Here is a 45,888-nt window from a genome sequence, read left to right as displayed (position 1 = left end):
TCCTTCCCCTGCGTGTAGGCCAGCCAAATGGCTTGGCGGTGGTGAGGGGTGAGACGGGTGTTTTTGTGCATGTTCATATTTCAGTATTCTCCTGGAAATACTGTAAACAACGCTACTAGTTTCTACACCTTTAGTCTATTGAAACAATAGATTAAATATCCAATTCTGCCGTATCACCTTCTTTTTCCATCCATGCGCGGCGGGCAGCGGCTTCGCCTTTGCCCATCAGTTTGACGAAGATGTCGCGTGTTTCGTCATCCGCGCCTTCGGGGATTTGTACCTGCAACAGGCGGCGGGTGTCGGGGTGCATGGTGGTGTCTTTGAGCTGGTCGGGGTTCATCTCGCCCAAGCCTTTGAAACGGCTGATGGAGTAGGCGGTTTCTTTGACACCTTCTTTTTGCAGCCGCTCCAAAATGCTGTCGAGTTCGTTTTGGTCGAGGGCGTAGAATTTGCGGGCGGGTTTGCTTTTGCCTTGTGCGTTGACATCGACGCGGAACAGCGGCGGCTGTGCGACGTAAATGTGTCCGTCGGCGACCAGTTTCGGGAAGTGGCGGTAGAACAGGGTCAGCAGCAAAACTTGAATATGCGAACCGTCCACGTCGGCATCGGATAGGATGGCAATTTTGCCGTAGCGCAGGCCGCTTAAATCGGGATTGTCGTTGATGCCGTGCGGATCGACGCCGATGGCGACGGAAATGTCGTGGATTTCGGCGTTGCCGAAGAGTTGGTCGGGGTGGACTTCAAAGCTGTTGAGTACTTTGCCGCGCAGGGGTAGGATGGCTTGTGTGGCTTTGTCGCGGGCGAGTTTGGCGGAGCCGCCGGCGGAATCGCCTTCGACGAGGAAGAGTTCGTTTTCACGGATGTCTTCGCTTTCGCAGTCGGTCAGTTTGCCGGGCAGGACGGCGACGCCGCTGCCTTTTTTCTTTTCGATTTTTTTAACCGAACGCATCCGCGCTTGTGCTTGGCGGATAGCGAGTTCGGCGATTTTTTTGCCGAAGTCCACGTTTTGGTTCAGCCACAATTCCAAAGGGTCGCCCGATACGGCGGCGACGAGTTTCAGCGCGTCGCGGTTGGTCAGTTTGTCTTTGGTCTGACCTTGGAACTGCGGGTCGAGGACGCGGGCGGAGAGGACGAAGGCGGTTTTGCCGAACACGTCGTCGCTTTGCACTTTAACGCCGCGCGGTAAGAGGTTGTGCAGATTGATGAAGTTGTTTACGGCGTTGAACACGGCTTGTTTCAAGCCTGCTTCGTGCGTGCCGCCCAATGGTGTGGGAATCAGGTTGACATAGCTTTCGTTGGCGCACGAGCCTTCTTCCAGCCAAGTCAGGGCAAACGCGGCACCTTCTCCAATGCTGAAATCGCCGTTGTGGTCGTCTGAAATGTAGTTTTCGCAGGAGAACAGCGGTACGGCTTCCTGCGCGTCGGCAATCAGGTCGGTCAGATAGCTTTTCAGACCATCGGGGTAATGCCAAGTTTGGGTGTGCGCTTCGTCTTCGCCTTTGACCGGACGGGTCAAGGAAACGCGCACGCCAGGCAGCAGCACGGCTTTGGCGCGCAGCAGGCGTTCGAGTTCGGGAATGCTGTAATTCGGGCTTTCAAAATATTTGCCGTCCGGCCAGACGCGCACTTCGGTGCCGCTGTCTTTGACGGCGCATTTGCCCACTTCCGCCAACGGTTCGACCACATCGCCACCGGCAAACACGATACGGTGGATTTTGCCTTCGCGTTTGACGGTTACTTCGAGGCGGGTGGAGAGGGCGTTGGTGACTGATACACCCACGCCGTGCAGGCCGCCTGAAAAGGCATACGCGCTGCCGCCGTCTTTTTTATTGAACTTGCCGCCCGCGTGCAGACGGGTAAACACGAGTTCGACCACGGGTACGCCTTCGACAGGGTGCAACCCGACGGGAATGCCGCGTCCGTTATCACGGACGGAAAGCGAACCGTCTTCATGAATTTGCACGTCGATTGCAGTCGCGAAACCGCCCAACGCCTCGTCCGCCGCGTTGTCGATGACTTCTTGGCAGATGTGGGTCGGGCTGTCGGTGCGTGTGTACATGCCGGGACGTTCTTTGACCGGCTCCAAGCCTTTGAGGACGGTGATGCTGGATTCGCTGTATTGATTGTTTTTAGCCATAGGAATAATGTAAAGGCCGTCTGAAAAGATGAAAAACAACGCTTTCAGACGGCCTGAAAGCGTTTGGGTTATAGGTTTTCTATTGGATTGCGACGGATAAAGTCTTCATAGCTTTCTATGCCGCGCAAGAAACGGGAGAGTTCGGTCAATGCGTCCAAATACACGCCGCGCTTGAAGTCGATGACTTCGTCAACCGGCGCCCAGTATTGGTGCCAGCGCCAGCCGTCGAATTCAGGATGGTGGCAGGCGCGGAGGTTGACGTCGCTATCGCGGCCGACCAAGCGCAAAAGATACCAAATCTGTTTTTGTCCGCGATACGAACCGCGCCATTCACGGCGCACCCAATGGCTGGGTACGTCATAACGCAACCAGTCGCGCGTACGGCCAACGATTTTGATGTGTTGCGGTAACAGGCCGACTTCTTCGTACAATTCGCGGTACATGGCGGTCTCAGGACTTTCGCCCGGCTTGATGCCGCCTTGCGGAAACTGCCATGAGTGTTCGCGTACGCGTTTACCCCAAAAGACTTCGTTACGTTCGTTAATCAGGATAATACCGACATTGGGGCGATAGCCTTCTCTGTCTAACACGGTGTCGCCCTTCATTAAATTCAATCGTGCAATTTTCCCACAAATTGGGCGGTTTTGACAAATCTTGAGGCCGTCTGAATAAGCCCACAGTTTTTTCCAGACGGCATGAAACCGTTTCTGAAAAAATGTTGTTTATGAATAAAACCATAGCTTCAGGCCGTCTTAAAAATGAAAATTTTTTCTGCTTTAAGGTCTTGCATTCAAAAGCTTTTTGCCGTTTAATGCAAACCTTGCTGAATCAAGGGCAAAGGACACATGCCGGCCGCCCCCACAGTTTCCCTTTTGTAAGTGGCATCTGCCACCGCTGCAATATTTTTACCCCCCCGAACAAAAGGTCTGAAACCATGAAAAAATCTTTGATGGCGGCGGCAATCGTGAGCCTCGTCTTGACTGCGTGTAGCGGTGGAAAAGAAACCGCCGCAGAATCTTCCGCATCTCAAACTCAAACTTCTTCCTCTCAAACGGATAAACTCAATATCTACAACTGGTCGGATTATGTCGATCCGGCCACGCTGTCTGAGTTTGAAAAAAATACGAATATCAATGTCCGCTACGATTACTACGATAGCAACGAAGCGCTGGAAGCCAAGCTGCTGACCGGCAAGTCGGGTTATGACCTGGTTGCGCCGTCTATTGCCAATGTCGGCCGTCAGATTAAAGCCGGCGCGTATCAAAAAATCGACAAATCGCAAATTCCCGATTACGCCAATATCGATCCTGATTTGTTGAAAATGATGGAAGCCGTCGATCCGGGCAACGAATATGCCGTCCCTTATTTCTGGGGCATCAATACACTGGCGATTAACAAACAGCAGGTTCAAAAGGCTTTGGGTACGGACAAGTTGCCTGAAAACGAATGGGATTTGGTGTTTAACCCTGAATACACCCAAAAGCTGAAAACCTGCGGCATCAGCTATTTCGACAGCGCCATCGAGCAGATTCCTTTGGCTTTGCATTATTTGGGCAAAGATCCGAACAGCGAAAACCCTGACGACATCAAAGCTGCTGTTGAAATGATGAAAAAAGTGCGTCCCGATATCAAACGCTTTACTTCGTCCGGCTATATCGACGATATGGCGGCCGGTAATCTTTGCGTATCGGTAGGTTATGGCGGCGACCTCAATATTGCCAAAACCCGTGCCAAAGAAGCCGGAAACGGCGTCGAAGTCGAAGTGTTGGCACCGAAAAGCGGCGTCGGTATTTGGGTGGATTCGCTGATGATTCCGCGTGATGCGCAAAATGTGGCCAATGCACACAAATACATCAATCACACGCTCAATCCGGAAACGGCGGCCAAAAACGGCAACTATGTGACTTATGCTCCGGCCAGCCGTCCTGCGCGTGATTTGATGGATGAAAAGTACACATCCGATGCATCGATTTTCCCGAATAAAGAATTGATGGAAAAAAGTTTCATCGTTTCGCCTAAGTCAACCGATGCGAGCAAACTCAGCGTTCGCTTGTGGCAGGCTTTGAAAGCAGGGCGATAATTAAAATTGAAATTTGAATACTCAGGCCGTCTGAAACAGTTTTTCAGACGGCCTGAGTGTTATAATTGTCAACACTTTTCAAATATCCTATAAGGAGAAACAGCGTTATGAACAATTCAGTCATCACCGTCATCGGCAAAGACCGTGTGGGCATTGTGTACGACGTTTCCAAAATTTTAGCCGAAAACCAAATCAATATTCTCAATATCAGCCAACAGCTGATGGACGATTTTTTTACCATGATTATTTTGGTGGACACTTCAAAATGCACCAAATCGCGTCAAGAAGTTTTGGATTTGTTTGCGGAAGAGAGCAAAAAACTCGCGCTTGATATCCGCATGCAAAACGAAGAAATTTTCCAAACCATGCACCGTATTTAAGTCGGAGGGAGAGCCATGAGTATTCAATCCGGCGAGATTTTAGAAACCGTCAAAATGGTGGCCGACCAGAATTTTGACGTGCGCACCATTACCATCGGCATTGATCTGCACGACTGTATCAGCAGCGATATCAATGTGTTGAACCAAAATATTTACAATAAAATCACTACAGTCGGCAAGGAGTTGGTGGCGACGGCAAAATATCTGTCTGCCAAATACGGCGTACCGATTGTGAATCAGCGTATTTCGGTTACGCCGATTGCCCAAATCGCGGCGGCGACCAAAGCCGACTCTTACGTCAGTGTGGCGCAGACTTTGGACAAGGCTGCCAAAGCCATCGGCGTGTCCTTTATCGGCGGCTTTTCCGCGTTAGTGCAAAAAGGCATGTCTCCTTCGGACGAAGTGCTGATCCGTTCTATTCCCGAAGCGATGAAGACTACCGATATCGTGTGCAGCTCCATCAATATCGGCAGTACGCGTGCCGGTATCAATATGGATGCGGTCAAGCTGGCAGGCGAAACCATCAAACGCACGGCCGAAATCACGCCCGAAGGTTTCGGCTGCGCCAAAATTGTTGTGTTCTGTAATGCAGTGGAAGACAACCCGTTTATGGCGGGCGCGTTTCATGGTTCGGGCGAAGCGGATGCCATTATCAATGTTGGCGTATCCGGCCCGGGTGTCGTAAAAGCCGCGTTGGGAAATTCAGATGCAACGACATTGACCGAAGTTGCGGAAGTAGTGAAGAAAACAGCTTTCAAAATCACCCGCGTGGGCGAACTCATCGGCCGCGAAGCCTCAAAAATGCTGAATATCCCGTTTGGTATTCTCGACTTGTCATTGGCGCCAACCCCTGCAGTCGGCGATTCAGTGGCACGCATTCTTGAAGAAATGGGTTTGAGCGTCTGCGGTACGCACGGCACGACAGCGGCTTTGGCATTGCTGAATGATGCTGTGAAAAAAGGCGGCATGATGGCTTCCAGCGCGGTCGGCGGTTTGAGCGGCGCATTTATCCCTGTTTCGGAAGACGAGGGCATGATTGCGGCTGCCGAAGCCGGTGTGCTGACACTGGACAAACTCGAAGCCATGACAGCCGTCTGCTCCGTTGGTTTGGACATGATTGCCGTTCCCGGCGACACGCCTGCGCACACGATTTCCGGCATCATCGCCGACGAAGCCGCCATCGGCATGATCAACAGCAAAACCACCGCCGTGCGTATTATTCCGGTAACCGGCAAAACCGTCGGCGACAGCGTTGAGTTTGGCGGCCTGTTGGGCCACGCGCCTGTAATGCCGGTCAAAGAAGGCTCATGCGAAGTGTTCGTCAACCGAGGCGGTAGAATCCCGGCTCCGGTTCAATCGATGAAAAACTGATTGGATTGATAAATAAAAGGCCGTCTGAAATTGATTTTCAGACGGCCTTTAATGCTGTTTTTTATCGGCGATGTTGCGGTTGAAAATGTGGTAGTTTTCTTTGGCAAAGCCGATGTTGTAGGGCGCGCTGATGCTGCGGATTAAAACCAAATCGCGGTTGCGCACCAATACGGTGGGATCGATAACGACATCATATTGCCCTGCAATCGAGCGGCCGGTTTCCCGATACGAGCGGCTGCTTTTGGCTTGGACAATATGCACCGCGTCGATATGCGGATTGGCGTCAAACAGGCTGCGGTTGGCCTCGGTGCAGACCACGCCGATGCGGATGTGCGGCGCGGATTTTTTGATTTCGCGAAAGGCAAACGAGCTGACGATGTAGTCGCCGATTTTGCCGTCTTGGCGCAAAAACAGAATGCCGCCGATATTCTCCGGCGCAAGCGGCTTTTCAGACGGCACCGGCGCACGGTCGAGCCACGCCTTGCCCGCACGGATGCGCAGCGTTTGCAGGCGTTTTTTGATGGCTTTGAACAGGGTTTTAGCGGTCATTTTTGGGGTCTTTTGGGTGCGGACGGCCTATTCGTTCCCTCTCCTGCTTGCGGGGGAGGGCTAGGGTGGGGGCGTTTGCGGCTTCGGGAACATTACGAGGCGGCGGCAAAGCGTTTCTGTGAAACGCCACCCCCTCCCCAACCCTCCCCCGCGCGAGCGCAGGAGAGGGAGTTGGAAACCGGTCGTTTTCAGTTTTTCAGACGGCCTTTTACCGAATCGTTTTGCTGTAAATATATTGCAGCCCCTTTGTGCCCATAAAGGTTCGCCCCGTATCGGCAAATCCGCAGCTTTGGTACAGGCCGATGGCGGCGCGGTTGGCGTGGTGTACGCCGAACACGATTTCGTCGCAGTCGGGCAATATGCTGCGGATGAGCGGCGCCAATTTATCGTCAGCCAGCGCCGCGCGGGCGCAGCCTTGACCCTGATATGCGGGGTTGACCGACATCGAGCGCAGCAATACGGCGCGGGGGTTGGCGCTGTAAGTAAGGCGGTCGCTGCCTTTATCAAGGATGAAAAATCCGATGGGGCGGTTTTGGCACAAAATGGTTACGGCCAAACAGTCGGGCGCGGCGAACCGGCCGTTTTGCAGCCGCTCTTGGGGCGAAACCGAGTATTGTGCTTGCTCTCCGTGCAGACGGTAGTCCAAATCGGCGGCGTGTGCGGGGTCGTACAGCACAAGGGTAACGGTTTGGGGCATGGCGTGTTTTCCTGTTTGGCGGGCACTTGGCTTGTTTTCAGGCTGCTTTGAGGCCGTCTGAAAGCAAGGTGTCGGATACAAGTATCCGACTTGCGGCTATTGCAATAAAGGCAGTATGTTTGCAGGCTGATTATTTGAACATATTTTTAATAATGCCCATTACGCTGCGGGAAATGGCGTTGGTTACTTGGCGGTTGATTTGGCTGCCGATGGCGTCGGCAACGTTGTAGCCCAAACCTTGGCCGGATTTTTTACGTCCGCCGCTTAAGCCGCCGATCAGTCCGCCGAGGATGCCGGGATCGGCATTGGCAGCTTCTTTTTCTGCAGCTTTTTGCGCTTTTTCCTGTTCTTTGGCGGCATTTGCGGCTTCTTTTTCAGCGGCAGCCTGGCTATCTGCTTCGGCCAATGCTTCAAAAGCGGAGTAGTTGTCCACCATGTCTTTGTAGGTTGGATACAAATCGTCGTTTTGGAACAAACGGTTGCGCTCTTCTGCGGCAAGCGGGGTCAGGGCGGATTGCGGCGGCAGGATGAGGGCGCGTTCTACCGGCTCAGGCATACCTTTTTCATCAAGGAAGGAAACGAGGGCTTCGCCGACGCCGAGTTCGGCAATCGCTTCGGCAACTTTGATGTTTGGATTGCTGCGGAAGGTTTCGGCGGCGGCTTTGACTGCTTTTTGGTCGCGCGGCGTGAAAGCGCGCAGGGCGTGTTGCACGCGGTTACCCAGTTGGCCGAGAATGGTATCGGGCAAGTCGAGCGGGTTTTGGGTAACGAAATATACGCCCACGCCTTTGGAACGGATCAGGCGCACGACTTGTTCGATTTGTTCGACCAGTGCATTGGCGGCATTGTCGAACATCAAATGCGCTTCGTCGAAGAACATCACGAATTTTGGTTTGTCCAAGTCGCCGACTTCGGGCAGGGTTTCAAACAATTCTGCCAGCATCCACAGCAAAAACGCGCTGTACATACGCGGCGAGCGCATCAGTTTTTCGGAGTTGAGGATGTTGATGATGCCTTTGCCGTTGTCGGTTTGCATCCAGTCTTGCAGGTTGAGGGAAGGTTCGCCGAAGAATTTTTCTGCGCCTTCGTTTTCCAAAGTCAGCAGTTGGCGTTGAATCGCGCCGATACTGGCGGCAGAAACGTTGCCGTATTGCGTGCGGTATTCCGAAGCGTGGTCGGAAACGTGTTTTAACATGCTGCGCAGGTCTTTTAAGTCCAGAATGTGCCAGCCTCTGTCGTCTGCAACTTTGAATACGAGGTTGAGCAGGCCTTCTTGCGTGTCGTTCAGATTCATCAGGCGTGCCAAAAGCATAGGGCCCATTTCTGAAACGGTGACGCGTACGGGAATACCGGTTTCGCCGTAAACATCCCAAAAGCGCACGGGGAAATTTTGCAGCCATTGTTCACCCAAATCAAACTCGGCAATGCGTTCGCCCACTTTGCCGCTGTTGGCACCGGCTTGCGTGATGCCCGACAAATCGCCTTTGACATCGACCAAGAATACAGGGATGCCTTCGCTGCTGAAGGCTTCAGCCATGCGGCGCAGGGTAACGGTTTTACCCGTACCGGTCGCACCGGCGATCAAGCCGTGGCGGTTGGCCATTTTGCCTTGGATTTCGAGCGTTTTCCCGTCGGCACGCGCAATTTGAAATGTAGTCATGATTATTCCTTAGAATCCGTGATGTGAAACAATTTGTTGTCTTAAAAAAAACAAGCATTTTAACGTTTGCGGCGAGGGGATTCAACCAAGCAAAGTTTCAGACGGCCTTAAGTTTTGCAAGGGTTTTTTTGCAGTGATTGGACAAGGTTGAAATCTGCTATAATTTCATCCAATCCGCAACCGTCTGACAAGGCGGTTGTTTTCTTTGTTTTTTGAATATTTTTTACGAAAGCGAAAGTCGGAATGACTGCACAACAAGCCCCTTTGGGTGAAAAAACCATGGCCGTGCTGATGGCGATGTTGGTCGCGCTGATGCCGTTTTCTGTCGATGCTTATCTGCCTGCGATTCCCGAAATGGCGAAGTCGCTGGGTTCAGACATCCACCGCATTGAGCAAAGCCTGAGCTTTTTTATGTTTGGCGTGGCGTTTGGTCAGGTGGTCGGCGGTTCGATTTCGGATATTAAAGGCCGCAAACCTGTCGCCTTGGTGGGCTTGAGCATTTACTTTGCCGCCGTTGTCGGTTTGACGATGGTGAATAATGTCGAGCAGCTGCTGAACTTGCGTGCCTTGCAGGCATTTGGCGCGGGGATGACCGTGGTGATTTCCGGCGCGATGGTGCGCGATTATTATTCCGGACGCAAAGCCGCGCAGATGTTTGCCTTAATCGGCATTATTCTGATGATTGTGCCATTGATGGCGCCGATGATTGGTGCTGGCTTGCAGAATTTGGGCGGCTGGCGCATGATTTTCGGCTTTCTGGCCTGCTATTCGCTGCTGCTTTGGGGTTTGATGTGGTATTTCCTGCCCAAGCCGCACCAAAAAGGTAAAATCAGCATGGACGTGTTCGGCGTGGTGGCCGGCAGGTTTAAACGCGTTTTGAGGACGCGCGCCGCGATGGGCTATTTGTTTTTCCAAGCTTTCAGTTTTGGTTCGATGTTTGCCTTTTTGACCGAATCGTCGTTTGTGTACCAACATCTGTATCATGTTTCACCAAACCAATATGCTTGGATATTTGCGCTCAATATCATTACCATGATGTCGTTTAACCGCGTTACCGCATGGCGTTTGAAAACCGGTACACATCCGCAAAACATCCTCAAATGGGGCATTATCGTCCAATTCGCCGCCAATCTGTTGATGACGGTTTTGGTGTTGTCACTGTCTCTGCCGCCTTTGTGGGCTTTAGTGCCATGTGTGATGTTTTCAGTCGGTACGCAAGGCTTGGTCGGTGCGAACACTCAGGCCTGTTTTATGAGCTATTTCAGCGCAGAGGGCGGCAGCGCAAATGCGGTTTTAGGCGTGTTCCAATCCCTTATCGGCGCATCGGTCGGCATGGCAACGACTTGGCTGCATAATGGTTCCGCCTTGGTGATGGCCGGTATGATGTTGAGCTCGACCGTGTGCGGTATCGTGCTGTTGTGGGTTTGCTCGCATCAGGCTTGGGTGGAAAACGATAAAAAAGAATATGTTTAACCTTCAGGCCGTCTGAAAAACGGTTTCAGACGGCCTCAACTTTATATTGAAGAAATTAACCATGAGTACCAGCAAACAACGCCCCATCGGCGTATTCGATTCCGGCGTCGGCGGCTTGACCAACGTCCGCGCCCTGATGGAACGCCTGCCGATGGAAAACATCATCTATTTCGGCGATACCGCACGCGTTCCCTACGGCACCAAATCCCGAGCCACCATTGAAACCTTCGCCATGCAGATTGTTGATTTCCTGCTGGAAAACGATGTCAAAGCACTGGTTATCGCGTGCAACACCATCGCCGCCGTTGCCGGACAGAAAATCCGCCAAAAAGCAGGCAATATGCCTGTATTGGATGTGATCTCCGCCGGTGCTGAAGCCGCTTTGCAAACCACCAAAAACAACCGAATCGGCATTATCGCGACCAATACCACCGTCAACAGCAATGCCTACGCGCGCGCCATCCATTCGAAAAACAACGACACGCTGGTGCGCACGCAAGCCGCACCCCTGCTTGTGCCATTGGTGGAAGAAGGCTGGCTCGATCACGAAGTCACCCGCCTGACCGTGCGCGAATACCTGAAGCCACTCTTGGCCGACGACATCGACACGCTGGTGTTGGGTTGCACCCACTTCCCACTGCTCAAACCGCTTATCGGCCGTGAAGCACAAAACGTTACCTTGGTCGATTCCGCCATCACCACCGCCGAAGCCACTGCCAAAGCCTTAGCGCAAGCAGGTTTGCTGAATACAGAAAACGACAATCCGGATTACCGCTTCTACGTCAGCGATATCCCACTGCGCTTCCGCACCATCGGCGAACGCTTCTTGGGTAGGAGTATGGAACAGATTGAGATGGTAACGTTGGGTTGATTGGAAATATTAAAGGCCGTCTGAAAGGTAAAAATAAGGTTAAAGTCGGCGAGATTCACAACGATGAAGACGCAATTAAAGAAATCGCGAAATTGGAAAAAGCTATGCAGCAGGCGGCCAGGGATTTGCAGTTTGAAGATTCGGCTGTGTTGCAGGATAGGATTCGGGGGATTAAAGAGAATCTACTTTTTGGGGCTGAGTGACTAGAAAGAAGTACATGGGAACACATAATTTAATTGATCAGCTTAATCATTTTTTAAATGAATTTAATCGCTTAAATTCTTTACTGTTGCTGAGCAAAAAAAACATACCAACCATTGATGATTCCAAGGCTATTTTACATATTGAATTTCAGACCTTTATGAAAGAATTTGATATAGCTTATCAACAGTTAAAATCCAGTGGTATGACCATGAATATCTGGCAATTTGCAGAGTTCGGTCGCTATGAAGTGCGCAATTGCAAAGTATTGTGCTGGCTGCTTGATATGCATGCAGATCACGGATTTGGGAGAAAATTTCTACTCAATCTGCTTGAAAATTTGAATCAACAAGCCAGTATTGCTGAAATTATTCCATATTTGACGCAAGAAAGCTTCTCCACTAATCAGGAAACCTTACAATGTGGCAATATTTCGGAACGTTTTGATATTGATATTAAGAGCCGAAATTGCCGTTTGATAATTGAGGCGAAGGTGGATGCTGCTGAAATGTATGACGGTAAAACAAGCCAATTAAAAAGGTATCAGGATATCTTGGACAAATCTTCTGAACCGCATAAATGTTTATTGTATCTGACTAGAGGATGCTATCTCCCCTTAGATGAAAGCCTACATAAGCAGGTAGTAGTTTTAAGCTGGAAAGATATTGCTAAAAGTATAAGAAAAACTATCTATGACGAATTGAATCAAGCACAAAGTTTTCGAAAAATGATATTTTTATCTTTGGCTCGCCATTTTGAAACCCTTTGAAGAAAGGAATATTTATGGAAAATGTAGAAAGAGAACTGGGTAAGTTAGTTTTAAGTAACTTGGAAATGTTGGAAAAATCTTATAGTTTTTTGGTACAAATAGATGTCCAGTTTTACGAGAAAATTGAAAATCAGTTTAACGCTTGGTATGAGGATTTTAAGAAAAATAGCGGGTGGCATAAAAACCCTGGTAACAAAAAAAATCAAGATGCTATCTGGTATTGTTTGAGTGAAAAATATGATAATAAAAAATCTAATATAGATATTGATTATAGCTGGTTAAGTGCTTTTACAGGCATTGCCAAATATGACAATGGTGAGACTATCGAGTACGGTATTCATTTTGGATTTAATCAAGATTATTTTAATTTTACCGCCAAAACAGCCAAGCAATTTATGCAAGATCAATTTGCAAATTACCCTGAATTAAAGGAAGTGGGGTTTCAATATATAGTGGGATCAAGTGAACACCGTACAATTTTTTTATCTATCCAACTTGACTTAAAACTGTTGATTGAAGAATACCCTGATTATGAGGATCAGGCTTTGCAGCCGCTTTCTGATGCTTTAGACAAAATAAAAAATCATCAAGCTGTATTTGATGATATTGCCAAAGAGTTAATGCAGCATTTCAAATCACAAGAAAGTTAGACTTAATATCTCAACAGGCAGCAGCCTGCATCCATACCAACCGCGTGCGTGGCTACGCCACTCACCCTACCTGCGAACGGCACAAACTTTAAAAACGATGTGTAGGGTGTGTGCGGTACGCACGCACGCGTTTTTTGCTGTTCAAACCATTGTTTCAAACTTTCAGACAACCTCAAACGTTCTCTGAAAACTTTTTAGCGCAAAGGCCGTCTGAAATCCAGTTTTCAGACGGCCTTATTGTTCATATTGCTTCAAAATCTAACAGTCAAACTCGGCGATTACCGGCGCATGGTCGCTGGGGCGTTCTTGGGCGCGGGTTTCTAGGTCGACGGTGACATCGGTAAGGGTAGCGGCGAGTTCGGGGCTGCTGAGGATGTGGTCGATGCGCTGGCCGAGTTTGCGTTGGAACATGGCGCCGCGGTAGTCGAACCAGGTGTAGAACGCGCCTTCGGGGTGGATTTTTCGCAGCAAGCCGTAGCCTGCATCTCCACCAACCGCGTGCGTGGCTGTGCCACACACCTTACCTGCGGCGGCACAAACTTTAAAACCGAGGTGTAGGGTGTGTGCGGTACGCACGCACGCGTTGTCTGTCGTTCTCACCACTGTTTCAAACTTTCAGAAGACCTCAAACGTCGTCTGGAAACTTTTAGAATAAAGGCCGTCTGAAATCCAGTTTTCAGACGGCCTTTTTACTTCCTTAGTATTTTACCTGCCCGACTGTGCCCACACGTTTTGCAAGTAGGCGTAGGTCAGCTCGGCGGTGCCGGACACCAGCGCGATGTCGCTGCCTAAGTCTTCGGCTTTGCCCACTCCGATAGGCAAGGCGCCGGAGGCTTTGATGGCGGCTACTCCTGCTGCGGCGTCTTCGATGCCGATGCATTGGCGGATATCCGCGCCCACGCCCTCGGCGGCGGCGAGGAAGATGTCGGGGGCGGGTTTGGAATGCGCGACGGCGGCAGGGTCGGCGACGGCGTCGAAGAAGTGGGTCAGCCCCATGCGTTCCAGCAGGAACGGGCCGTTTTTGCTGGCAGACGCGAGGGCGATTTTTTTGCCGTTTGCTTTCAATGCTTCCAGCAGCGGCAAAATGCCGGGATACACGTCTTCGGGTTTGACTGCCTGAATCATCTCGACGTAGTTGTCGTTTTTGCGGCGGGTCAGTTCGGCGAACTCGGCTTCGCTGACGGTTTTGCCGCCGTGCGCGAGGATGCGTTTGAGCGAATCGTCGCGCGACACGCCTTTGAGCTGCTCGTTAAACTTGCGGTCGATGCTGATGCCCAGTTCTTCGGCGAGCTTTTTCCATGCGCGGTAGTGGTATTCGGCGGTATCGGTGATGACGCCGTCGAGGTCAAATAAGACTGCGGTAAAAGTCATTTTGCGCCCTCCTTATTTTTCCAATGCAACGGTGTGGCTGCCGTTGAGCGTGATGTCTTTGCCATACACCTGCAAATCGAACGGCTCGCCTTTGAGCAGGGTGAAGACCACGTTTTCTTTGCCGACGGCGACTTTAATCAGACGGCCTCGGTAGTTGATGTGGAAGGCGTAGCCTGTCCACGCACTCGGCAGGAACGGTGCGAAGCTGAGTTTGCCGCCCCAGGTTTTCATTTGGGCGAAACCTTGGACGATGGCGAGCCACGAGCCGGTCATGGAGGTGATGTGTAGGCCGTCTTCGGTGTCGTTGTTGTAGTTGTCCAAGTCCAGGCGGGCGGTGCGCTGGTACATTTCCACGGCTTTTTCTTCTTTGCCCAGTTCGGCGGCGAGGATGGCGTGGATACACGGCGACAGCGAGCTTTCGTGCACGGTCATCGGTTCGTAGAAGTCGAAGTTGCGGCGTTTTTCGTCGATATTGAAATGGTCGCCGAAGAAGTAGATGCCTTGCAATACGTCCGCCTGTTTGATGAAGGGCGAACGCAGGATTTTGTCCCACGACCATTTCTGGTTGAGCGGCAAATCGTCGGGCGAAAGCGCGGACACGGGGCGGATGTCTTTGTCGAGGAAGCCGTCGTGTTGGACGAATACGCCGAGTTCTTCGTCATGCGGACGGTACATATTCGCGCTGATGTCCGCCCATTTTTCCAACTCGGCGGCGCTCACGTTCAAATCCGGACGCGGGTATTTCGCCAAGGCTTCTCTGGTGTAATCCAATACCCATGCGGCAAGGGTGTTGGTGTACCAGTTGTTGTTGATGTTGTTTTCGTATTCGTTCGGACCGGTTACGCCGTGAATCATGTATTTGCCGTTGCGTTTGGAGAAGTGGACGCGGTCCGCCCAGAAGCGGGATACTTCGACCAAGACTTCCAAGCCTTCTTTGGCAAGATAGCTTTCGTCGCCGGTGTAGTTGGTGTAGTTGTAGATGGCGTAAGGAATCGCGCCGTTGCGGTGGATTTCCTCGAAGGTGATTTCCCATTCGTTGTGGCACTCAATGCCTGTAAACGTTACCATCGGATAGAGTGCGCCCGCCAAGCCCTGTTCGCGCGCGTTATGTTGCGCCTGCGGCAGTTGGTTGCGGCGGTATTGCAGCAGGTTGCGGGTAACTTCGGGTTCAGCCAGTGCGAGGTAAAGCGGCACGGCATAGGCTTCGGTGTCCCAATAGGTCGCGCCGCCGTATTTTTCGCCGGTAAAGCCTTTGGGGCCGATGTTCAGGCGCGCGTCTTCGCCGTAGTAGGTGGAGAACAGTTGGAACAGGTTGAAGCGGATGCCCTGCTGCGCTTCGTCGCTGCCTTCGATGACCACGTCGGCAATTTCCCAGCGGTGCAGCCAGCCCGCTTTGTGCGCGTCCAGCAAGGTTTCAAACGCAACGCCTGCGATTTTTTCCGACAAGGCGCGGCCTGCGGCTTTCACTGCTTCCAAGCCTTGATAATCGCGGCTGGTGGTAACAATCACGCGTTTTTCAAAGGTTTCGGGCGTGCTGCCGACTTCGGCTTCAAAAGAATTGGAGACCTGCCAGTCGGTTTGGCTGCCGCCGAGGGCTTTGAAGCTGCCGGCGAAGGTTTGCTCGGCGTTGACGATGAATTGTTCCACGCCGAAGGGATTGGCGACGGTTTGGGTGGCAATGTAGGAGCGGTCGTCTGAAACACCTTTGTCCAATACCTGCCAGAATTTTTCTTCGTAGTTGGAGTCTTCGTTTTTCACGTCGGCGTCGATGATGGAATCGATGCGGACTTGGTGGGTTTTGCCGTCAACGGATACGGCTTCCCAGCGGATGAGAGCCAGTTCTTTTTGCGCGACGGACAGGAATTTGCACACATCGAAACGCACGCCGAATACGGTGAACGAGCGGCGCAACACGCCGTGCTGCATATCGAGTTCGACGGAGAAATCGGCAACATCGTTTTTCGCTAAGTCCACTTCCTGATTGTCGACAAAGATTTTAACTTTGCTGAAATTGAGCGCGTTGATGGCTTTGCCGAAATATTTGGGGTAGCCGTTTTTCCACCAGCCGACGCGGGTTTTGTCGGGGAACCACACGCCGGCGATGTAGGTGCCCAAGTGGCTGTCGGCGGAGTAGGTTTCCTCAAAGCTGCCGCGCATACCCATATAGCCGTTGCCCAAGCTAGTCAGGCTCTCTTGCAGCCGTTTGTGTTCTTTTTCCAGTTTTGCCGAACGCAGCGTCCAAGGGCTGATTTCCATGATTCTTGTGTACATCGTAAAGCTCCTGTTATTAAAATTGTAAGTTCGGTAAAGGTTTCAGACGGCCTTTGTCGACGGTATGGATGGATTATTCGCCGTGGGTCTCTTTAATCAGACATACTGAGAAGGCTCCCAGCAGCAAGACTGCGCCTGCAACCAAGAACATGGTTGCCTGATGGCTGCCCAGCATAGGGAAGAGGATAAAGCTCAGCAGGGAGGCGACGATTTGAGGCATACAGATAGAGCCATTAAACAGACCCAAATAAGTACCCATGTGTTTGCCGGAGAGGGCATTGGTTACAATCGTCAAAGGATAGGTAATGATACCTGCCCACGCAATACCGATTAAGGTATAAGACAGGATTAATGCGTATTGATTGTGGATGAAGAAGATAGAGAAGAAACCGAGCGCGCCTAAAACCAAGCAACCGAAATAACCGACTTTATGGTATTGATTCGGTACTTTTGCCAGAATAAACGAGCAGATAACGGCAGCAATGGATTGTACCGCCGCCAAAACGCCATACCAGTTGCCCGCTTCCTGATAGCCTACGGAAGAGGCATCGGTTGTCTGCCAAACGTTTTCTGCAATCGCGCCTGCCGAGTAAGTCCACATATATTGGAAGGCGAACCAGCAGAAGAATTGCACCAAAGTGACTGTCCAAAACGCTTTAGGTGCGGTTTTTAAGAGTTCGAACCAGTTAGCTTTTTCCTGATTTGCAGCCACGTCGATACCGTGGTAACGGGCGTAGGTTTCCGGATCATATTCTTTGACTTTGAAGATGGTGAACGCACTGGTAATAATCAGTAAGGCTGCGCCCACATAGAATGCTACGACCACGGTCTGCGGCACGACGCCTTTCTCGGCAGTGTTCGCCAAACCGATATACGCAAACACAAACGGCAGAATCGCCGCCAAAACCGCGCCCGTATTCGCCAAGAAGCTCTGAATCCCGTAGGCGTAGCTTTTCTGCTCCTCATTGACCATGTCGCCAACCATCATCTTAAACGGCTGCATTGCCATATTGGAGGACACGTCCAACAGCGCAATCATCAGCGCGCCGAACGATAAGGCCGCCAGCGACGCATAGCCGAAGCCGAAGCTGCCCGAGTTTGGCATCAAAATCATCACGATGACCGCAATCAGCGTGCCGTAAAGCAGATACGGCAGACGGCGGCCGCCCAGGCGCGGATTCCAAGTGCGGTCGGAGTAATGGCCGACAATCGGCTGCACCAGCATCCCCGCCAACGGCGGCAGGATAAAGAACCAGCCGAGGCTGTGCGGGTCGGCGCCGAGCGTCTGGAAGATGCGGCTCATCTGCGAGCTTTGCAGGGTAAAGGCCGTCTGAACGCCGAGATAGCCGAAGCTCAGCATCCAAATCGTACTTTTTGCCAGTGACGGCAAACCTTGTTTTGCTGTTTTTTGCGTATGTTCCGACATGAGGTAAATCCTTTTTTTAAAAAGTATTTTTATTGAGAAATCTGAAATGTTCCTTGGTGTGGTGTTCTCTGTCGTTATTGTTTGTGTGCGTACTTTCAAGGATATGGGTGCATTTTATGAAGTGCGCCGGATATTGGCAATGCCAGTTCAAGGATAAACTGGCTTAAATCAAATTTTCTGCGGTTTGGCATTGATACCGTAAGGCAATGAGGGTATCGGTTCGGCTCGGTGTATATTTTGATGCTTATTTCTATTTTCAGACGGCATTTGAACAAGCAAGTATTTGGGCAATAGGTTAAAATGGGCCGTCTGAAATTTGTTTGACGGAAACGAGAAAACTATGTCCCAACAATACGTCTATTCTATGCTGCGCGTGAGCAAGGTTGTGCCGCCGCAAAAAACCATTATTAAAGACATTTCCCTTTCATTTTTCCCCGGTGCAAAAATCGGTTTGCTCGGTTTGAACGGTGCGGGTAAATCTACTGTACTGCGGATTATGGCGGGCGTGGATAAAGAATTTGAGGGCGAAGCCGTACCAATGGGCGGCATTAAAATCGGCTATCTGCCGCAAGAGCCTGAGCTTGATCCTGAAAAAACCGTGCGCGAGGAAGTGGAAAGCGGCTTGGGCGAAGTGGCTGCCGCGCAGAAACGCTTGGAAGAAGTGTATGCCGAGTACGCCAATCCTGATGCGGATTTTGACGCGTTGGCGGAAGAACAAGGCCGTTTGGAAGCGATTATTGCGGTGGGTTCGTCTACCGGCGGCGGTGCAGAGCATGAATTGGAAATCGCTGCCGACGCGTTGCGCCTGCCTGATTGGGATGCCAAAATCGGCAATTTGTCCGGTGGTGAAAAACGCCGCGTTGCCTTGTGCAAACTCTTGTTGAGCAAGCCTGATATGCTTTTGCTTGATGAGCCGACCAACCACTTGGACGCGGAATCGGTGGAATGGCTGGAGCAATTCCTCGTACGCTTCCCTGGTACAGTCGTTGCAGTAACGCACGACCGCTATTTCCTCGACAATGCCGCCGAATGGATTTTGGAACTCGACCGCGGACACGGTATCCCGTGGAAAGGCAATTACTCGTCTTGGCTGGAGCAGAAAGAAAAACGCTTGGAAAACGAGGCGAAATCCGAAGCCGCGCGCGTGAAAGCGATGAAGCAGGAATTGGAGTGGGTGCGCCAAAATGCCAAAGGCCGCCAAGCTAAGTCCAAAGCGCGTTTGGCTCGTTTTGAAGAAATGAGCAACTACGAATACCAAAAACGCAATGAAACGCAGGAAATCTTTATTCCCGTCGCCGAGCGTTTGGGTAACGAAGTAATTGAATTTGTGAATGTTTCCAAGTCGTTTGGCGATAAAGTGCTGATTGACGATTTGAGCTTCAAAGTGCCTGCGGGCGCGATTGTTGGCATCATCGGTCCGAACGGCGCGGGTAAATCTACGCTGTTTAAAATGATTTCGGGCAAAGAGCAGCCTGATTCCGGCGAAGTGAAAATCGGCCAAACCGTGAAAATGAGCCTGATTGACCAAAGCCGCGAAGGTTTGCAAAACGATAAAACCGTGTTCGACAACATCGCCGAAGGCCGCGACATTTTACAGGTTGGTCAGTTTGAAATTCCTGCCCGTCAATATTTGGGACGCTTTAATTTCAAAGGCAGCGACCAAAGCAAAATCGCAGGTCAATTGTCGGGCGGCGAACGCGGCCGTCTGCACTTGGCAAAAACCTTGTTGAGCGGCGGCAATGTCTTGCTGCTGGACGAACCGTCCAACGACCTCGACGTAGAAACTCTGCGCGCGTTGGAAGACGCATTGTTGGAATTTGCCGGTAGCGTGATGGTCATTTCGCACGACCGCTGGTTCCTCGACCGTATCGCTACGCATATCTTGGCTTGTGAAGGCGACTCTAAATGGGTGTTCTTTGACGGCAACTATCAGGAATACGAAGCAGATAAGAAACGCCGTTTGGGCGAAGAGGGCGCGAAACCGAAACGTATCCGTTACAAACCGGTAACACGTTAATTAGGTTTGAACCAAAAGGCCGTCTGAAACATTAAAAGTTTCAGACGGCCTTTTATTTTTGATGTTTATGATTGTTTTCTTAATTGCGGATGGTTTTCCAATGTATCAATGATGATTTCAATCATGCGGGGGGCGGTTTGCGCCAAATCGAAACCTTGACCTGAAGAAAGCCAGCGCCAAATCAAGCCGTCTAATGAAGACTTGATGAAGATGACCGCCATATCGGTATCTAAATTATCCGCCAACGCTTTTTGTTGTACCGCATCAGTCAGGACGGCAACAATTTTTTCACGCCATAGTGATTGGTGTTTTTTAGCGATGGCAATGACCGCCTCGTTTTGCTCGGTGTGTTCGCATTTTAAAAACAAAATGCTGTGGAATTTATAGTGAAGCTCGTTGTGTTGCAGGCGCTCGAAAAAACGGGTCAGGGTCAGGCGGAAGCTTGACCAAGCCTGTTCGTTATTGTTGTTTGAATCCTCCTTTATGCAACTTTCGATGTCGTCGCAAATCCGTTGGAACAAAGCGTCAAACAAATCTTCTTTGTTTTTGAAATGCCAATACAGCGCGCCGCGCGTTACGCCTGCGGCTTGGGCGATTTCGTTGAGCGAAGTGCGGGCAATGCCTTTCTGATAAAACGTATCTAATGCGGCAAGCATGAGATATTCTTTGGTTTTTAAAGCTTCGGTTTTGGTGCTTCTCATGGTTTTTTTGTAGGAAATGTAAATTTATGGTGCGGATTATAAAAAATTACTTCTGAACATGCAAGAATGTATGTATAATTTAATTTAGTACTTGATAGTGTTTCTCAACACTATATAATCAGCCTGTTTTTCATAAAAACAGGCAATTTCTGCTTGTGAAATATGAGATTAAAGTAATCAATTTTTAATTAGTCAAACCCTTATTTATCATAGAGATAGGAAAATTATGGCTCTTTATGCTTCTAAAATGATGCGTGTTGCGGCAATTGCAGCAGCTACTGCGTTGGCGCTTTCCGCTTGCGGCAAAGGCGATGAAAAAGCAGCCGGCCAACAGGCGCAAGGCAGTCAGCAACAGCAAAAACAACCTGCGCCTGAAGTGCGCGTGGTCACTGTGCATCCGGAAACCGTTGCATTGACAACCGAGTTGCCGGGCCGTCTGGAATCATTGCGTACTGCGGAAATTCGCGCCCAAGTCGGCGGTATTCTGCAAAAACGCCTGTTCCAAGAGGGCAGCTATGTGCAAGCCGGTCAGCCTTTGTACCAAATCGACAGCTCAACTTATGAAGCAAACTTAGAAAGCGCACGCGCCCAGTTGGCGAGTGCGCAAGCTACTTTGGCCAAAGCGAATGCCGACCTGGCCCGATACAAACCGCTGGTTGCCGCCGATGCCATCAGCCAACAAGAATATGATGCGGCCGTAACGGCCAAGCGTTCAGCAGAGGCAAGCGTCAAATCCGCTCAAGCAGCCATCAAATCTGCCGGTATCAACCTGAACCGCTCCCGCATTACTGCGCCGATTTCTGGCTTCATCGGTCAATCTAAAGTTTCTGAAGGTACATTGCTCAATTCCGGCGATACTACTGTTTTGGCCACCATTCAACAAACCAATCCGATGTATGTCAACATTACCCAATCTGCGAGTGAGGTCATGAAACTGCGTCAACAGGTTGCCGAAGGCAAATTGTTGGCGGCAAACGGCGCGATTGCAGTGGATATCAAATTTGACGACGGTACGGTTTACCCTGAAAAAGGCCGTCTGCTGTTTGCAGATCCGACTGTCAACGAAACGACCGGTCAAATTACCTTGCGCGCCGCCATTCCTAACGACAGAAATATCTTGATGCCGGGCTTGTATGTGCGCGTGTTGATGGAGCAAGTGGCAGTGGATAATGCATTTGTAGTGCCGCAACAGGCAGTTACCCGTGGTTCGCAAGATACGGTGATGGTGGTGAATGACAAGAGCGAAATGGAAGCGCGTGTCGTAACCGTTGCCCAACAGCAAGGTACCAACTGGATTATTACAGACGGCCTGAAAGACGGCGATAAAGTGATTGTTGAAGGCATCAGCATTGCCGGTATGTCGGGTGCTAAAAAGGTAACGCCGAAAGAATGGACTCCGCCTGCAAACGCTGCGGCAGCAACACCGGCAGTTTCAGACGGCCAGGCTGCATCCGAGGCCAAGCCTGAAGCTAAAGCTGCATCTGAAGCCAAATAAGGAACGCGTGAATGTCTAAGTTTTTTATTGACCGTCCCATCTTTGCATGGGTGATTGCGATTTTTATCATCGCAGCGGGTATTTTCGGCATTCAAAAGCTGCCGATTTCCCAATATCCGTCCGTTGCAGCGCCGACCATTACTTTGACCGCTACTTATCCGGGCGCTTCTGCTCAGGTAATGGAAGACAGCGTGCTGGCCGTTATCGAACGTAATATGTACGGTGTGGAAGGTTTGGACTATATGACGACTTCTGCCAATTCCAGCGGCAACGGCAGCGTCAGTCTGACGTTTACACCGGAAACCAATGAAGATTTGGCACAAGTAGACGTACAGAACAAACTGTCTGAAGTATTGTCCACATTGCCCTCTACAGTACAACAATATGGTGTAACCGTATCTAAGGCGCGTTCCAACTTCTTGCAAGTAGTGATGCTTTCTTCCGAAAGGCAATCCATTGAGGAGATGAATGACTACGCGCAACGCAATATCGTGCCTGAGCTGCAACGTATCGACGGCGTGGGTCAGGTTCGATTGTTTGGTGCGCAACGCGCTATGCGTATTTGGGTTGACCCGAAAAAACTGCAAAACTACAACCTGTCTTTTGGGACGGTAACCAACGCACTGGCTACTCAAAATATCCAAATTTCTGCAGGATCTATCGGTTCTTTACCGGCGGCTGCAGGTCAGACCATTTCGGCAACCGTTACAGCGCAAGGTCAGTTGAGTACGGCTGAAGAGTTCGGCAACATCATTTTGGTATCCAATACAGATGGTTCTAATGTCTATCTGAAAGAGGTTGCCAAAGTCAGCTTGGGTATGCAGGACTATTCTTCTTCCACCCGCTTGAACGGTGTGAATACCACCGGTATGGCAGTGATGTTGTCTAACAGCGGTAACGCTTTGGCAACGGCGACTGCCGTGAAAGAAAAAATGGCGGTTTTGCAGAAGTATTTTCCAGACGGCATGAGCTGGAAAGTTCCTTACGATACTTCCAAATTTGTGGAAATTTCGATTGAGAAAGTGATCCACACACTTTTGGAAGCCATCGTATTGGTATTCTTGGTGATGTATCTCTTCCTGCAAAACATCCGCTATACATTGATTCCGACCATTGTTGTGCCGATTTCCCTGTTGGGCGGTTTTGCCTTCATCTCATACATGGGTATGTCGATTAACGTATTGACCATGTTTGCGATGGTATTGGTGATCGGTATTGTGGTCGATGATGCGATTGTGGTCGTTGAAAACGTTGAGCGTATTATGGCGAGCGAAGGTCTGTCGCCTAAGGCTGCAACCAAAAAAGCGATGGGTCAGATTTCCGGCGCGGTGATCGGTATTACTGCCGTGTTGATGTCCGTATTTGTGCCGCTGGCAATGTTTAGCGGTGCAACCGGTAACATTTACAAACAGTTTGCCCTGACTATGGCGGCATCGATCGGCTTCTCCGCATTCCTTGCCTTGACGCTGACTCCGGCATTGTGTGCCACCATGCTCAAGCCGATTCAGAATGGTCATCACGAAGAGAAAAAAGGTTTCTTCGGTTGGTTTAACAAGAAATTCGACAACTGGACACACGGCTACGAAGGTTGGGTTGCCAAAGTCTTGCGTAAGACTTTGCGCATGATGGTTGTCTATATTGGTTTGACTGTTGTGGGCGTATTCCTGTTTATGCGTCTGCCGACTTCCTTCTTGCCGTCTGAAGACCAAGGTAACTTGATGTTGAGCGTGCAGTTGCCTGCCGGTGCTACCAAAGAGCGTACCGATGCAACTTTGGCTCAAATCACTCAACTGGCAAAATCTATACCTGAGATTGAGAACATCATTACCGTTTCCGGCTTCAGTTTTTCAGGTTCCGGTCAAAACATGGCTTTGGGCTTTGTCATTCTGAAAGACTGGAACGAACGTACTGCTCCGGGCAGCGATGCAACTTCTATTTCCGGTAAGTTGACCGGCATGATGATGGCTACGCTGAAAGACGGTTTCGGTTTGGCGATTGTGCCTCCTGCCATTATGGAATTGGGTACAGGCTCCGGCTTGACGATTTACCTGCAAGACCGTAACAACAGCGGCCATGCTGCATTGTTGGCCAAGCGCAATGAGCTGATTGACAAAATGCGCAAAAGCGGTTTGTTTAACCCAAGTACCGTTCGTGCGAGCGGTTTGGAAGATGCGCCGCAGTTGAAAATCGACATCAATCGTTCTGCAGCCGCCGCACAAGGTATTTCATTCTCTGATATCCGTACTGCGTTGGCGACCTCGCTGGGTTCGTCTTATGTAAACGACTTCCCGAATCAAGGCCGTCTGCAACGCGTGATGGTACAAGCTGATGCGAGTGCCCGTATGCAGCCTGCCGATATTCTGAACCTGACCGTGCCGAACAAATCCGGCGTTGCCGTACCGCTTTCTACCATTGCTACTGTTTCTTGGGAAAACGGTATGGAACAAAGCGTCCGCTTCAATGGTTATCCTGCAATGGAGCTTTCCGGCTCGCCTGTTAATGGTGTGTCTTCCGGTCAGGCCATGGCTGCGGTACAGCAAATGGTTGATGACATGGGCGGCGGTTACAGTCTGGAATGGGGCGGTCAGTCTCGTGAAGAGGCCAAGGGTAGCTCGCAAACTGTCATGTTGTACGCATTGGCCGCTGCCGCTGTATTCTTGGTATTGGCTGCTTTGTACGAAAGCTGGTCTATCCCGTTGGCGGTTATCCTTGTGATTCCGTTGGGCTTGATTGGCGCGGCATTGGGCGTAACTGGCCGCAACATGTTTGAAGCACTGCTGGGCAGTATTCCGGCATACGCCAACGATATTTACTTCCAAGTCGGTTTCGTAACCGTAATGGGCTTGAGTGCGAAAAACGCGATTTTGATTATCGAGTTTGCCAAAGACCTGCAAGCGCAAGGTAAGAGCGCGCTTGAAGCTGCACTTGCCGCCGCACACTTGCGTTTCCGCCCGATTATCATGACTTCGTTCGCCTTCATCTTGGGTGTGGTACCGCTCTATGTTGCCAGCGGTGCCAGCTCTGCCAGCCAACGTGCAATTGGTACGACCGTGTTCTGGGGGATGTTGATCGGTACGATTCTGTCTGTGTTCCTTGTGCCTTTGTTCTATGTGGTTGTGCGCAAATTCTTTAAAGAAACTGCACACGAGCATGAGATGGCCGCCAAACACGCCGCTGAAGCCGGCATGATTGAAGACGGTAAACACGATTCAGACAAGCACTAAAGCAAAGGCCGTCTGAAAACTTTTCAGACGGCCTCAAAATGCTAAAGGATTCTAAAATGAAGAAGATTACATTCAAACCTGTACTGACCGCCGTTGCCGCCGCCGTGGCTTTGTCAGCCTGTACCATGATGCCGAAATATGAACAGCCTCAAGTTGCCGTGGCCGATACGTTTAAATACGACACAGTTGACGACGGTATCCGTGCCGCCGAATTGGGTTGGCAAGATTACTTTGCCGATCCGCGCCTTCACCGTCTGATCGACATCGCATTGGCACGCAATACCGATTTGCGTACAGCCGCGCTGAATGCGGAAATCTACCGCAAGCAATACATGATTGCGCGTAATAACTTGTTGCCAACCGTCAATGCCAGCGGTACAGGTTCGCGTCAAGGCAGCTTGAGCGGCGGCAGCGTCAGCAGCCAATACAGCGTGGGTTTGGGCGCAGCCTCTTATGAACTCGACCTTTTCGGCCGTGTTCGCAGTACCGGCGAAGCCGCGTTGCAAGGTTATTTCAATGTGGCCGCAAACCGCGATGCCGCCCATCTGACCTTGATTTCTACCGTTGCCAAAGCCTACTTTAACGAACGCTACGCGGAAGAAACCATGGCATTGGCACAACGCGTATTGCAAACCCGTGAGGCGACTTACAAGCTCTCGCAATTACGCCATAAGGCCGGCGTGATTTCCGCCGTTGATTTGCGCCAACAGGAAGCGCTGATTGAATCGGCCAAAGCCGATTACGCATTCGCGGTAAAAAACCGCGAGCAAGCGCGAAATTCCTTGGCTATGTTGATTAATCAACCTTTGCCCGAAGGCTTGCCTGCCGGTCTGCCTTTGAGCAAGCAGTTCAAAATGACCAAGCTGCCTGCCGGTTTGAGTTCGGACGTGTTGCTCAACCGTCCGGATATCCGTGCGGCCGAACATGCGCTCAAACAAGCCAATGCCAATATCGGCGCGGCACGTGCGGCGTTTTTCCCACGCATCAGCCTGACCGGTTCGGTCGGTACCGCTTCCGGTGAGTTGAGCGGCCTGTTTAAGAGCGGCACAGGTGTTTGGGCTTTTGCACCGTCCATCACCCTGCCTATCTTTGACTGGGGTACAAACAAAGCCAATCTTGATGTAGCCAAACTGCGCCAACAGGCACAAATCGTTGCTTATGAAGCCGCCGTTCAATCCGCATTTAAAGACGTTTCCAATGCGTTGGTTGCACGCGAACAGCTGGATAAAAGCTATAACGCTTTGAGCAAACAAAGCCGCGCCTACAACGACAGCCTGCGCCTCATCAGCCTGCGCTACAAACATGGCGTATCCAGCGCATTGGATTTGCTGGATGCCGAGCGCAGCAGTTACAGCGCGGATACTGCTCTTTTGGCCAATCAGCTGACCCGTTTGGAAAATCTTGCCGACTTGTATAAAGCACTTGGCGGCGGTTTGAAACGCGAAACCAAAGCTGCGGAATAAGTATTTGCCTGCTAAGATTAAAAGGCCGTCTGAAACATTTGGATTTCAGACGGCCTTTTTGTTATGCGGTAATTCTAAGCTTTTAATTTCTCGCTTAAAGTGGCGACATAGGCTGCGCGTTCGTTACGGCTGGCTTCGGGCTGGTGTGTGTTGAGCGAAGACCATTTGCGGTTGCTGCGCGCTTTGTTGAGTTCGCTTGGTAATTTGGCCGCATTCCAGGGCGCTTTGCGTTCTTTTAGCTCGATGTGTGATTGAGCCGCATGGCCGCGCGTTTGCAAGACGTGCAACAAATCCAGTGCGCGTGCGGCGAGCAGGGTAAGGGTTTCCGGATCGGTATGCAGGGTTTGTCGGCCGTTGATTTTATCGGTGATGTCTTGGGCATTGGGCAAAATACCGCCCAATAGTCCGCCGATGGCCGTACCCAAACCAAGTGAGCCGCCAAGCGTGGCAATGTCCAAGCCTAAGCCGATGAGCGCGCCTGCGGTTGCGCCGGTACCGGTACGGATGCCGTAATGTTTGAGCAACTCGCTGTCAAACGGGTCTTGTTTGAAGGCTTTGGGCATCCATGTGCTGTCGCTGCCGACTTCGTCGTGATAGAAGCGGTAAAGTGTGAACAGGCGTTGTTGCATTTGCCGCTCAAGTTGGCGGATTTCCGATTGCATGACTTCCAAAGTCGGGGCAGGGTCGTCGTTTTCGGCAATTTCTTGGGTAAATGCGGCGGCATCCAGCAGAAAATCGGCAATTTCACGACGCGCTTCCGTATCCAGCCGTTGCCACTCGCGACGGCGCATATTGATGAGGCGGTCGAGGATGTCGCGCTTAGGTAACATGGTGGCAAGGTTGTCCCACAATCGGATTTCGCCTTCAAAGTCGAATGCAACGGTATCGAAACCGGCGTAAACATGCAGGGTTCGACGGGCGAGCATATTGGTCCAAGCGGTCAGGTCTTGATTTTGGGTGAAGTTGAACACGGGCATGATGGGCTTGGCGCACCAAGACAAAATGGTCAGCTCGTCTTTGTATTTGTCGAGGACGGGTTCCCGCGCGTCGATGACGTACATGGCCATATCGCTTTGCATGACTTGGCGCAGCACTTTTGCCTCTTGGTTAAACTCGTGATGCGCTTCATGATTGCTAAGGAATTGCTGGATGCGCTCAATGCCGTCATCGCGTGCGGATGTATGGGTTTCCAGCCAGTCCAACACGCCGCCTGCATCTTCAAGACCGGGTGTGTCGTAGAGGTAAACCAAGCTGTCGTCGCCATCGTTGATGAGGGCTTCTTCGACATGGCGCGTGGTGGATGGCGCGTTTTTCACTTCGCCGAAGGTGCTGTCGCGCAAAAGCGTACGTAAGAGCGAGGTTTTGCCTGTGTTGGTATGGCCGACAACGGCAAGGGAAAGTGGGGTGGTCATGGTCTTTGGGTTGGGTTGATATGGACGATGAATGTGTGAGTATGGAGCCGTTTATCTTTAGTGGCAATATATGATTCAGACGGCCCTAAATTTCTTAAATATGGGCGAAAATAGCAAGAAAAAGAGGGGAATAGCGGATTTGTTGTTTTTTAGCAAAATACTTGAAAATAGATGGGAAAACAGTTGACAGGGGGGTAGAAGGCTAGGATAATTCGCGCCGTTGAGTTGCTTGATGCAGCTTGATTTTTCTCCTCTATTTCTCCTTTGTAGACTTGGCGCATATCGAAACGGTATGCGCATTTTTTTATCCGCATTGAAATATGATTACATTTAAAATTTGTAAATCGAATAGTTAAGAAATTTTACAAGAAAAATACTTGCGCGGTTGAAGCTCTTGTTGCATAATTCGTTTCGTTAGCTGGTTCGAGTAGTCAGTTAATAGTTTCTCCTCTATTTCTCCTTTGTAGACTTGGCACACATTCTGTCGGATGTGTGCATTTTTTTTTTTGCCTATTTAAAATAAAGGCCGTCTGAATGTTGTAATCTTTCAGACGGCCTTTGTTGGTTGAATAGAATTAGATGTCTAATACCACTTCTTCTTTGACTTCTTCCATGACAACATAGCTGCGGCTTTCGGACGCAGCCGGCAGTTGCAGCAGGATATTGCCGAGCATATCGCGATAGGCGGACATATTGGGCAGGCGGACTTTGATAAGGTAGTCGTATTCGCCGGAGACTAAGTGGCATTCTAGAATTTGCGGAATCTTCAGCACTTCGCGTTTGAAGTCTTCAAAAATATTGCCGGATTTGGAGCGCAGTTTTAGCTCGACAAAGACCAAGAGGCTTTGACCTAAAGCATGGGGATTCAGATGGGCATGATAGCCGGTAATAAGGTTGTCGCGTTCCAAGCGGCGGACGCGTTCGGTTACCGGCGTGGTGGAGAGGCCGACTTTTTCAGCCAATTCGGTCATGGGGATACGTGCGTTTTGTTGTAGGAGCTTGAGAATTTTTAAGTCGGTTTTGTCGAGTTCTTTCATAGCCTTGATGTCTGTCGTTTTCATTTGGATTGAATCATAACCTTAAAACAGGCTGAGAAGAAGCATAAATGCCTAAAAGTGCGCATGAGGTCTAAATTATGAATAGATTATTCTTGTGTATTTCATGGAATCCTGTGTAGTTTTTGACCTATAATATTTACTTCAAAGTAATAGGGTAGGCCGTCTGAAACGGAATGCCGATAAGAGGAATACATTATGCGTCCGCTCAATGCGCAAATCCGTTTGGATAATTTACGTCAAAATTATCGTTTTCTCAAAGAGTTGCATGGTAATAAATTGTTGGCTGTGATTAAGGCTGATGCTTACGGGCATGGTGCGGTCAGATGTGCACACGCGTTGGCGGATATTGCCGACGGCTTTGCGGTGGCAACGGTAGATGAAGGTGTGGAATTGCGTCAAAACGGCATTAAAAATCCGATTGTTTTGTTGGAAGGCGTGTTTGATGCTGCCGAGTATGCGGATGTTGACCGTTATGATTTGTGGCCGGCAATCGGCAGCCAATGGCAGCTGGAGGCGTTTGTGCATCATGAGTGGCAACGTCCGACAACCGTATGGCTGAAAATGGACTCGGGTATGCACCGTGCCGGTTTCTTTCCGCATAACTATGCTGCGGCCTATACTGCATTGAAACAATCCGAATCGGTTGAAAACATTGTGAAATTCAGCCATTTTGCCTGCGCGGACGAGCCGGAAAACGGCATGACCGAAATGCAGCTTGAAGCGTTTGATTTGGCATGTGAAGGTTTGGAAGGCGAAGAGAGCTTGGCCAATTCCGCCGCGATTTTGAACGTGCCTGAAGCACGCCGCGATTGGGGACGTGCCGGTCTGGCCTTATATGGTATTTCGCCTTTCAGCGGCGTGGATGAGCGTTTGAAACCTGTTATGCGCCTGACCTCCCGCGTTTTCGGCGAGCGTGTGTTGCAGCCGCATTCTCCGATTGGTTACGGCGCAACGTTCTACACCAGCAAATCTACCCGTGTCGGTTTGATTGCCTGCGGCTATGCCGACGGTTATCCGCGTCGCGCTTCCACTAATTCCCCTGTGGCAGTGGATGGCAAACGCAGCCGTATTATCGGCAGGGTATCTATGGATATGATTACGGTTGAGCTGGAAGCATCGAAAGAGGGCTTGGGCGCGGAAGTCGAGCTTTGGGGCGATGTGATTAATATCAATGAAGTTTCCGAAGTTGCCGGTATGATTCCGTACGAAATTCTCTGCAATATCAAACGTGCGAAGTTTACTTATATCGAGTAAGCAGTAAAAGATGAGGCCGTCTGAAATGTGTTTTCAGACGGCCTTTTTATTAGCTGCAATTAAAACGATTCGTCAGCGCGTAGATAACGCCATTTGCCCGGCGGCAGTCTGCCGAGTTTGACTTTACCCATGCGGATGCGTTTCAAACCGACGACACGCAGGCCGACCAGTTCGCACATGCGGCGGATTTGGCGTTTTTTGCCTTGTCGCAAAATAAAGCGCAACTGGTCTTCGTTTTGCCATTCGACTTTGGCGGGGCGCAATTTTTCTCCGTCCAAACTCAAGCCGTGGTTGAGTAGGGCGAGGCCTTTATCGTCCAGTTTGCCACGGACGCGGACAAGGTATTCTTTTTCGCTGCTGCTGTTTTCACCAATCAGTTGTTTGGCAATGCGGCCGTCCTGAGTGAGTACTAACAATCCGACGGAGTCGATATCTAAGCGGCCGGCAGGGGCTAAGCCGAATTTGTGTTTTTCGCTGAAAGGGATATGGCTGTCATCGCCTTCCCAATGGTTTTCGGCGGTAATGAGTTCTGCGGCGGATTTATAGCCTTTTTCTGCCTGCGCGCTGACGTAGCCGACGGGTTTATTCAGAAGGATGGTTACGCGCGCTGCTTGTTTTTCATGGGCTTGTTTGTTGAGGTCGATGCGGTCGCGCTCGGTGACTTTTTGACCGAGTACGGCGGTTTGACCGTTGACTTTGACCCAGCCTTGCTCGATGTAACTGTCTGCCTCGCGGCGCGAGCATAAGCCCAATTGCGCCATGCGTTTGGAGAGGCGCATGGTTTCGGAATCGTTGTTTTGCATGGTATGGCAATATAGAGAAATGGGAATGTCGGATTATAGCATTGACTGTTTGTCAGGCCGTCTGAAAACTGAATTTTTGGGTTTTCAGACGGCCTTTCGTTTGTTATATGTTAAGGAATATTTAGTTTTGAAGTAAAAAATGAAGGGTATATTGTCTGTTTGTGTTAACCTTACGGACGAACTAATCATTTTGTTTTCAGTCGAATTTGGGTTGAAATGACATTTCACTCATGAAATCATGAAGACTATAATGACTGGTCTTTCTGAAGCGCATTAAGGCAGTTTGTCGCTAAAGCAAGCCTTGGTGCATCACGTTTTAAGGATAAATCAATGAAATCGCTCAAATCATTTTTGATCTGGGGCATTGTGGTTTTGGTAGGCTTGGCCTCCTTTACTACTTTAGCTCTCAGCCGTGGCGAGCAAGTCAGTGCGATTTGGATGGTTACGGCCGCCATTTCGGTATACTGCATTGCCTACCGTTTCTACAGTCTTTACATTGCCAACCGTGTGATGCAGCTTGATCCTAACCGTCTGACTCCGGCAGAACGCCACAATGACGGCTTGGACTATGTTCCCACACATAAAGGCGTACTGTTCGGCCACCACTTTGCCGCTATTGCCGGCGCAGGCCCTCTGGTTGGTCCTGTATTGGCAGCGCAAATGGGTTATCTGCCCGGTACTTTGTGGATTATCTTCGGCGTGGTATTTGCCGGTGCCGTACAGGATATGATGGTACTATTTGTTTCTATGCGCCGTGACGGTAAGTCTTTGGGCGATATCGTGAAACAAGAACTCGGTACCGTTCCCGGCGTGATTGCATCCATTGGTATTTTGATGATTATGGTCATCATTATGGCGGTGTTGGCGCTGATTGTTGTGAAAGCATTGGTTCACAGCCCTTGGGGTACGTTCACCATCGCAGCGACTATGCCGATTGCTCTGTTTATGGGTATTTACACCCGTTATATCCGTCCGGGCAAAATTGGCGAGATTTCCATCGTCGGCTTTATTTTGCTGATGTTGGCCGTGATTTACGGTGAAGATGTTGCCCACAGCTCCTTCGGTCACTGGTTCGACCTTGACGGCATTCAGCTGACTTGGGCGATTATGATTTACGGTTTCGTGGCTTCCGTATTGCCGGTTTGGCTCTTGCTGACTCCGCGCGACTATCTGTCTACCTTCCTGAAAATCGGTACGATTGCAGCTTTGGCTTTGGGTATCGTTATTGTTAACCCGACTCTGCAAATGCCTGCAGTTACCCACTTTATCGATGGTTCAGGCCCGGTATTCTCTGGTGCATTGTTCCCATTCTTGTTCATTACCATTGCTTGTGGTGCAGTTTCAGGCTTCCATGCGCTGATTTCTTCAGGTACCACTCCAAAAATGGTGGAAAACGAAACACACGTCCGCATGATCGGTTACGGCGGCATGATTATGGAAAGCTTTGTGGCTATTATGGCGCTGGCTGCCGCCGCTTCGCTTGAGCCAGGCGTGTACTTTGCGATGAACAGCCCGGCCGCGCTGATTGGTACAGATGCCAACACAGCTGCCGAAGTCATCACCACTAAACTGAATTTCTCTGTTGATGCCGCAACCCTGTTGCACACTGCTAAAGAAGTGGGCGAAAACACCATTCTATCCCGCGCAGGCGGTGCACCAACCCTCGCAGTCGGTATGGCACACATCATGAGCCGTCTGATTCCGGGCGAAGCCATGATGGCGTTCTGGTATCACTTTGCCTTGCTGTTTGAAGCCTTGTTCATCTTGACCGCAGTTGACGCCGGTACACGCGTTGCCCGTTTCATGATTCAAGACTTGGGCAGTATCTTCTACAAACCATTCGGTAACACCGACTCAATCCCTGCCAACTTGGTTGCCACATTCTTTGCTGTGGCATTGTGGGGTTACTTCCTCTATACCGGCGTAACCGACCCTCTGGGCGGTATTAACTCGCTCTGGCCGTTGTTTGGTATCGCCAACCAAATGCTTGCAGGCGTAGCGTTGATTATGTGTACCGTCGTATTGGTGAAAATGAAACGCGACCGCTATGTTTGGGTAACTTTGGTTCCTGCTGTCGGCGTATTGTTTGTAACCTGCTATGCCGGTTTGCAAAAACTGTTCCACAGCGACCCGCGCGTCAGCTTCTTGGCTCACGCAGGCAAATACCGCGATGCCTTGGCTTCAGGCGAAGTCCTCGCTCCTGCTAAAGACATTGGCGAAATGTCACAAATCATCTTCAACGACCAAATCAATGCCGGTTTGACCGCTTTGTTCTTGGCAGTTGTCGTGATTGTCGCCATGTACGGTTTCCGTACTGCCATGAAAGCCCGCAAAGTCGGTTGGCCAACTGCTAAAGAAATTCCAGCAGTGTACCGCGACGGTAAACAGCCGGAGACTCAAAGTGAAGCATAAGCTCGCATCTTGGTGGAAAACCATCAAGTTGACAGCGAACTTGATGGCCGGTGTCCCAGATTATGAAAACTACGTTGCCCGCCAGCGCAAACATAATCCCAACGCGCCGGTCATGACCGAGCTGCAATTCCAAGACTACTGCCGCAAACGCCGTTGCGGCGGCAACGGTGGACGCTGTTGTTAATGAAGGCATAAAAAGGCCGTCTGAAAATATTTTCAGACGGCCTTTCATTATGGAATATCAATAAAAATCAAAAACTTTGTCTTGTCATCAATATTTAATTGAACAACTTGCCAATATTTACTCTTCTTCGAGCAGGACCAGCGGACGCTGTATTTTTCTGAGTTCTTCCACCTCGTCCAACAGCCGCATAATCAGCCCCAATGCAGGAATGCCGGCCTCAAAATCACGGCTTAAGCGTTGTGCGCGACGGATGCGGGCAAGATGAAAACCACTGAAGGTGCTTTTTTCGGGCACTCCATCTATGCTGATGATGTCTTCTGCTATAAGTTCCAACAGCCAATCACGACGGCAGCGGCTGGCGGCAACGATTTCTTCAAAAGTAAGGGTAACATCGGAGGACTGAATCATAATTTATCCTTTCTCTTATGCTTGTTTCGCGGCAAAGTGTTCGGCTAATTTTTCCCATGCGGCACGGTCGGCTTCGCTCTCTACTGGCGGAACATTAATGCGGATATTGAGATAAAGGTCTCCGGCTTCTTTTGCAGGAATACCTTTGCCTTTAAGGCGGATGCTTTTACCGCTTTGGCTGTTGGCAGGCAGATTGACCTGCAAGCGGCCTGAAGCGGTAGGGACGATGATTTTGCCGCCCAATACGGCTTCCCAAGGTTTGACATCTATTGTTTGATATACGTCTTTCCTGTTTTTGACGTATAAATCAGGTTGGTCGTGGAACTTGATTTTTAAGTACAAGTCACCGTTTTCCCCGCCGTTGTATCCCGGCAAACCTTGACCGGCCAAACGGATTTGTTGGCCTTCTGCAATACCTTTGGGAATTTTAACGTTGAGGGTTTTATTTTGATAAACCGCACGTCCGTATTCGTCTAGAGTCGGCACATTCAAAGTCATGCTACGTTCTGCACCAACATACGCTGCATAAATATCAATACTCAATTCAGCATGTTGATCCTCACCTTTTATTGGGCCTCGGGGTTGTTCGGAACGAGTGTGGGATTGGCGGAATGATGAAAACAGATCTTCAAAATTGAAGTCTCCCGCTCCGAACGGTTCGTCTTCATGACGTTCATAGTGGAAGCCGCCACCGTTAAATCCATTGCCAAACGGATTGCCGCCTTGACCGAACGGATTTCCTCCGGCGCTGCGTCCGTAAGGATTAGCCAACATTTCATCGTATTCAGCCCGCTTTTCTTTGTCGGAAAGCGTTTCGTAGGCACGGTTGATTTCTACCGTACGTTCGGCTGCGTCAGGTTCTTTGCTGACATCGGGGTGGTATTTGCGCACCAGTTTTCGGTAGGCTTTTTTGATTTCGGCCTCATCCGCATCTTTGGCAACGCCTAGTATTTCATAATAGTTTTTTTCTGCCATGTTATTCCTTTGACTGCTCATATACAAAATTCTTATAGTTTTAATAATTGAGGGTAGATATTCTAAAATCAAGGGCGTTGGAAATAAAATTCTCTATTTCTGACAATGATTAATGGATAATTTATTTCTTTGTTCCTAGAGAAATAGAAAATATATAGGCCGTCTGAAATACGGTTTTTCAGACGGCCTTTATCAAATTGGGGTTTTATTTATCTTGAGCGTTTTTTTGTTCGCGGACCACCCATTGGGCAATATCTGAACCCAATACTTTAGAAGTGCGGTTCAAGACGGCGCAAGAGCTTTTATAAGCGCCAAACATGCCGCCGGAAGAGTTGCGGGTGAAGGTTTTTTTATTAACTTGTTTGCCGTCAACATACAAAGCGGCTGAAACCGCCATACCTTTGGCGTGATCGATAAAGGCATTGCCTGCGCTCATAGCGGAAGTAATGGCGATATCTGCGTATGTGCCTTGTTTTTTACCGTCACGGATAACAGTTACATCACTTTTGGCTGCAGTTTCTTGCAAAGATTTGGACATAATGCTGCCCACTTCTAAACATTCAGAAACGATACGGGTATCGATTTCTTCTTTGTCGCGGTAAGGGATGCTTTCATCAATATGGACATCTGCGCTGGCGAATGCAGAAGCAAATAAGAATGCGGTTGCAAGGATGCGATTAGGAGACATAGTAGGGCACCTAAAATAGAATGTTAAAAAGAATTGTCATTGTATAACGGCGTTCTCACTCAATCAACATAAGTTAAGTTGGTCAATACTTTGTTGAAATGAGTGTTATGGTGAGACAAATCAAAAGGCCGTCTGAAATAATTTTGTTTCAGACGGCCTTTTGATTGAGGTATTAATTTGTTCTGGTCAAATAAGGCAGGGGATCGACTGCTTTGCCGTTTAGACGTACTTCAAAATGAAGTTTGACGCTGTCTGAATCGCTGCTACCCATGGTGGCGATAACTTGTCCTGCTTGGACTTTTTGATCTTTTTGTACCAAAAGCGTGTCGTTGTGAGCGTAGGCGGTAATGGTGTAGTCATTGTGGCTGATCAAAATCAGCTTACCGTAGCCGCGGACTTCTTCGCCAACGTAGATAACGGTACCTGCTGCGGCGGAACGGATTTGTTGGCCTTGTGTGCCTGCAATATCTATGCCTTTGCTGGTGGTGCCGTTGTAGCGTTGGATAATGGAGGATGAAGCGTTATCGGTCGGCCATTGCAGGTTCAATCGGTTGATCGGGGTAACGGCAGTGGTTTGGCGTTGCTGCGTTGCAGTGCTGCGTGAGGCAACATGACGGTGGACGCGCAATACTTGGCCGACTTCGATTTGTGAGGCGTTGGGAAGGTTATTCCATGCAACCAGTGTGTTGACATTTTGTCCGTAGCGTTTGGCGATTTGGGTCAGGGTATCGCCAGGGCGGACTTTGTGGTAGCCGTCAGGTACGGCGCGGTTGGAAGAGGTATTGTTGCCGGCGCAGGCTGCTAAGACGGCAATGGTGCTGATGAGTGCCAGACGTTTCAAGGCCGTCTGAAAGGTGGAAATAAAGTTTGTATTCATGGGATATTTCAAAATGTATCGTTATGCTGCGTATGATAGATAGGAAGAGTGGAAAAAGGTTCACTCAAAAGACACGGGATAAAATACAGAAAGGCAGTATATTAACATTTAAAATTTGTGGATATGGCGGCATATTTTTTTATCATTTTGATGATAAAGGATTTTTTTCGATAAGGTAAAAGAAAGTGAAAGTTTTTTCAGACGGCATTGAATAAGGCAATAAAAATCCCCTGCCGGGATAAATGGGCAGGGGATTTTTGTCTCATTGAACTTATTTATTCAATTCGTTAGCCAGATACAGCCAGGTTTCAATGACGGTATCAGGGTTGAGCGATACGCTTTCGATACCTTCTTCAACCAGCCATTTGGCAAAGTCCGGATGGTCTGATGGTCCTTGACCGCAAATACCGACGTATTTGTTTTGTTTGCGGCAGGCAGAGATTGCCAAGTGCAACATCACTTTAACGGCAGGGTTACGCTCGTCGAAGGAGTCAGATACCAAACCGCTGTCACGGTCGAGGCCGAGGGTCAGCTGGGTCATGTCGTTAGAGCCGATGGAGAAGCCGTCGAAGTATTGCAGGAATTGTTCTGCCAATACAGCGTTGCTTGGTAACTCGCACATCATGATCAGGCGCAGGCCGTTTTTGCCACGTTCCAAACCGTTTTCTTTCAGGGCTTTAACAACAGCTTCTGCTTCACCCAAGGTACGAACGAATGGAATCATGATTTCGACGTTGGTCAAACCCATTTCATCGCGAACGCGTTTCAAGGCTTTACACTCGAGTGCGAAGCAGTCTTTGAAGTTATCGGCTACATAACGCGCTGCACCACGGAAGCCCAACATTGGGTTTTCTTCGTGCGGTTCATAGATGCTGCCACCCACCAAGTTAGCGTACTCGTTGGATTTGAAGTCAGACATACGAACGATGGTTTTGCGTGGATAAACCGAAGCAGCCAAAGTTGCCACACCTTCCGCAATTTTATCGACATAGAAGTCGACAGGAGAAGCGTAGCCAGCGATGCGGCGGGTAATTTCCGCTTTCAACTCGTCGTCTTGTTTGTCAAATTCCAACAAGGCTTTAGGGTGGATACCGATTTGACGGTTGATGATGAATTCCATACGCGCCAAGCCGATACCTTCGCTAGGCAGGTTGGCGAAGCTGAATGCCAATTCAGGGTTACCAACGTTCATCATCACTTTTACAGGCGCTTTAGGCATGTTGTCCAAAGCAACATCGGTAATTTGTACGTCCAGCAAGCTGGAGTAGATGAAGCCGGTATCGCCTTCGGCACAAGATACGGTCACTTCTTGGCCTTCAGACAGCAGATCGGTAGCGTCGCCACAACCTACAACAGCCGGAATACCCAATTCACGCGCGATAATCGCTGCGTGGCAGGTACGGCCGCCACGGTTGGTAACAATGGCAGAAGCACGTTTCATTACCGGTTCCCAATCCGGGTCGGTCATGTCGGTAACGAGTACGTCGCCTGCTTCAACGGAATCCATCTCGGAAGCATCTTTCACCAAGCGGACTTTACCTTGGCCAACTTTTTGACCGATGGCTCGGCCTTCGCACAAGACAACTTTTTCGCCGTTGATAGAGAAGCGGCGCAGGTTGCGGCTACCGTCTTCTTGAGATTTCACAGTTTCAGGACGTGCTTGCAGGATGTAGAGTTTGCCATCCAAGCCGTCGCGGCCCCATTCGATGTCCATTGGGCGGCCGTAGTGTTTTTCGATGGTCAGCGCGTAATGAGCCAACTCGGTTACTTCGGCATCGGTAATGGAGAAGCGTTGACGGTCTTCTGCAGGTACATCAACGTTGGTTACAGATTTACCGGCTTCGGCTTTGTCGGTAAAGATCATTTTGATTTGTTTCGAACCCATGGTTTTGCGCAGAATAGCCGGTTTGCCTGCTTTCAAAGTAGGTTTGAATACATAGAATTCGTCAGGGTTTACCGCGCCTTGTACGACGTTTTCGCCCAGACCGTAAGAAGAAGTAACGAAAACGACTTGGTCGTAACCGGATTCGGTATCGATGGTAAACATCACACCGGAAGCACCGCTGTCAGAGCGCACCATGCGTTGTACGCCGGCAGAAAGGGCAACGATGTCGTGTTCGAAGCCTTTGTGGACACGGTAAGAAATGGCACGGTCGTTGTACAGGGAAGCGAATACATGGCGCATTGCTTCTTTAACGTTATCCAAGCCGTTGATGTTCAGGAAGGTTTCTTGTTGGCCGGCGAAAGAAGCGTCCGGCAAGTCTTCTGCTGTTGCGGAAGAACGTACGGCAACGGAAATGTCCGCACCGCCGGCATCGGCAACCATTTTGTTCCAAGCTGTTTCGATTTCAGCATCCAGCTGCTCAGGGAACGGAGTATCCAAAATCCATTGACGGATTTCTTTACCCACGCGTGCCAATTCGGCAACGTCTTCAACATCCAGTTGTTTCAGGGCTTCGGAAATACGCTCGCTCAGACCATTGTGAGCCAGGAAAGCACGATAAGCTTCGGCTGTGGTTGCAAAACCGCCGGGAACGCGCACGCCTTTTTCAGTCAGTTGGCTGATCATTTCGCCCAAAGAGGCATTTTTACCGCCCACTCGCTCAACGTCAGTCATACGCAGGTTTTCAAACCAAATAACGTAGTTTTCGGCCATTTGTGTGTCCAATCCAATCCAAAAATGTTAAAAAAGAAACAAATCCGCCTGCTTATTGTAGCCATTCGTTTGATGGCTGTCATGTGTTTTATCTTTTTAAAAATCACAAATTCGTCTGTGATATTGTGCTTTTCAGGCGTGTAACTTTCTGAAATATGAATATCAGATTCATGTTTTTACGTGTTATCTTCTTGTTAAATATGGGAAACAAAATAAGTTAATAAATTTAAGAATCTAAATTTACTTTGCAAATTTAGAACAAAATTCCAATAAATTTGGGAAAATAAAATTTTATTCCAATTTAAAATTTGTTCAAATTTGTTGTAATCCTGTGTAATCTACCGGGGATCGCTTTATTGCAAAGGCTGTAACTGCTATGATTGCCGTCTGAAACGTTACCCTCTGAAGGATTCATTATGACTGCTCCACGCCAAGTCTTCTATATTTCCGACCGTACCGGTCTGACCGCCGAAAATATCGGTGAAGCCCTGTTGAACCAATTCGGCAATGTCGAGTTCAAGCGCCACGTTTATCCATTTATCGATACGTCTGAAAAAGCGTTGGCCGTAGTGGATGAGGTCAATAAGACAGCCGAACAGTTTGGCGATCGTCCGATTGCTTTTGTCAGCGTGGTAAATGATGCAATCCGTGAAATCATCAAAAAATCCAATGCATTCCATATTGATTTCTTTGAAACGTTCTTGGGTTTGCTGGAAAAAGAATTGAATGTTGAAGCAACGATTGCCGAGCGAGGCCACCATAGTATCGGCAATACCAAGCGTTATGATGCGCGTATGGAAGCAGTGAACTTCTCGCTCAACCATGATGACGGCGTCAGCGATAAAAACCTGCAGGAGGCGGATGTGATTTTGATGGGCGTATCCCGTTCGGGCAAAACGCCGACCTGTCTTTATTTGGCTCTGCAATACGGTATTCGCGCCGCAAACTATCCATTGATTCCCGATGATTTGGAATCAACCGATTTGCCGCGTATGGTCAAACCTTATAAAGACAAGCTGTTCGGCTTAACCATTCAGCCCGAGCGTCTACAGGCTATCCGTCAGGAACGCCGTCCTAATTCGACCTATGCCAAAATCGATACTTGCCGCAGCGAGATTGCCGATGCGCAAAATATGTTCAAACGACACGGAGTGCCGTTTACCAATACAACGGATAAATCTGTGGAAGAACTCGCCGTTCATATCTTGCAGGCTTGCAAGCTGAAACGCCGTTTCTAAATGAAATGATAAAAGGCCGTCTGAAACTTCAGACGGCCTTTTTTTATTTTGTATATTAAGTCTTAGGCAGGGTAACACCGGTTTGTCCCATGTATTTGCCGTTGCGGTCTTTGTATGAAGTTTCGCAGACTTCATCGCTTTCAAAGAACAAGACTTGAGCCACGCCTTCGCCGGCATAGATTTTGGCAGGCAGTGGGGTGGTGTTGGAAAACTCAAGCGTAACGTAGCCTTCCCACTCGGGCTCGAACGGGGTAACGTTGACGATAATACCGCAGCGTGCGTAAGTGGACTTGCCTAAGCAGACGGTCAGGACGTTGCGCGGGATGCGGAAATATTCAACTGTGCGCGCCAGTGCAAAGGAGTTGGGCGGAATGATGCAGCAGTCGTCCTCGACTGTAACGAAGTTTTTCGGGTCGAAGTTTTTCGGGTCGACGATGGTGCTGTTGATATTGGTAAAGATTTTAAATTCGTTGGCACAACGGATGTCGTAGCCGTAGCTGGATGTGCCGTAGGAAATGATGCGTTGGCCGTTGGCCTCTTTGATTTGATTGGGCTCGAACGGCTCAATCATGCCGTGTTCTTCGGCCATGCGGCGTATCCATTTGTCGGATTTAATGCTCATGGTGGTTGTCCTGGGGTAAGGGTTGTTTGGAAATTTTCTGAAATCAATACAACAGCCTTTAAGCAGGCTTGTCAATTGATGTTTCAGACGGCCTTAAATATGGATAAGGCCGTCTGAAAGGCTGTTTATTTGGTTTTGGAAGCAGATTTCTTAGGCAGTTTGACTTCTTTAATCATACCGTCTTCGCATTTCATGATGAAGATGGGTGTGCCGTTTTGAGAGGCGGTAAAGTTTCCGTGCGCCTTGCCTTTTTTGAACATGCCTTCCAGTGTCATATTGCGTAATTTGGCGCTGTTGGAGGAGAAAGGTTCGATAAAGGTTTCGCGGTTGCCGGAAACGGTATATGCGCCTTTGCCGTCAAATTTGCCATTTTTAAATGTGCCGACATAGCTGCGGCCGTCTTGGCATTTCCATGTGCCTTTACCGGACGGTTTGCCGTCTTTGCCGACATCGCCATCATAAGCGCAACCTTTTTCCTGATAAGGATTGATGGTTTCGGCAATGGCAGGCGTACCCAGCATGAAGGCGATAGGGAGTAGGGCGAGGTATTTCATCATTATTATTCCTTTTTGCAGGCGGTTTCAGACGGCCTGATATTGGGATTCAAAAGTCAGCAGGGTTTCAGCAATACGGCGTGGCAATATGGCTAAAGCGTGTTCGCGCATGGCGGTAGGGATACCATGGTAGGCTTCGGCAATACTGCCGGTAATGGCTGCCAAGGTGTCACTGTCTCCACCCAGGGAAACTGCCAGTCGGATGGCATGTTCAAAATCATCGCTTTCAAGAAAGGCGGTAATCGCTTGAGGTACGGTTTCCTGACAGCTTTCGTTGAAATGATAATACGGGCGGATTTGGTCGCAACTTTGGCTCAAGTCGTAGCCGAATTGTCGTGTAATGTTTTCTTTGATTTGCGCTTTGCCTATACCGGTACGCGCCCAAAAGATGGCGGCGGCTACGGCTTGCGCGCCTTTAATGCCTTCCGGGTGGTTGTGCGTCACGATGGCGGACTGTTTGGCAAAATGCAGGGTTTCTTCCAATGTGGCAAATGCCCAACCGACTGCAGAAACACGCATGGCCGAGCCGTTGCCCCAGCTATTATAAGGTTCTGGATCTTTCCATTCTATCCATTGTGAGAAACGGCCGCCATATGCGCCTTTCGGACAGGGATATGCCCTACACCAGCCTTGCAAAATAGAGGCCAAATTATCGCTGCAGCCTTGTAAAACCCAATCGGCAATAGCAACAGTGCAAATCGTATCATCGGTAAAGTCGCTGTCGGGGCTGAAAATATCAAAATCGGTGTGACGGTAGTTGTCAAACTCAAATCTTGATCCGGCAATATCGCCAATGACTGCGCCCAATATCATGACATCCTTTCTGATACTTCATTTATATTTCAGACGGCCTTTGATATTTCCCAATCAAAAGGCCGTCTGAAAAATTATTCTTGCCAGCCGCCCAAATAAGAAACCAGTTCTTCCAACATGGTGCTGATGGCTTCGGTCATCAGGATTTGCGAGGCAAAGGCGAGGCTGGCGGCATCGTCGCCGTTGCTTTCGGCTTCTTCTTGCAATACGTCCAGATACTGGATACGTTTGAGGGTAAAGTCTTGGGTGAGGATGAACGCAATTTGTTCGCGCCATACCAAGCCCAGTTGGGTAACGGTTTTGCCGTTTTTGACGTGTTGTACCACTTCATCGGCAGTTAGGTCTTGTTTGGAAACTTTGACGACCGGAACAACATCACCCACGCCTTTGAGTTCGCAATCGCAGTCCAATTCAAAACCGCCTTCGCAGTGACCTTGCAGCAGCCAGCTGGTCATCAGGGAAGAGGGCGATTGTTTGGTATTGGGCAGGGTTGCTTCCAAACCGCCCAAGGCTTCGCGCAGTTTGGTCAGGATATTTTCCGCTTTTGCAGATGCGGCATTGTTGACCAAAAGATAACCATGACGCGTGTCAAAAATCGCCTGTGTGCGGCTGCTACGCGTAAAGGCACGGGGCAGCAGGTCGTCAGTAATCTGTTCTTTCAGCTCTTGTTTTTCCTTACGGCCGACATTGCGCGCTTCGTTGTTTTGGATTTCCAAAACCTTTTCATCCAAAATATCGCGGATGACGCCGGCAGGCAGGACTTTTTCTTCTTTTTTCAGAGCAACGCGCCAAGTGTAATCGGCAGGGAAAACCAGCTCGGGCGAAAAGGAAACAGGCGTGGCAAAGCCTTCGCTAAACCAGTCCAAACCCTGACAATGGGCAAATTCGGATTGCGCCAATTTGTCAGAAAGGACTTCCAATTCGGGCAACTTGTCTTTGTTGAGCGGATAAAAACTGATTTGATTAAACCACATGGCGAGTTTTCCTTTTTATTAAAACCGGCATTATACAGGGAAAATAACATACGGAAATCGGCAGCATCTTTAAAAATGCAGTAAAGGCGTTGACAGAAGAAAAGGCTTTCTGTATAGTTCGCGCTTCGGTTATGCGCCCATCGTCTAGAGGCCTAGGACACTGCCCTTTCACGGCGGCAACCGGGGTTCGAATCCCCGTGGGCGTGCCAAAATTGTTAAAAAACGCTCCTGCTTTTTGTAGGGGCGTTTTTTGTTTTCAGACGGCCAGCCGCTGTGAAAATATCTTTAAATTGGTTTACAATAATGCCATTCTGAATCTTAACGAGAGAAAACAATGTTAGACATCCAATTGCTCCGCAGCAATACCGCCGCAGTTGCCGAACGTTTGGCCGCCCGCGGTTACGAGTTTGATACCGCGCGTTTTAACGCTTTGGAAGAACAACGCAAAGCCGTTCAAGTGAAAACAGAAGAGTTGCAGGCTTCACGCAACAGTATTTCCAAACAAATCGGCGCGTTGAAAGGTCAAGGCAAACACGAAGAGGCTCAAGCTGCAATGGATCAGGTTGCTCAAATCAAAGTGGACTTGGAGCAGGCTGCCGCTGATTTGGATGCTGTTCAGAAAGAATTGGACGCTTGGCTGCTGACCATTCCGAACCTGCCGCACGAAAGCGTACCTGCCGGTAAAGATGAAACTGAAAACGTTGAAGTCCGCAAAGTCGGCACGCCGCGCGAATTTGATTTTGAAATCAAAGACCATGTTGATTTGGGCGAGCCTTTGGGTTTGGATTTTGAAGGCGGTGCAAAGCTGTCAGGCGCGCGCTTTACCGTGATGAAAGGCCAAATCGCCCGTCTGCATCGCGCTTTGGCTCAGTTCATGCTGGATACGCACACGCTGAAACATGGCTATACCGAACATTACACGCCTTACATTGTGGATGACCTGACCCTGCAAGGTACAGGCCAACTGCCTAAATTTGCAGAAGATTTGTTCCACGTTACCCGCGGCGGTGATGAGAGCAAGAAAACGCAATATCTGATTCCGACCGCCGAAGTGACGCTGACCAATACTGTTGCCGACAGCATCGTGGCTGGCAGTGATTTGCCGTTGAAATTGACTGCGCATTCCCCATGTTTCCGTTCCGAAGCGGGCGCATACGGTAAAGACGTGCGCGGTTTGATTCGCCAACACCAATTCGACAAAGTGGAAATGGTGCAAATCGTTCATCCGGAAAAATCATACGAAGCGCTGGAAGAAATGGTCGGACACGCTGAAAATATTTTGAAAGCGTTGGAACTGCCATACCGCGTGATCACTTTGTGTACCGGCGACATGGGTTTCGGCGCAACCAAAACCTACGACTTGGAAGTTTGGGTTCCTGCGCAAAACACTTACCGTGAAATTTCCAGCTGCTCCAATTGCGAAGATTTCCAAGCACGTCGCATGAAAGCGCGTTTCAAAGATGAAAACGGTAAAAACCGTTTGGTACATACTTTGAACGGCTCAGGCTTGGCAGTCGGCCGTACTTTGGTGGCGGTATTGGAAAACCATCAAAATGCCGACGGCAGCATTAATGTTCCTGCTGCGTTGCAACCGTATATGGGCGGCGTGACCAAACTGGAAGTAAAATAATCGCTGTTTAAAAGAAAATGCCGTCTGAAACTTGGGTTCAGACGGCCTTTTCTATGATTGAGCAATTATTTGTTGTGCTGACGGAAATATTCCCATTCTTCGACAACGGTACCGTCAGGCAAGTGGCACACGCCGTATTCGCCACCGTCTTTGTCTTTTTTGATTTCGGATTCGCCGCCTTGTTTGACGCAGAATTCGGAAGCCGGATTGGCCACGCCGACGTTAGGAGATTCTTGTTTTTCAGAAGCGGAGCAGGCGGCCAAAGCAGTTGCGGCAGCGAGGCTAAGGATAATGGGTTTGATCATGGCGTGTCTTTCATTTGAAGGATAAAAACAAGCGGATTATAGGGGGCGCTTGCGTTTAATGGCGTTAACCAGATTAAAGGCCGTCTGAAAAGTGAACTGCACCCCAAAAGTTGGACATCCCCTCCAACTCACAAGGTGCAGTTTTTTTATGAGCAAATATACATTACACTTCAAATACCAAGCCGTACTCCACTACCTGCATATACGCAGCCAGCAGCG

39 protein-coding genes, 1 tRNA gene and 3 pseudogenes are annotated in these 45,888 nt (G+C 49.7%); 18 read left to right on the top strand and 25 right to left on the bottom strand.

Features of this window, described 5'->3' with window-relative positions:
- The 3 genes and pseudogenes from ACTHTQ_RS08975 to ACTHTQ_RS08965 form a co-directional block, all read right to left on the bottom strand.
- Positions 1-77, bottom strand: a pseudogene (locus ACTHTQ_RS08975) (helix-turn-helix domain-containing protein); the annotation flags it as partial.
- A gap of 74 nt (positions 78-151) precedes the next feature.
- Positions 152-2,137, bottom strand: coding sequence for a DNA topoisomerase IV subunit B (parE, locus tag ACTHTQ_RS08970; RefSeq protein WP_440363700.1), 1,986 nt, complete (start codon positions 2,135-2,137; stop codon positions 152-154).
- A gap of 68 nt (positions 2,138-2,205) precedes the next feature.
- Positions 2,206-2,742, bottom strand: a complete 537-nt coding sequence (locus tag ACTHTQ_RS08965) for an RNA pyrophosphohydrolase (RefSeq protein WP_004520487.1) — start codon at positions 2,740-2,742, stop codon at positions 2,206-2,208.
- A gap of 329 nt (positions 2,743-3,071) precedes the next feature.
- On the opposite strand from ACTHTQ_RS08965, the gene ACTHTQ_RS08960 reads away from it, so the two are divergent.
- The 3 genes from ACTHTQ_RS08960 (at position 3,072) to ACTHTQ_RS08950 (ending at position 5,968) form a co-directional block, all read left to right on the top strand.
- On the top strand, positions 3,072-4,217 hold the full coding sequence (locus tag ACTHTQ_RS08960) for a polyamine ABC transporter substrate-binding protein (protein ID WP_440363699.1): 1,146 nt from the start codon (positions 3,072-3,074) through the stop codon (positions 4,215-4,217).
- A gap of 107 nt (positions 4,218-4,324) precedes the next feature.
- Positions 4,325-4,597: an ACT domain-containing protein gene (locus tag ACTHTQ_RS08955; RefSeq protein WP_440363698.1), complete on the top strand. Its 273-nt coding sequence runs from the start codon at positions 4,325-4,327 to the stop codon at positions 4,595-4,597.
- Between the two features lie 15 nt (positions 4,598-4,612).
- Entirely contained in the window at positions 4,613-5,968 is a 1,356-nt protein-coding gene (locus ACTHTQ_RS08950; protein ID WP_440363697.1) for a PFL family protein, read from the top strand.
- Between the two features lie 48 nt (positions 5,969-6,016).
- Here ACTHTQ_RS08950 and ACTHTQ_RS08945 read toward each other — a convergent pair whose 3' ends face one another.
- The 3 genes from ACTHTQ_RS08945 to ACTHTQ_RS08935 all read right to left on the bottom strand — a co-directional run bounded on the left by ACTHTQ_RS08945 (position 6,017) and on the right by ACTHTQ_RS08935 (position 8,874).
- Positions 6,017-6,517 (bottom strand): glycosyltransferase family 9 protein, encoded by a 501-nt coding sequence (locus ACTHTQ_RS08945; RefSeq protein ID WP_191620539.1) that lies wholly within the window; start codon positions 6,515-6,517, stop codon positions 6,017-6,019.
- Positions 6,518-6,725: 208 nt separating this feature from the next.
- Positions 6,726-7,214: a GNAT family N-acetyltransferase gene (locus tag ACTHTQ_RS08940; RefSeq protein ID WP_036472879.1), complete on the bottom strand. Its 489-nt coding sequence runs from the start codon at positions 7,212-7,214 to the stop codon at positions 6,726-6,728.
- 130 nt (positions 7,215-7,344) lie between these two features.
- Positions 7,345-8,874 carry a helicase HerA-like domain-containing protein gene (locus ACTHTQ_RS08935; protein WP_440363696.1) on the bottom strand — a complete coding sequence of 510 codons (1,530 nt, stop codon included), beginning with the start codon at positions 8,872-8,874 and terminating at the stop codon, positions 7,345-7,347.
- A 243-nt stretch (positions 8,875-9,117) separates the two neighbouring features.
- Here ACTHTQ_RS08935 and ACTHTQ_RS08930 point away from each other — a divergent pair, with 243 nt between their 5' ends.
- From ACTHTQ_RS08930 to ACTHTQ_RS08910, 5 genes and pseudogenes are all read left to right on the top strand, one after another.
- Positions 9,118-10,347 (top strand): multidrug effflux MFS transporter, encoded by a 1,230-nt coding sequence (locus ACTHTQ_RS08930; RefSeq protein WP_070591402.1) that lies wholly within the window; start codon positions 9,118-9,120, stop codon positions 10,345-10,347.
- Positions 10,348-10,408: 61 nt separating this feature from the next.
- The gene (gene murI, locus ACTHTQ_RS08925; protein ID WP_049331752.1) at positions 10,409-11,218 is read left to right on the top strand and encodes a glutamate racemase; all 810 of its coding nucleotides are present in this window, start codon (positions 10,409-10,411) and stop codon (positions 11,216-11,218) included.
- Positions 11,219-11,229: 11 nt separating this feature from the next.
- Positions 11,230-11,421, top strand: a pseudogene (locus ACTHTQ_RS08920) (UvrB/UvrC motif-containing protein); the annotation flags it as partial.
- Positions 11,422-11,435: 14 nt separating this feature from the next.
- On the top strand, positions 11,436-12,188 hold the full coding sequence (locus ACTHTQ_RS08915) for a PD-(D/E)XK nuclease family protein (protein WP_440363695.1): 753 nt from the start codon (positions 11,436-11,438) through the stop codon (positions 12,186-12,188).
- Between the two features lie 14 nt (positions 12,189-12,202).
- A complete protein-coding gene (locus tag ACTHTQ_RS08910; protein WP_440363694.1) occupies positions 12,203-12,838 on the top strand; it encodes a hypothetical protein in 636 nt (211 codons plus the stop codon).
- Between the two features lie 2 nt (positions 12,839-12,840).
- On the opposite strand, the gene ACTHTQ_RS08905 is transcribed toward ACTHTQ_RS08910, so the two are convergent.
- The 5 genes and pseudogenes from ACTHTQ_RS08905 to ACTHTQ_RS08885 form a co-directional block, all read right to left on the bottom strand.
- Positions 12,841-13,014, bottom strand: a complete 174-nt coding sequence (locus ACTHTQ_RS08905) for a hypothetical protein (RefSeq protein WP_440363693.1) — start codon at positions 13,012-13,014, stop codon at positions 12,841-12,843.
- A gap of 82 nt (positions 13,015-13,096) precedes the next feature.
- Positions 13,097-13,306: pseudogene (locus ACTHTQ_RS08900) on the bottom strand (endonuclease/exonuclease/phosphatase family protein); the annotation flags it as partial.
- Positions 13,307-13,543: 237 nt separating this feature from the next.
- Positions 13,544-14,209, bottom strand: coding sequence for a beta-phosphoglucomutase (pgmB, locus tag ACTHTQ_RS08895; RefSeq protein WP_440363692.1), 666 nt, complete (start codon positions 14,207-14,209; stop codon positions 13,544-13,546).
- Between the two features lie 12 nt (positions 14,210-14,221).
- Complete coding sequence (locus ACTHTQ_RS08890; protein WP_440363691.1) at positions 14,222-16,480, bottom strand: glycoside hydrolase family 65 protein; 2,259 nt, start codon at positions 16,478-16,480, stop codon at positions 14,222-14,224.
- Between the two features lie 73 nt (positions 16,481-16,553).
- Entirely contained in the window at positions 16,554-17,906 is a 1,353-nt protein-coding gene (locus ACTHTQ_RS08885) for an SLC45 family MFS transporter (protein WP_440363690.1), read from the bottom strand.
- 340 nt (positions 17,907-18,246) lie between these two features.
- Here ACTHTQ_RS08885 and ettA point away from each other — a divergent pair, with 340 nt between their 5' ends.
- Positions 18,247-19,923, top strand: coding sequence for an energy-dependent translational throttle protein EttA (gene ettA / locus ACTHTQ_RS08880; RefSeq protein ID WP_440363689.1), 1,677 nt, complete (start codon positions 18,247-18,249; stop codon positions 19,921-19,923).
- A gap of 65 nt (positions 19,924-19,988) precedes the next feature.
- Here ettA and mtrR read toward each other — a convergent pair whose 3' ends face one another.
- The gene (gene mtrR / locus ACTHTQ_RS08875; RefSeq protein ID WP_440363688.1) at positions 19,989-20,624 is read right to left on the bottom strand and encodes a multidrug efflux system transcriptional repressor MtrR; all 636 of its coding nucleotides are present in this window, start codon (positions 20,622-20,624) and stop codon (positions 19,989-19,991) included.
- A 226-nt stretch (positions 20,625-20,850) separates the two neighbouring features.
- On the opposite strand from mtrR, the gene ACTHTQ_RS08870 reads away from it, so the two are divergent.
- Genes ACTHTQ_RS08870 through ACTHTQ_RS08860 form a run of 3 tightly spaced genes read left to right on the top strand, consistent with a single transcriptional unit; the run spans position 20,851 to position 26,806 of the window.
- The gene (locus ACTHTQ_RS08870) at positions 20,851-22,119 is read left to right on the top strand and encodes an efflux RND transporter periplasmic adaptor subunit (RefSeq protein ID WP_440363687.1); all 1,269 of its coding nucleotides are present in this window, start codon (positions 20,851-20,853) and stop codon (positions 22,117-22,119) included.
- Between the two features lie 11 nt (positions 22,120-22,130).
- A complete protein-coding gene (locus tag ACTHTQ_RS08865) occupies positions 22,131-25,343 on the top strand; it encodes an efflux RND transporter permease subunit (RefSeq protein ID WP_440363686.1) in 3,213 nt (1,070 codons plus the stop codon).
- Positions 25,344-25,399: 56 nt separating this feature from the next.
- Entirely contained in the window at positions 25,400-26,806 is a 1,407-nt protein-coding gene (locus tag ACTHTQ_RS08860) for an efflux transporter outer membrane subunit (protein ID WP_440363685.1), read from the top strand.
- Between the two features lie 74 nt (positions 26,807-26,880).
- Here the strand turns inward: ACTHTQ_RS08860 and ACTHTQ_RS08855 are convergent, their stop codons facing one another.
- Both ACTHTQ_RS08855 and ACTHTQ_RS08850 read right to left on the bottom strand, forming a co-directional pair.
- Positions 26,881-28,218 (bottom strand): GTPase/DUF3482 domain-containing protein, encoded by a 1,338-nt coding sequence (locus ACTHTQ_RS08855; protein WP_070748121.1) that lies wholly within the window; start codon positions 28,216-28,218, stop codon positions 26,881-26,883.
- 575 nt (positions 28,219-28,793) lie between these two features.
- Positions 28,794-29,255, bottom strand: coding sequence for a winged helix-turn-helix transcriptional regulator (locus ACTHTQ_RS08850; RefSeq protein WP_079453694.1), 462 nt, complete (start codon positions 29,253-29,255; stop codon positions 28,794-28,796).
- A 216-nt stretch (positions 29,256-29,471) separates the two neighbouring features.
- Between ACTHTQ_RS08850 and alr the strand changes: the two genes are divergently transcribed.
- On the top strand, positions 29,472-30,530 hold the full coding sequence (gene alr, locus ACTHTQ_RS08845; RefSeq protein ID WP_440363684.1) for an alanine racemase: 1,059 nt from the start codon (positions 29,472-29,474) through the stop codon (positions 30,528-30,530).
- A gap of 59 nt (positions 30,531-30,589) precedes the next feature.
- On the opposite strand, the gene ACTHTQ_RS08840 is transcribed toward alr, so the two are convergent.
- The gene (locus ACTHTQ_RS08840; protein ID WP_070624774.1) at positions 30,590-31,333 is read right to left on the bottom strand and encodes a pseudouridine synthase; all 744 of its coding nucleotides are present in this window, start codon (positions 31,331-31,333) and stop codon (positions 30,590-30,592) included.
- Between the two features lie 330 nt (positions 31,334-31,663).
- Between ACTHTQ_RS08840 and ACTHTQ_RS08835 the strand changes: the two genes are divergently transcribed.
- Together ACTHTQ_RS08835 and ACTHTQ_RS08830 are read left to right on the top strand one after the other, a co-directional pair.
- Positions 31,664-33,745, top strand: coding sequence for a carbon starvation CstA family protein (locus tag ACTHTQ_RS08835; protein WP_440363683.1), 2,082 nt, complete (start codon positions 31,664-31,666; stop codon positions 33,743-33,745).
- The gene (locus ACTHTQ_RS08830; RefSeq protein ID WP_003747442.1) at positions 33,735-33,929 is read left to right on the top strand and encodes a YbdD/YjiX family protein; all 195 of its coding nucleotides are present in this window, start codon (positions 33,735-33,737) and stop codon (positions 33,927-33,929) included. Before ACTHTQ_RS08835 ends, ACTHTQ_RS08830 begins: the two co-directional genes overlap by 11 nt.
- Positions 33,930-34,046: 117 nt before the next feature.
- Here the strand turns inward: ACTHTQ_RS08830 and ACTHTQ_RS08825 are convergent, their stop codons facing one another.
- The 5 genes from ACTHTQ_RS08825 to ppsA form a co-directional block, all read right to left on the bottom strand.
- On the bottom strand, positions 34,047-34,337 hold the full coding sequence (locus tag ACTHTQ_RS08825; protein WP_049336193.1) for a chaperone modulator CbpM: 291 nt from the start codon (positions 34,335-34,337) through the stop codon (positions 34,047-34,049).
- A gap of 15 nt (positions 34,338-34,352) precedes the next feature.
- The gene (locus ACTHTQ_RS08820) at positions 34,353-35,312 is read right to left on the bottom strand and encodes a DnaJ C-terminal domain-containing protein (RefSeq protein ID WP_440363682.1); all 960 of its coding nucleotides are present in this window, start codon (positions 35,310-35,312) and stop codon (positions 34,353-34,355) included.
- 205 nt (positions 35,313-35,517) lie between these two features.
- Positions 35,518-36,000, bottom strand: coding sequence for a hypothetical protein (locus tag ACTHTQ_RS08815; RefSeq protein ID WP_440363681.1), 483 nt, complete (start codon positions 35,998-36,000; stop codon positions 35,518-35,520).
- Positions 36,001-36,172: 172 nt separating this feature from the next.
- A complete protein-coding gene (locus ACTHTQ_RS08810; protein ID WP_440363680.1) occupies positions 36,173-36,877 on the bottom strand; it encodes a peptidoglycan DD-metalloendopeptidase family protein in 705 nt (234 codons plus the stop codon).
- Positions 36,878-37,148: 271 nt separating this feature from the next.
- Positions 37,149-39,533, bottom strand: coding sequence for a phosphoenolpyruvate synthase (gene ppsA, locus ACTHTQ_RS08805; RefSeq protein ID WP_070630824.1), 2,385 nt, complete (start codon positions 39,531-39,533; stop codon positions 37,149-37,151).
- Between the two features lie 416 nt (positions 39,534-39,949).
- Between ppsA and ppsR the strand changes: the two genes are divergently transcribed.
- The gene (ppsR, locus tag ACTHTQ_RS08800; RefSeq protein ID WP_049352599.1) at positions 39,950-40,771 is read left to right on the top strand and encodes a posphoenolpyruvate synthetase regulatory kinase/phosphorylase PpsR; all 822 of its coding nucleotides are present in this window, start codon (positions 39,950-39,952) and stop codon (positions 40,769-40,771) included.
- A gap of 55 nt (positions 40,772-40,826) precedes the next feature.
- Here ppsR and dcd read toward each other — a convergent pair whose 3' ends face one another.
- The 4 genes from dcd to ACTHTQ_RS08780 form a co-directional block, all read right to left on the bottom strand.
- A complete protein-coding gene (dcd, locus tag ACTHTQ_RS08795; protein WP_003680541.1) occupies positions 40,827-41,393 on the bottom strand; it encodes a dCTP deaminase in 567 nt (188 codons plus the stop codon).
- Between the two features lie 125 nt (positions 41,394-41,518).
- On the bottom strand, positions 41,519-41,950 hold the full coding sequence (locus ACTHTQ_RS08790; protein WP_440363679.1) for a hypothetical protein: 432 nt from the start codon (positions 41,948-41,950) through the stop codon (positions 41,519-41,521).
- A 24-nt stretch (positions 41,951-41,974) separates the two neighbouring features.
- A complete protein-coding gene (locus ACTHTQ_RS08785; protein WP_440363701.1) occupies positions 41,975-42,757 on the bottom strand; it encodes an ADP-ribosylglycohydrolase family protein in 783 nt (260 codons plus the stop codon).
- A 77-nt stretch (positions 42,758-42,834) separates the two neighbouring features.
- Positions 42,835-43,734, bottom strand: coding sequence for a recombination-associated protein RdgC (locus ACTHTQ_RS08780; protein WP_440363678.1), 900 nt, complete (start codon positions 43,732-43,734; stop codon positions 42,835-42,837).
- Between the two features lie 133 nt (positions 43,735-43,867).
- On the opposite strand from ACTHTQ_RS08780, the gene ACTHTQ_RS08775 reads away from it, so the two are divergent.
- Together ACTHTQ_RS08775 and serS are read left to right on the top strand one after the other, a co-directional pair.
- A tRNA-Glu gene (locus ACTHTQ_RS08775) sits at positions 43,868-43,943 on the top strand.
- A 125-nt stretch (positions 43,944-44,068) separates the two neighbouring features.
- Positions 44,069-45,364, top strand: coding sequence for a serine--tRNA ligase (gene serS / locus ACTHTQ_RS08770; RefSeq protein ID WP_003680530.1), 1,296 nt, complete (start codon positions 44,069-44,071; stop codon positions 45,362-45,364).
- A gap of 65 nt (positions 45,365-45,429) precedes the next feature.
- Here serS and ACTHTQ_RS08765 read toward each other — a convergent pair whose 3' ends face one another.
- Complete coding sequence (locus ACTHTQ_RS08765; protein WP_440363677.1) at positions 45,430-45,669, bottom strand: putative hemolysin; 240 nt, start codon at positions 45,667-45,669, stop codon at positions 45,430-45,432.
- Positions 45,670-45,888: the final 219 nt, after the last annotated feature.

Source organism: Neisseria sp. P0020.S003 (genome assembly GCF_051957095.1).
In the GTDB taxonomy this organism is placed as follows: domain Bacteria; phylum Pseudomonadota; class Gammaproteobacteria; order Burkholderiales; family Neisseriaceae; genus Neisseria; species Neisseria subflava.
The sequence above is the reverse complement of the archived record's forward strand: the minus strand, read 5'-3'. Positions and strand labels throughout refer to the sequence as shown.

Coding starts and splice junctions, on each gene's coding strand:
- parE (WP_440363700.1), bottom strand. CDS start 2,137: ATGGCTAAAAACAATCAATACAGCGAATCCAGCATCACCGTCCTCAAA.
- ACTHTQ_RS08965 (WP_004520487.1), bottom strand. CDS start 2,742: ATGAAGGGCGACACCGTGTTAGACAGAGAAGGCTATCGCCCCAATGTC.
- ACTHTQ_RS08960 (WP_440363699.1), top strand. CDS start 3,072: ATGAAAAAATCTTTGATGGCGGCGGCAATCGTGAGCCTCGTCTTGACT.
- ACTHTQ_RS08955 (WP_440363698.1), top strand. CDS start 4,325: ATGAACAATTCAGTCATCACCGTCATCGGCAAAGACCGTGTGGGCATT.
- ACTHTQ_RS08950 (WP_440363697.1), top strand. CDS start 4,613: ATGAGTATTCAATCCGGCGAGATTTTAGAAACCGTCAAAATGGTGGCC.
- ACTHTQ_RS08945 (WP_191620539.1), bottom strand. CDS start 6,517: ATGACCGCTAAAACCCTGTTCAAAGCCATCAAAAAACGCCTGCAAACG.
- ACTHTQ_RS08940 (WP_036472879.1), bottom strand. CDS start 7,214: ATGCCCCAAACCGTTACCCTTGTGCTGTACGACCCCGCACACGCCGCC.
- ACTHTQ_RS08935 (WP_440363696.1), bottom strand. CDS start 8,874: ATGACTACATTTCAAATTGCGCGTGCCGACGGGAAAACGCTCGAAATC.
- ACTHTQ_RS08930 (WP_070591402.1), top strand. CDS start 9,118: ATGACTGCACAACAAGCCCCTTTGGGTGAAAAAACCATGGCCGTGCTG.
- murI (WP_049331752.1), top strand. CDS start 10,409: ATGAGTACCAGCAAACAACGCCCCATCGGCGTATTCGATTCCGGCGTC.
- ACTHTQ_RS08915 (WP_440363695.1), top strand. CDS start 11,436: ATGGGAACACATAATTTAATTGATCAGCTTAATCATTTTTTAAATGAA.
- ACTHTQ_RS08910 (WP_440363694.1), top strand. CDS start 12,203: ATGGAAAATGTAGAAAGAGAACTGGGTAAGTTAGTTTTAAGTAACTTG.
- pgmB (WP_440363692.1), bottom strand. CDS start 14,209: ATGACTTTTACCGCAGTCTTATTTGACCTCGACGGCGTCATCACCGAT.
- ACTHTQ_RS08890 (WP_440363691.1), bottom strand. CDS start 16,480: ATGTACACAAGAATCATGGAAATCAGCCCTTGGACGCTGCGTTCGGCA.
- ACTHTQ_RS08885 (WP_440363690.1), bottom strand. CDS start 17,906: ATGTCGGAACATACGCAAAAAACAGCAAAACAAGGTTTGCCGTCACTG.
- ettA (WP_440363689.1), top strand. CDS start 18,247: ATGTCCCAACAATACGTCTATTCTATGCTGCGCGTGAGCAAGGTTGTG.
- mtrR (WP_440363688.1), bottom strand. CDS start 20,624: ATGAGAAGCACCAAAACCGAAGCTTTAAAAACCAAAGAATATCTCATG.
- ACTHTQ_RS08870 (WP_440363687.1), top strand. CDS start 20,851: ATGGCTCTTTATGCTTCTAAAATGATGCGTGTTGCGGCAATTGCAGCA.
- ACTHTQ_RS08865 (WP_440363686.1), top strand. CDS start 22,131: ATGTCTAAGTTTTTTATTGACCGTCCCATCTTTGCATGGGTGATTGCG.
- ACTHTQ_RS08860 (WP_440363685.1), top strand. CDS start 25,400: ATGAAGAAGATTACATTCAAACCTGTACTGACCGCCGTTGCCGCCGCC.
- ACTHTQ_RS08855 (WP_070748121.1), bottom strand. CDS start 28,218: ATGACCACCCCACTTTCCCTTGCCGTTGTCGGCCATACCAACACAGGC.
- ACTHTQ_RS08850 (WP_079453694.1), bottom strand. CDS start 29,255: ATGAAAGAACTCGACAAAACCGACTTAAAAATTCTCAAGCTCCTACAA.
- alr (WP_440363684.1), top strand. CDS start 29,472: ATGCGTCCGCTCAATGCGCAAATCCGTTTGGATAATTTACGTCAAAAT.
- ACTHTQ_RS08840 (WP_070624774.1), bottom strand. CDS start 31,333: ATGCAAAACAACGATTCCGAAACCATGCGCCTCTCCAAACGCATGGCG.
- ACTHTQ_RS08835 (WP_440363683.1), top strand. CDS start 31,664: ATGAAATCGCTCAAATCATTTTTGATCTGGGGCATTGTGGTTTTGGTA.
- ACTHTQ_RS08825 (WP_049336193.1), bottom strand. CDS start 34,337: ATGATTCAGTCCTCCGATGTTACCCTTACTTTTGAAGAAATCGTTGCC.
- ACTHTQ_RS08820 (WP_440363682.1), bottom strand. CDS start 35,312: ATGGCAGAAAAAAACTATTATGAAATACTAGGCGTTGCCAAAGATGCG.
- ACTHTQ_RS08815 (WP_440363681.1), bottom strand. CDS start 36,000: ATGTCTCCTAATCGCATCCTTGCAACCGCATTCTTATTTGCTTCTGCA.
- ACTHTQ_RS08810 (WP_440363680.1), bottom strand. CDS start 36,877: ATGAATACAAACTTTATTTCCACCTTTCAGACGGCCTTGAAACGTCTG.
- ppsA (WP_070630824.1), bottom strand. CDS start 39,533: ATGGCCGAAAACTACGTTATTTGGTTTGAAAACCTGCGTATGACTGAC.
- ppsR (WP_049352599.1), top strand. CDS start 39,950: ATGACTGCTCCACGCCAAGTCTTCTATATTTCCGACCGTACCGGTCTG.
- dcd (WP_003680541.1), bottom strand. CDS start 41,393: ATGAGCATTAAATCCGACAAATGGATACGCCGCATGGCCGAAGAACAC.
- ACTHTQ_RS08790 (WP_440363679.1), bottom strand. CDS start 41,950: ATGATGAAATACCTCGCCCTACTCCCTATCGCCTTCATGCTGGGTACG.
- ACTHTQ_RS08780 (WP_440363678.1), bottom strand. CDS start 43,734: ATGTGGTTTAATCAAATCAGTTTTTATCCGCTCAACAAAGACAAGTTG.
- serS (WP_003680530.1), top strand. CDS start 44,069: ATGTTAGACATCCAATTGCTCCGCAGCAATACCGCCGCAGTTGCCGAA.
- ACTHTQ_RS08765 (WP_440363677.1), bottom strand. CDS start 45,669: ATGATCAAACCCATTATCCTTAGCCTCGCTGCCGCAACTGCTTTGGCC.